This window comes from Nitrosarchaeum sp. AC2, from assembly GCF_013407385.1.
Classification (GTDB): domain Archaea; phylum Thermoproteota; class Nitrososphaeria; order Nitrososphaerales; family Nitrosopumilaceae; genus Nitrosarchaeum; species Nitrosarchaeum koreense.
Window position 1 is genome coordinate 1 of the sequence record NZ_CP030847.1, and the last position, 56,768, is coordinate 56,768.

The 56,768-nt window shown below is 30.7% G+C and carries 66 protein-coding genes and 4 pseudogenes (1 of these 70 running past the window's edge); 36 read left to right on the forward strand and 34 right to left on the reverse strand.

The genetic code is table 11. The features are described 5' to 3' along the window. Window positions 1-145: 145 nt before the first annotated feature. Window positions 146-1,348 (forward strand): Cdc6/Cdc18 family protein, encoded by a 1,203-nt coding sequence (locus tag DSQ20_RS00005; RefSeq protein ID WP_179365557.1) that lies wholly within the window; start codon window positions 146-148, stop codon window positions 1,346-1,348. On the opposite strand, the gene DSQ20_RS00010 is transcribed toward DSQ20_RS00005, so the two are convergent. Continuing rightward, the gene (locus DSQ20_RS00010) at window positions 1,325-2,773 is read right to left on the reverse strand and encodes a DNA-directed DNA polymerase II small subunit (RefSeq protein WP_179365558.1); all 1,449 of its coding nucleotides are present in this window, start codon (window positions 2,771-2,773) and stop codon (window positions 1,325-1,327) included. The genes DSQ20_RS00005 and DSQ20_RS00010 overlap by 24 nt on opposite strands. Window positions 2,774-2,887: 114 nt before the next feature. Between DSQ20_RS00010 and DSQ20_RS00015 the strand changes: the two genes are divergently transcribed. After that, a complete protein-coding gene (locus DSQ20_RS00015; RefSeq protein WP_179366272.1) occupies window positions 2,888-3,388 on the forward strand; it encodes a stage II sporulation protein M in 501 nt (166 codons plus the stop codon). A gap of 83 nt (window positions 3,389-3,471) precedes the next feature. Further along, window positions 3,472-4,398 carry a hypothetical protein gene (locus DSQ20_RS00020; protein ID WP_179365559.1) on the forward strand — a complete coding sequence of 309 codons (927 nt, stop codon included), beginning with the start codon at window positions 3,472-3,474 and terminating at the stop codon, window positions 4,396-4,398. A 4-nt stretch (window positions 4,399-4,402) separates the two neighbouring features. Here the strand turns inward: DSQ20_RS00020 and cbiE are convergent, their stop codons facing one another. Both cbiE and DSQ20_RS00030 read right to left on the reverse strand, forming a co-directional pair. Further along, window positions 4,403-5,119 carry a precorrin-6y C5,15-methyltransferase (decarboxylating) subunit CbiE gene (gene cbiE, locus DSQ20_RS00025; protein ID WP_179365560.1) on the reverse strand — a complete coding sequence of 239 codons (717 nt, stop codon included), beginning with the start codon at window positions 5,117-5,119 and terminating at the stop codon, window positions 4,403-4,405. A gap of 1 nt (window position 5,120) precedes the next feature. Beyond that, entirely contained in the window at window positions 5,121-5,612 is a 492-nt protein-coding gene (locus DSQ20_RS00030; RefSeq protein WP_007551690.1) for a hypothetical protein, read from the reverse strand. Between the two features lie 73 nt (window positions 5,613-5,685). Here DSQ20_RS00030 and DSQ20_RS00035 point away from each other — a divergent pair, with 73 nt between their 5' ends. After that, window positions 5,686-7,215 (forward strand): peptidylprolyl isomerase, encoded by a 1,530-nt coding sequence (locus tag DSQ20_RS00035; protein ID WP_179365561.1) that lies wholly within the window; start codon window positions 5,686-5,688, stop codon window positions 7,213-7,215. 262 nt (window positions 7,216-7,477) lie between these two features. Continuing rightward, window positions 7,478-8,224, forward strand: a pseudogene (locus DSQ20_RS10450) (DUF4344 domain-containing metallopeptidase). Window positions 8,225-8,361: 137 nt separating this feature from the next. Here DSQ20_RS10450 and DSQ20_RS10970 read toward each other — a convergent pair. Then, window positions 8,362-9,718 (reverse strand): annotated as a pseudogene (locus DSQ20_RS10970) (NAD(P)/FAD-dependent oxidoreductase). Window positions 9,719-9,794: 76 nt separating this feature from the next. Next, window positions 9,795-10,448 carry an ACT domain-containing protein gene (locus DSQ20_RS00055; RefSeq protein ID WP_007551693.1) on the reverse strand — a complete coding sequence of 218 codons (654 nt, stop codon included), beginning with the start codon at window positions 10,446-10,448 and terminating at the stop codon, window positions 9,795-9,797. Between the two features lie 120 nt (window positions 10,449-10,568). Here DSQ20_RS00055 and hsp20 point away from each other — a divergent pair, with 120 nt between their 5' ends. From hsp20 to DSQ20_RS00070, 3 genes are read left to right on the forward strand one after another with little or no spacing between them, the layout of a single operon-like run. Beyond that, the gene (gene hsp20, locus DSQ20_RS00060; protein WP_179365563.1) at window positions 10,569-11,066 is read left to right on the forward strand and encodes an archaeal heat shock protein Hsp20; all 498 of its coding nucleotides are present in this window, start codon (window positions 10,569-10,571) and stop codon (window positions 11,064-11,066) included. Window positions 11,067-11,091: 25 nt separating this feature from the next. Beyond that, window positions 11,092-13,236 carry a CDC48 family AAA ATPase gene (locus DSQ20_RS00065; protein WP_179365564.1) on the forward strand — a complete coding sequence of 715 codons (2,145 nt, stop codon included), beginning with the start codon at window positions 11,092-11,094 and terminating at the stop codon, window positions 13,234-13,236. Window positions 13,237-13,266: 30 nt separating this feature from the next. Continuing rightward, window positions 13,267-13,485 (forward strand): hypothetical protein, encoded by a 219-nt coding sequence (locus tag DSQ20_RS00070; protein WP_048110178.1) that lies wholly within the window; start codon window positions 13,267-13,269, stop codon window positions 13,483-13,485. 27 nt (window positions 13,486-13,512) lie between these two features. Here the strand turns inward: DSQ20_RS00070 and DSQ20_RS00075 are convergent, their stop codons facing one another. Continuing rightward, window positions 13,513-14,433, reverse strand: a complete 921-nt coding sequence (locus DSQ20_RS00075; RefSeq protein WP_179365565.1) for a transcription initiation factor IIB family protein — start codon at window positions 14,431-14,433, stop codon at window positions 13,513-13,515. A gap of 174 nt (window positions 14,434-14,607) precedes the next feature. Then, a complete protein-coding gene (locus DSQ20_RS00080) occupies window positions 14,608-14,802 on the reverse strand; it encodes a DUF1059 domain-containing protein (protein WP_048110180.1) in 195 nt (64 codons plus the stop codon). A gap of 131 nt (window positions 14,803-14,933) precedes the next feature. Here DSQ20_RS00080 and DSQ20_RS00085 point away from each other — a divergent pair, with 131 nt between their 5' ends. Next, the gene (locus DSQ20_RS00085; RefSeq protein ID WP_179365566.1) at window positions 14,934-15,314 is read left to right on the forward strand and encodes a CrcB family protein; all 381 of its coding nucleotides are present in this window, start codon (window positions 14,934-14,936) and stop codon (window positions 15,312-15,314) included. Here the strand turns inward: DSQ20_RS00085 and DSQ20_RS00090 are convergent, their stop codons facing one another. Then, window positions 15,315-15,776 carry a CBS domain-containing protein gene (locus DSQ20_RS00090; protein WP_048110587.1) on the reverse strand — a complete coding sequence of 154 codons (462 nt, stop codon included), beginning with the start codon at window positions 15,774-15,776 and terminating at the stop codon, window positions 15,315-15,317. Between the two features lie 114 nt (window positions 15,777-15,890). Between DSQ20_RS00090 and DSQ20_RS00095 the strand changes: the two genes are divergently transcribed. From DSQ20_RS00095 to DSQ20_RS00105, 3 genes are all read left to right on the forward strand, one after another. Further along, window positions 15,891-16,313 carry a universal stress protein gene (locus DSQ20_RS00095; RefSeq protein ID WP_179365567.1) on the forward strand — a complete coding sequence of 141 codons (423 nt, stop codon included), beginning with the start codon at window positions 15,891-15,893 and terminating at the stop codon, window positions 16,311-16,313. A 71-nt stretch (window positions 16,314-16,384) separates the two neighbouring features. After that, complete coding sequence (locus DSQ20_RS00100; RefSeq protein WP_048110591.1) at window positions 16,385-16,828, forward strand: cyclic nucleotide-binding/CBS domain-containing protein; 444 nt, start codon at window positions 16,385-16,387, stop codon at window positions 16,826-16,828. Window positions 16,829-16,836: 8 nt separating this feature from the next. Continuing rightward, window positions 16,837-17,067 (forward strand): hypothetical protein, encoded by a 231-nt coding sequence (locus DSQ20_RS00105; RefSeq protein WP_179365568.1) that lies wholly within the window; start codon window positions 16,837-16,839, stop codon window positions 17,065-17,067. 2 nt (window positions 17,068-17,069) lie between these two features. Here DSQ20_RS00105 and DSQ20_RS00110 read toward each other — a convergent pair whose 3' ends face one another. From DSQ20_RS00110 to DSQ20_RS00120, 3 genes are all read right to left on the reverse strand, one after another. After that, window positions 17,070-17,525 (reverse strand): universal stress protein, encoded by a 456-nt coding sequence (locus tag DSQ20_RS00110; RefSeq protein ID WP_255458268.1) that lies wholly within the window; start codon window positions 17,523-17,525, stop codon window positions 17,070-17,072. 20 nt (window positions 17,526-17,545) lie between these two features. Beyond that, window positions 17,546-17,968: a universal stress protein gene (locus DSQ20_RS00115; protein WP_179365570.1), complete on the reverse strand. Its 423-nt coding sequence runs from the start codon at window positions 17,966-17,968 to the stop codon at window positions 17,546-17,548. A 64-nt stretch (window positions 17,969-18,032) separates the two neighbouring features. Beyond that, a complete protein-coding gene (locus tag DSQ20_RS00120) occupies window positions 18,033-18,890 on the reverse strand; it encodes a CBS domain-containing protein (RefSeq protein WP_179365571.1) in 858 nt (285 codons plus the stop codon). Between the two features lie 122 nt (window positions 18,891-19,012). Between DSQ20_RS00120 and DSQ20_RS00125 the strand changes: the two genes are divergently transcribed. Then, window positions 19,013-20,179 carry a CBS domain-containing protein gene (locus DSQ20_RS00125; RefSeq protein WP_179365572.1) on the forward strand — a complete coding sequence of 389 codons (1,167 nt, stop codon included), beginning with the start codon at window positions 19,013-19,015 and terminating at the stop codon, window positions 20,177-20,179. Window positions 20,180-20,263: 84 nt separating this feature from the next. Here the strand turns inward: DSQ20_RS00125 and DSQ20_RS00130 are convergent, their stop codons facing one another. Then, complete coding sequence (locus DSQ20_RS00130) at window positions 20,264-20,536, reverse strand: hypothetical protein (protein WP_048110593.1); 273 nt, start codon at window positions 20,534-20,536, stop codon at window positions 20,264-20,266. Window positions 20,537-20,737: 201 nt separating this feature from the next. On the opposite strand from DSQ20_RS00130, the gene DSQ20_RS00135 reads away from it, so the two are divergent. Next, on the forward strand, window positions 20,738-21,316 hold the full coding sequence (locus DSQ20_RS00135) for a P-II family nitrogen regulator (RefSeq protein ID WP_179365573.1): 579 nt from the start codon (window positions 20,738-20,740) through the stop codon (window positions 21,314-21,316). On the opposite strand, the gene DSQ20_RS00140 is transcribed toward DSQ20_RS00135, so the two are convergent. Then, window positions 21,317-21,646 (reverse strand): P-II family nitrogen regulator, encoded by a 330-nt coding sequence (locus tag DSQ20_RS00140; RefSeq protein WP_007551714.1) that lies wholly within the window; start codon window positions 21,644-21,646, stop codon window positions 21,317-21,319. A 117-nt stretch (window positions 21,647-21,763) separates the two neighbouring features. Here DSQ20_RS00140 and DSQ20_RS00145 point away from each other — a divergent pair, with 117 nt between their 5' ends. The 3 genes from DSQ20_RS00145 (at window position 21,764) to DSQ20_RS00155 (ending at window position 24,206) form a co-directional block, all read left to right on the forward strand. Then, complete coding sequence (locus DSQ20_RS00145; protein ID WP_179365574.1) at window positions 21,764-23,086, forward strand: ammonium transporter; 1,323 nt, start codon at window positions 21,764-21,766, stop codon at window positions 23,084-23,086. 43 nt (window positions 23,087-23,129) lie between these two features. Then, entirely contained in the window at window positions 23,130-23,717 is a 588-nt protein-coding gene (locus tag DSQ20_RS00150) for a hypothetical protein (protein WP_179365575.1), read from the forward strand. 192 nt (window positions 23,718-23,909) lie between these two features. Continuing rightward, a complete protein-coding gene (locus tag DSQ20_RS00155) occupies window positions 23,910-24,206 on the forward strand; it encodes a hypothetical protein (protein ID WP_179365576.1) in 297 nt (98 codons plus the stop codon). A gap of 2 nt (window positions 24,207-24,208) precedes the next feature. On the opposite strand, the gene DSQ20_RS00160 is transcribed toward DSQ20_RS00155, so the two are convergent. Next, window positions 24,209-25,159: a hypothetical protein gene (locus DSQ20_RS00160; protein WP_179365577.1), complete on the reverse strand. Its 951-nt coding sequence runs from the start codon at window positions 25,157-25,159 to the stop codon at window positions 24,209-24,211. A gap of 163 nt (window positions 25,160-25,322) precedes the next feature. Here DSQ20_RS00160 and cysC point away from each other — a divergent pair, with 163 nt between their 5' ends. Continuing rightward, complete coding sequence (gene cysC / locus DSQ20_RS00165; protein WP_007551719.1) at window positions 25,323-25,838, forward strand: adenylyl-sulfate kinase; 516 nt, start codon at window positions 25,323-25,325, stop codon at window positions 25,836-25,838. Here the strand turns inward: cysC and DSQ20_RS00170 are convergent. The 5 genes and pseudogenes from DSQ20_RS00170 to DSQ20_RS00190 form a co-directional block, all read right to left on the reverse strand. Beyond that, window positions 25,830-26,645 (reverse strand): 3'(2'),5'-bisphosphate nucleotidase CysQ, encoded by an 816-nt coding sequence (locus tag DSQ20_RS00170; protein ID WP_179365578.1) that lies wholly within the window; start codon window positions 26,643-26,645, stop codon window positions 25,830-25,832. The genes cysC and DSQ20_RS00170 overlap by 9 nt on opposite strands. Window positions 26,646-26,655: 10 nt before the next feature. Next, window positions 26,656-26,862: a hypothetical protein gene (locus tag DSQ20_RS00175; protein ID WP_179365579.1), complete on the reverse strand. Its 207-nt coding sequence runs from the start codon at window positions 26,860-26,862 to the stop codon at window positions 26,656-26,658. Window positions 26,863-26,904: 42 nt separating this feature from the next. Continuing rightward, window positions 26,905-27,572: pseudogene (locus DSQ20_RS00180) on the reverse strand (SDR family NAD(P)-dependent oxidoreductase). 475 nt (window positions 27,573-28,047) lie between these two features. Beyond that, on the reverse strand, window positions 28,048-28,476 hold the full coding sequence (locus DSQ20_RS00185; protein ID WP_007551725.1) for a hypothetical protein: 429 nt from the start codon (window positions 28,474-28,476) through the stop codon (window positions 28,048-28,050). 35 nt (window positions 28,477-28,511) lie between these two features. Continuing rightward, on the reverse strand, window positions 28,512-29,423 hold the full coding sequence (locus DSQ20_RS00190) for a transcription initiation factor IIB family protein (RefSeq protein ID WP_179365580.1): 912 nt from the start codon (window positions 29,421-29,423) through the stop codon (window positions 28,512-28,514). Window positions 29,424-29,732: 309 nt separating this feature from the next. Here DSQ20_RS00190 and DSQ20_RS00195 point away from each other — a divergent pair, with 309 nt between their 5' ends. Beyond that, complete coding sequence (locus tag DSQ20_RS00195; RefSeq protein WP_179365581.1) at window positions 29,733-30,371, forward strand: Snf7 family protein; 639 nt, start codon at window positions 29,733-29,735, stop codon at window positions 30,369-30,371. Here DSQ20_RS00195 and DSQ20_RS00200 read toward each other — a convergent pair. Continuing rightward, window positions 30,368-30,841, reverse strand: coding sequence for a transcriptional regulator (locus tag DSQ20_RS00200; protein ID WP_179366274.1), 474 nt, complete (start codon window positions 30,839-30,841; stop codon window positions 30,368-30,370). The two genes, DSQ20_RS00195 and DSQ20_RS00200, sit on opposite strands and share 4 nt — an antisense overlap. 688 nt (window positions 30,842-31,529) lie before the next feature. On the opposite strand from DSQ20_RS00200, the gene DSQ20_RS00205 reads away from it, so the two are divergent. The 7 genes from DSQ20_RS00205 (at window position 31,530) to DSQ20_RS00235 (ending at window position 35,757) form a co-directional block, all read left to right on the forward strand. Beyond that, window positions 31,530-31,817, forward strand: a complete 288-nt coding sequence (locus DSQ20_RS00205) for a winged helix-turn-helix domain-containing protein (protein WP_179365582.1) — start codon at window positions 31,530-31,532, stop codon at window positions 31,815-31,817. A gap of 2 nt (window positions 31,818-31,819) precedes the next feature. Further along, window positions 31,820-32,848: a MarR family transcriptional regulator gene (locus DSQ20_RS00210; protein ID WP_179365583.1), complete on the forward strand. Its 1,029-nt coding sequence runs from the start codon at window positions 31,820-31,822 to the stop codon at window positions 32,846-32,848. Continuing rightward, window positions 32,845-33,843, forward strand: a complete 999-nt coding sequence (locus tag DSQ20_RS00215) for a hypothetical protein (protein WP_179365584.1) — start codon at window positions 32,845-32,847, stop codon at window positions 33,841-33,843. The genes DSQ20_RS00210 and DSQ20_RS00215 overlap by 4 nt, the downstream gene beginning before the upstream one ends. A gap of 47 nt (window positions 33,844-33,890) precedes the next feature. Then, a complete protein-coding gene (locus DSQ20_RS00220; protein WP_179365585.1) occupies window positions 33,891-34,085 on the forward strand; it encodes a hypothetical protein in 195 nt (64 codons plus the stop codon). 44 nt (window positions 34,086-34,129) lie between these two features. Continuing rightward, entirely contained in the window at window positions 34,130-34,843 is a 714-nt protein-coding gene (locus DSQ20_RS00225) for a 7-carboxy-7-deazaguanine synthase QueE (protein WP_179365586.1), read from the forward strand. Window positions 34,844-34,907: 64 nt separating this feature from the next. Then, window positions 34,908-35,465 carry a GTP cyclohydrolase I FolE gene (gene folE / locus DSQ20_RS00230; RefSeq protein ID WP_007551736.1) on the forward strand — a complete coding sequence of 186 codons (558 nt, stop codon included), beginning with the start codon at window positions 34,908-34,910 and terminating at the stop codon, window positions 35,463-35,465. 40 nt (window positions 35,466-35,505) lie between these two features. Next, window positions 35,506-35,757: a hypothetical protein gene (locus DSQ20_RS00235; protein ID WP_179365587.1), complete on the forward strand. Its 252-nt coding sequence runs from the start codon at window positions 35,506-35,508 to the stop codon at window positions 35,755-35,757. 1 nt (window position 35,758) lies between these two features. Here the strand turns inward: DSQ20_RS00235 and DSQ20_RS00240 are convergent, their stop codons facing one another. From DSQ20_RS00240 to DSQ20_RS00250, 3 genes are all read right to left on the reverse strand, one after another. Next, complete coding sequence (locus tag DSQ20_RS00240) at window positions 35,759-36,433, reverse strand: 7-cyano-7-deazaguanine synthase (protein WP_179365588.1); 675 nt, start codon at window positions 36,431-36,433, stop codon at window positions 35,759-35,761. An 11-nt stretch (window positions 36,434-36,444) separates the two neighbouring features. After that, on the reverse strand, window positions 36,445-37,152 hold the full coding sequence (locus DSQ20_RS00245; RefSeq protein WP_370464204.1) for a homoserine kinase: 708 nt from the start codon (window positions 37,150-37,152) through the stop codon (window positions 36,445-36,447). Between the two features lie 214 nt (window positions 37,153-37,366). Next, window positions 37,367-38,125: an ATP/GTP-binding protein gene (locus DSQ20_RS00250; RefSeq protein WP_179366275.1), complete on the reverse strand. Its 759-nt coding sequence runs from the start codon at window positions 38,123-38,125 to the stop codon at window positions 37,367-37,369. Between the two features lie 139 nt (window positions 38,126-38,264). On the opposite strand from DSQ20_RS00250, the gene DSQ20_RS00255 reads away from it, so the two are divergent. From DSQ20_RS00255 to DSQ20_RS00265, 3 genes are all read left to right on the forward strand, one after another. Beyond that, entirely contained in the window at window positions 38,265-38,408 is a 144-nt protein-coding gene (locus DSQ20_RS00255) for a hypothetical protein (RefSeq protein ID WP_179365589.1), read from the forward strand. A 112-nt stretch (window positions 38,409-38,520) separates the two neighbouring features. Then, window positions 38,521-39,534: a lysylphosphatidylglycerol synthase transmembrane domain-containing protein gene (locus tag DSQ20_RS00260; RefSeq protein ID WP_179365590.1), complete on the forward strand. Its 1,014-nt coding sequence runs from the start codon at window positions 38,521-38,523 to the stop codon at window positions 39,532-39,534. Between the two features lie 37 nt (window positions 39,535-39,571). Beyond that, window positions 39,572-40,405: an SDR family oxidoreductase gene (locus tag DSQ20_RS00265; protein ID WP_179365591.1), complete on the forward strand. Its 834-nt coding sequence runs from the start codon at window positions 39,572-39,574 to the stop codon at window positions 40,403-40,405. On the opposite strand, the gene DSQ20_RS00270 is transcribed toward DSQ20_RS00265, so the two are convergent. The 4 genes and pseudogenes from DSQ20_RS00270 to DSQ20_RS00285 all read right to left on the reverse strand — a co-directional run bounded on the left by DSQ20_RS00270 (window position 40,371) and on the right by DSQ20_RS00285 (window position 43,678). Beyond that, window positions 40,371-40,814: a hypothetical protein gene (locus DSQ20_RS00270; RefSeq protein WP_179365592.1), complete on the reverse strand. Its 444-nt coding sequence runs from the start codon at window positions 40,812-40,814 to the stop codon at window positions 40,371-40,373. The genes DSQ20_RS00265 and DSQ20_RS00270 overlap by 35 nt on opposite strands. A gap of 12 nt (window positions 40,815-40,826) precedes the next feature. Continuing rightward, complete coding sequence (locus DSQ20_RS00275) at window positions 40,827-41,135, reverse strand: hypothetical protein (protein WP_007551746.1); 309 nt, start codon at window positions 41,133-41,135, stop codon at window positions 40,827-40,829. A gap of 155 nt (window positions 41,136-41,290) precedes the next feature. Then, entirely contained in the window at window positions 41,291-42,526 is a 1,236-nt protein-coding gene (locus tag DSQ20_RS00280) for a glycosyltransferase (RefSeq protein ID WP_179365593.1), read from the reverse strand. A 40-nt stretch (window positions 42,527-42,566) separates the two neighbouring features. Further along, a pseudogene (locus DSQ20_RS00285) lies at window positions 42,567-43,678 on the reverse strand (thiamine biosynthesis protein). Window positions 43,679-43,764: 86 nt separating this feature from the next. On the opposite strand from DSQ20_RS00285, the gene DSQ20_RS00290 reads away from it, so the two are divergent. The 4 genes from DSQ20_RS00290 (at window position 43,765) to DSQ20_RS00305 (ending at window position 49,556) form a co-directional block, all read left to right on the forward strand. Beyond that, a complete protein-coding gene (locus DSQ20_RS00290) occupies window positions 43,765-44,481 on the forward strand; it encodes a phosphoadenylyl-sulfate reductase (RefSeq protein ID WP_179365594.1) in 717 nt (238 codons plus the stop codon). Window positions 44,482-44,492: 11 nt separating this feature from the next. Beyond that, window positions 44,493-45,629 carry a sulfate adenylyltransferase gene (gene sat, locus DSQ20_RS00295; protein WP_179365595.1) on the forward strand — a complete coding sequence of 379 codons (1,137 nt, stop codon included), beginning with the start codon at window positions 44,493-44,495 and terminating at the stop codon, window positions 45,627-45,629. A gap of 30 nt (window positions 45,630-45,659) precedes the next feature. Beyond that, on the forward strand, window positions 45,660-46,328 hold the full coding sequence (locus DSQ20_RS00300; RefSeq protein ID WP_179365596.1) for a hypothetical protein: 669 nt from the start codon (window positions 45,660-45,662) through the stop codon (window positions 46,326-46,328). A 126-nt stretch (window positions 46,329-46,454) separates the two neighbouring features. Next, window positions 46,455-49,556 carry an Ig-like domain-containing protein gene (locus DSQ20_RS00305; RefSeq protein WP_179365597.1) on the forward strand — a complete coding sequence of 1,034 codons (3,102 nt, stop codon included), beginning with the start codon at window positions 46,455-46,457 and terminating at the stop codon, window positions 49,554-49,556. Between the two features lie 107 nt (window positions 49,557-49,663). Here the strand turns inward: DSQ20_RS00305 and DSQ20_RS00310 are convergent, their stop codons facing one another. Continuing rightward, a complete protein-coding gene (locus tag DSQ20_RS00310) occupies window positions 49,664-50,053 on the reverse strand; it encodes an aconitase X swivel domain-containing protein (RefSeq protein ID WP_179365598.1) in 390 nt (129 codons plus the stop codon). Continuing rightward, complete coding sequence (locus DSQ20_RS00315; RefSeq protein WP_179365599.1) at window positions 50,050-51,204, reverse strand: aconitase X catalytic domain-containing protein; 1,155 nt, start codon at window positions 51,202-51,204, stop codon at window positions 50,050-50,052. The genes DSQ20_RS00310 and DSQ20_RS00315 overlap by 4 nt, the downstream gene beginning before the upstream one ends. Before the next feature lie 48 nt (window positions 51,205-51,252). Between DSQ20_RS00315 and nth the strand changes: the two genes are divergently transcribed. After that, window positions 51,253-51,906: an endonuclease III gene (nth, locus tag DSQ20_RS00320; RefSeq protein WP_218841294.1), complete on the forward strand. Its 654-nt coding sequence runs from the start codon at window positions 51,253-51,255 to the stop codon at window positions 51,904-51,906. Window positions 51,907-51,943: 37 nt separating this feature from the next. Here nth and DSQ20_RS00325 read toward each other — a convergent pair whose 3' ends face one another. Then, entirely contained in the window at window positions 51,944-52,642 is a 699-nt protein-coding gene (locus tag DSQ20_RS00325; protein ID WP_179365601.1) for a hypothetical protein, read from the reverse strand. 75 nt (window positions 52,643-52,717) lie between these two features. Further along, on the reverse strand, window positions 52,718-52,915 hold the full coding sequence (locus DSQ20_RS00330; protein WP_179365602.1) for a hypothetical protein: 198 nt from the start codon (window positions 52,913-52,915) through the stop codon (window positions 52,718-52,720). A gap of 123 nt (window positions 52,916-53,038) precedes the next feature. Here DSQ20_RS00330 and DSQ20_RS00335 point away from each other — a divergent pair, with 123 nt between their 5' ends. Continuing rightward, a complete protein-coding gene (locus tag DSQ20_RS00335; RefSeq protein ID WP_179365603.1) occupies window positions 53,039-53,788 on the forward strand; it encodes a hypothetical protein in 750 nt (249 codons plus the stop codon). A gap of 83 nt (window positions 53,789-53,871) precedes the next feature. On the opposite strand, the gene DSQ20_RS00340 is transcribed toward DSQ20_RS00335, so the two are convergent. Then, window positions 53,872-54,519: a Snf7 family protein gene (locus tag DSQ20_RS00340; protein ID WP_048110206.1), complete on the reverse strand. Its 648-nt coding sequence runs from the start codon at window positions 54,517-54,519 to the stop codon at window positions 53,872-53,874. A 104-nt stretch (window positions 54,520-54,623) separates the two neighbouring features. On the opposite strand from DSQ20_RS00340, the gene DSQ20_RS00345 reads away from it, so the two are divergent. Next, window positions 54,624-55,385, forward strand: coding sequence for a glutamate racemase (locus tag DSQ20_RS00345; protein ID WP_179365604.1), 762 nt, complete (start codon window positions 54,624-54,626; stop codon window positions 55,383-55,385). On the opposite strand, the gene cobM is transcribed toward DSQ20_RS00345, so the two are convergent. Together cobM and cobI are read right to left on the reverse strand one after the other, a co-directional pair. Beyond that, window positions 55,378-56,142 (reverse strand): precorrin-4 C(11)-methyltransferase, encoded by a 765-nt coding sequence (gene cobM, locus DSQ20_RS00350; RefSeq protein ID WP_179365605.1) that lies wholly within the window; start codon window positions 56,140-56,142, stop codon window positions 55,378-55,380. The genes DSQ20_RS00345 and cobM overlap by 8 nt on opposite strands. Further along, on the reverse strand, window positions 56,135-56,768 hold the 3' portion of the coding sequence (cobI, locus tag DSQ20_RS00355) for a precorrin-2 C(20)-methyltransferase (protein WP_007551764.1). The gene runs 89 nt beyond the window's last position; the window shows 634 of its 723 coding nt (coding positions 90-723); the start codon falls outside the window, past its right edge — the gene reads right to left on this strand; its stop codon occupies window positions 56,135-56,137. Before cobI ends, cobM begins: the two co-directional genes overlap by 8 nt.

Sequence of the window (56,768 nt, forward strand, 5' to 3'; positions counted from 1 at the left end):
TTTTCTTTAATTTTTTTTATTGAAAATCTAAAAACTAACTAAAAATAATTAATTACAAACTAAATTAGAATAACTATTCCTATCTTTACTCTCTAATACTAGATATCATTATGTTACTAAAGAGTAGAAACATAGGTGTGTGAGTATGTCCGATCCAATTGATAGATTACTTGATGCAGCTGAATCTGGAAAATCAATTATAAAAAATAGAGATATTCTTCATTTTACATATATCCCAAATACAATTCAACATAGAAATTCTGAACAAGAACAAGTTACTCAATCACTACTACCAATTCTTAAACATTCAAGACCATCTAATCTATTAGTTTATGGTAAACCAGGTACTGGAAAGACACTTGTAGTTAAAAAAGTATTAAATAAAATTCAGGAGAGAGTAGAAAAATCAAAATTTCCAATAAAACTCATCTATGCTAACTCTAAAGAAGAAACCACACTTTATGGTTTGTTAGTAAGTTTCGGAAGGCAGTTAGGCATGAGTGATAAAGAACTACCTGGAACTGGCCTAGCAATTAGTGAAGTTTTCAAAAGAATTCTAAATAATATTGATGAATCTAAAATAAATGCTATTTTTGTTATAGATGAAATTGACTATCTAGCCCAACTTGTCTCAAAAACAGGCAAAGATATCTTATATCAACTTACTAGAGCAAACGAACGTCTAAAACAAGGCTCTTTAACTTTGGTAGGAATTTCAAATGACCTTACATTTAAGGAAAAACTTGATCCTAGAGTAATTAGCAGTTTAGGTGAAGAAGAGGTAGTTTTTACAAACTACAATGTAGAACAAATTAAAAAAATATTAGAAGAACGTATTGATGAGGCGTTTATCCCTAATTCAGTAGAAGATCCAGCACTAAATCTTTGTGCAGCCTTGGCAGGTGGTGAACATGGAGATGCTAGAAGGGCAATTGATCTTATTCGTGTTGCAGGTGAAATCGCTGAAAGGCAACAATCAGAAAAAGTTTCCCAAGATCATGTTAGAGAGGCATCACTAAAAATTGAAGAAAATAAAGAGGAAACATCTCTAAAATCATACCCCCTCCATGAAAAACTTGTAATCCTGGCAATTATGAAGGCCGGAGGTTCATCAACTGGCGAGATTTATTCATCTTACAAAGGACTTTGTAAGATAGTAGGAAGAGACGAACTAACACAAAGGCGAATTACTCAAATGCTTAGTGAAATTGAATTATCTGGAATTATCTCAGGCAGACTAATTCATCAAGGAATACATGGAAGAACAAAAAAATACAAACTTACAATCTCGTCGGAAATGATTAAAAAAACCTTCAAAGACGATTTAACTTTGCAAGATATTGTTTAGAATATTTGAATTATAATTTTCATGATAGACTTTGAAAGTCTTCAAATTTACCATAAGTGCAATTCCTGGATTTGGGGTCATTCCAACACTTGCTTGAAATGGTGTTTGTTTTTGCCAAGAACCAGAATTTAATAAAAGAATTCCTTTGTACATATCTAATTCGGCTCTATGCACATGTCCTACATGGAAAATATCTGGAATATCGTCAATTACCATCAAGTCTTCCATTTCTGGAGCTATTGGGGTTTGACTACCATAAATTGGACTTAGATGTCTTGCTCTTAGAAGATGCTTCATTACTTTAGTAGGTTTGTCATAACTTAGACCAGGCGTAGTTTTTACAATATCATCTATACTTTGACCATGAAACATCATCACCTTTACTCCATTTAGAGAAACTACAGCAGGATTTCCAACCATGAAGACATTCTCTCTTTCCCATAATCCTGAATTGTATTTTTTAGGAATTGCTGGTTGTGGTAATGCCCTACGACCAGGATCATGATTTCCTGGCATAATGAATATTTTGATATAACTAGGAATTTTACTTATGAGTTCTTCAACTTTTTTTAACTGCTCTTCAATAGTCTGACAAACCAATTCTTTATCTTGATTTGGATAAATCCCAACACCATCTACTAAATCTCCACCAATTAACACAAAACGAATTTTTCTTGCTACTGAATCTGGACTGGATAACCAAGATACAAACTCTGTAAATTCTTCTTCCATGAAGTACTTACTACCAATATGTAGATCTGAAAGAAAAACAGCATATGTTTCAGTTTCAGATCTGTTTGAGGTTTGATCAGGAACATCAGGCGAAATCAAATCTTTTATGATAAAACCAGCATTTTTACCAAAACCTATTCGAGCCATGATAAATTGGTCATTAAGTAATGAGCCTGCTGTTTTTTGTAATTCATTATCAAAAACTATTCCCTCAAACAAGCCTGAAGGATCTTCTAAAACCAATTTTGTTATGTTTCTCTCTATACTTCTACTAGTGACAAGACCGCAAACATACATATCATCATCAGTTTTTGCAGTCTTTACTGAAGCAATTGATTTTAACATCCTTGATTCAGGCCTATCTGAGATTATTCGTTTTAACTTGTTAAAACGGCTAGAAAACAACGCATTATACCCTTTTACTCCCTCTCCGGTAGTAATTCTTAATGTTGGATCAAAGAGTATCTTATGATCATTTTGTAAAGTTTGATCGTCTTTAATTCCTAAATAAACTTCTAAATCATCTTGATTAATCTGATACGATTTTTGTTTTGTTTTTTCACGAACAATCTCTTTAATTATTTTCTCTAATTTTTTTACATCTACATTTTCAAGAAACTTAAATGCATTTGGATGAATTTGAAACCCTTTATTCAAAGCATAATTCAAAGCAACTGATAGCTCTTTTTTCAATATCAAAGAATGTTTTCTGGTTTAATTAAATCTGCGCCCATACCTAACCCTCAAATATCGTTTACAATAAAAAATTATATGTCTAAGATTAGAATAATCACATTTTTCATATTTATGGGATTATTTACAATTGCATATCAAATCGGTTCAATGTCTACAGTTAGTGAAGAAGAAGCTACTACGTTTATGACTGAATTTGAAAAATTAGTTAAAGATATCGATGCAATGGGGATCTTCCTTCATAACTCTACAATTTCATTACCAATGTTTATTCCTGGGTTTGGAGTAGTATGGGGATTATTTTCAGCTTGGTCAACTGGATTTGCTTTTTCAGCAATAGTTTCAATCTCTCCAGAATTAGCAAAAGTCCCACCACTGGCAATTCTCTTTTTATCCCCATTTGGCATAATGGAACTTACTGCCTATTCTTTAGCTACCTCTAGAAGTTTCATATTGATTAAAGAAGTATATAGAAAATCTAACCTAATTCCATTTCTAAAACCAACTATAATAGAAATAGGAATAGTGATAGGACTTCTATTAGCAGGTGGATATTTGGAGTATTATATGATTAAATTAGTTCAAGATGAATCCATCACGCTTCCTGGATTTTAATTTGAAAAAACCCATTGATTTATCTAATCAGCTTAAAATAATTTAGTAGCAAATTATAAACCAAATTAGAAGAGAAATATAGTATGAATACTACTATTCTTGGATTTTTAGTGTTATTGGTTTTTTCTGGATTTACTTTTAGTGATTCATTTGCAATTTCACCAAACAGTGCTTTTACTTTGGAAGGATCAGGATACGCTGTAACAGAAAATACGATTAAAACTTCTGAAATTGATTTAGCAATTTCAACCCAAAAACAAACTGGAAGTAGTATTGCATCGTCAGTTGAAGATGGATTCATTACTTTAGATGATGAAGATTTTCTAATTACTGAATTAAAAGCAACAATGCTACGTGAAGGTAAATACATTAGAATTAACGGAGTTATTGATAGTGATATTGGTAATCAAGCATCGATTAGTTTTTTTGGAAAATTAATTGAAGAAAGTAAAAATGCTTCAATCTATGGTTTTACTGGAAGAATAACAATTAATGATGATAATTATAAAATAATCTATACGGCAAAACTATCAGAACTCACAAAAATTAAACCTGCAACAGATCCTAAAACAACAGAATCGAAAATAGATAAACAAATTACAATTCATATAACTAAAGGTTCATCGACTCAAGGTATAGGTACATACATTGATCTTGCAGGAACTAAACAACAAGCATCACAAACTCAAAGCTCAATTGATTCATTAAGATTAAGATATTTTTCTCAAGATAGAATTTCAGTTGAACCAGGAACAACAATTACTATTGTAAATGACGATATAGTATCACATAGTATTCTAAGTGGAACAAAAAATAGTGATCGTTATGTTCAATTTACTGCTGACAACAGAATTTCAACAGGTGAAATATTACCAGGTGAATCAACTAACATTACACTAGATAAAGCTGGATTTTATAGATTATATGATCCAAAATATCAATGGATGGAACTTAATGCATATGTATTTCCAACCATAGAAGGTAATGTTGTTCTTGGGCAAGGAAAATAATAAATTAATTTTTCCATTGCCATTTGTAATTCATATAGGAATCCAAAACAAATTGATTGAAAACCATTACAGATAAATCTGAAAATTCTTTTCCTTCTAAATCCTTTACAGTTCCAACAAAACTAGTCTCATTTTCAGTAGTAAGCGCTTCAAAAACATGAACTTTCATATTTTCTGTATCAAACCCGTTATTTTTTAGATATTTTGCAATCTCTGATGGCATAAAGTGTTTGTCGGGTTGTTTAGGCCATGGTCTAGGAACTAAAACTACATTATATCCATCAATTAATGCTTTTTGCAATTCAAGTTTCTTTTCTTCAATTGAAGTTGTTACATGCATTGTAATTACTTTGGATTTATCTAATGGGACTTTAGCTTTTGATGCTGCAACCTGAATTGAACTAATACCCGGAATAATTTCTACATCACCAAAAATCTCAATTAGTCTATCTACAACCTCAGACTCTGAAAAATTAACATCACCTGTAAATGGAATAACTAACGAACGATTATCTAGCACTGAATAAATTTTTTGATATGATTCTTCTTGATTGTTCATAGTGATTTCATAAATCTCTTTACCAACAATCAAATCTTCAATTGTTTTTAATGTGTATTTGTATCCAATAACTATGTCACAATTCTGTATGATTTCTTTTACAACTTCCGTAACATATTTTGGCGAGCCTGGACCTACACCTACAGCATAAATTTTTCCCAATTTACTTTGTAAATTTCTGCCTGTCTTTAATATATTGCACAAAAGGTTCCCAATCTACTTTCATGTACTTTGTAGGCTCTTTAACTGGATATTTTACCCAATCCTGTGCAATTGAATATTGATATTTTTGCTGTTTTCCATCTTTTTTATATTCTAAAAGTAAGATACTTCCCCACTCCTTTTCTTCATGTGAGATATTCAAAATATCATCAAAAGACATTTGAATATTTTTTTTATTTTTTATGTCTTCCATTAAATTACTTTCATTATATCCATCATGACGAATCATTGTATTTTTCGATTTTAAAAAACTAATTACTTGTCTTTGTCTAATTGCTTGCCACCATCTCATCTTAGCCTCTGTTTTGTGAACAAACATCAGATGTTTATCAGTTAATACTAACATTCCTTCTTTTCCACCAATCGAAAAGAAATTCTTTGACTCTCTCCATACCGAAACTAAATGTGCTTGAATCTTTTCATCTGATTGCAATATGCTTAATTTATTAGACTTTGTTAAAAACTAATACAATTAGCTTTTATGTAAGATATTTTGAAATGGCTTGTTGAAAAAAATTCTTATTATAATTTCATTATCATTACTTTTAATTAATTTAGGAAATCAATCATTTGCACAATCAGATGATAAATTAGTAATTTTGCATACTAACCTTGGTAATATTGTAATCGAATTATTCCCAAACGATGCTCCTAATCACGTTCAGAATTTTATTAAATTAGCAGAAGATGGATTTTATGATGGTACTATTTTTCACAGAATAATTCCAGGATTTATGATTCAGGGTGGTGATCCAAACACAAAAGGTGGAGATCAAAATACTTGGGGAACTGGAGGACCAGGTTATTCTGTAAATGCTGAATTTAATACAATCAAACACAACCGTGGAATTGTTTCTATGGCTCGTTCCATTCACGTAGATAGCGCTGGTTCACAATTTTTCATAGTTCTTAGCGATAAACCTAATCAACCTAACATTGAAGATTGGAATAATCTGGATGAATTGTATACAGTTTTTGGAAGAATTGTTACTCAAGAAAGTTTTGACACAATTGATAAAATTGCATCTGTTGAAACAAAAACTAAAGATATTCCAGTTGATATTGAGCAAGTAAAAATCACAAAAGTAGAGATTGTTGATCGTTCAAAAGTATTAAATTTACTTGAACTTAATGATCCTGAAAGAATAATTCACATAATTGAAACTCCAGATTATATCGATTATGAAAATAAAAAACTTGGTGTTGCTTTTTCTATTCCTATAAGTTGGTTTGTTCAAGATCAACAAAATCCAAATGAACCTTTACTTACAATAACAGGTCAAAAACTTGGATTAATTCCACCTATCATAAATATTATTATGGAAGAAAAAGGACAAAAGTCTTTTGAACAAAAAATTAATGAGTATGATAATTTTTTACAAGACGGTGTTAATTCCAATCAAATTGAAATCTTATCAAAAGAAATGATAGATTTTAATGGTCTACAAGCTTATGCTGTAGATAGACTTCAAGATATACGTACACAAAATCTAATTTTTACAGGAGAAATTAAACAAATAATTTTTCCAACCGATGAAAAATATATTACATTGACTTATTACAATGACCAGAAATATTTCAATCAACAATATCACATATTTGAAAAATTTTCAAATACATTCAAAATAATTTCTGAACAAGCTAACATTACTTCTCAAAATGAAAAAGAAGGTGGTGCATGTCTAATTGCTACTGCAGCATATGGCTCAGAATTAGCTCCTCAAATTCAACAACTAAGAGAAATAAGAGATAATACTATTCTTCCAACTCAATCTGGAACTACATTTATGATTGGATTTAACCAATTTTACTATTCTTTCAGTCCTATTGTAGCAGACTGGGAAAGAGAATCTCCCGTATTCAAAGAGATAGTTAAATTGATTATTACTCCAATGTTATCAACTCTTTCAATTATGACATTAGCTGATTCTGAAGCTGAAGTTCTGGGACTGGGAATATCGGTCATCGCATTAAATTTTGGAATGTACTTTGTAGCTCCAATTATTATAATTCATAAAATTAGAAAGAAATTTTAATTTCATAAATCCTTAAGAATTTGCACACTTTACAGCATCTATGAAAACTCAATTCACAGTTGTTATTATTTTGATTTTTACAATTGGAATAATTCTAGGATTTTTTGTCAATGTATCTGCAGAAGAATCATTTATCCCATCTTGGATAAAAAACACTGCCAAGTTTTGGGCAAATGATCAAGTAACTGATACTGAATTTATCAATGCCTTACAATTTATGATCCAAAATAATATCATTCAAGTGTATTCTCCAAATAAAACAATGGAGGATAATGGTGATTTTTACGTCACATATTATTCTAATCCTAATTCCATTTATGATTATTCTGCAAGAGAATTTATAATAAATTCTCAATACTTTGAAGTAAATGTAGACTATCTAAACGAAATTTTTGTTTTACCTCAAGATATTGAAATTCAATTAATGGAATGTGGTGAAGCAAATGCATTTTATGATTGGGAGTCAAAAAAGATCATAATCTGCTACGAATTTGTAGATTCTATTTATGCTGATTTTTTACAATATTATGAAATTGAGATGAAAGATGGTAATATAACAGAGTCAGATATTTCTACCATGACTATTAATGTAATCGATTTTTTCTTTTATCATGAACTTGGTCATGCTTTGATTGACATGTATGGTTTACCTATTACAGGTCTTGAGGAAAATGCTGCAGATCAATTTGCTACTATATTCATGCTACTCAGTGAGGACATAGATGAGTATGAAGGAATGATTGGTCATGATATTTTGTACAATGTTGGTACTTGGTTTCTAATTCAAACTGAACTATACGAATAATCCTATTATTGGGATGTTCATAATTTAGATATTCAAAGATTTTACAATATTTCTTGTTATGCGTATGGTCAAAATCCAGAATATAATCAAGATTTGATTACAGATGGATGGTTGCCTGTAGAGAGATCTGAAAATTGTCCTTATGAATACTCATTAATGGAAAACAGCTGGAATACTATACTTTCAAGATATTACAAAAACTAAGAAAAATTAGATTTTAACATATATTCCATTATCCTTAAATTCATATTTGATTTGGAAACTATCTCCATTACCAATTTGATAGATCAGTTAGATGATCTAATCAATATATTCATCTATTAGAGATGAACAGTCTCTTTTTACCAAACATCATCTACTTCATCAAGAACCTTGTATTCTTTTTCTGTTTCACGTTTCAAAAGTTTTAGTCTTGAAATATCTCTATCATAAAACAAGTCTATTATCCAATCTAAAAAAATTCTGACTTTTTTATCAGGTGATGGAATTTTTGATAGATAGACATTTCTCCAAATAAGCCAAGCTAAAAATCCCGAAATATTCATGCCTAGAAATGTTGCAATTCCAGTTCTTTTTCCAATTATTGCCATTTGTCCCTTTGAATGATAAACAAATTTTTCCTTCTCTGAATTTTTAATTAAGGCATTTAGATTATGTGCAGCAATCTTAGCTTGTGCTTCGGCAATTTGTGCAGTAGGAGCAAATGGTCTATTTGTTTGTGGATCCATAAATAATGCACAATCTCCAATTGCAAAAACTCCTGGAAATTCTGGAACTTCAAGAAAATCATTTACAATAATTTTTCCCTTATCTGTTTTGAACATTGATCTTTTTATTGTATTTACAGGTGTTACACCTGCAGTCCAAATCAATGTTTTAGTTCTAATTCCATTAATCTTTGATTCGTCTACTGAGTCTTTTGGGTTTTCATCTAATGATTTTACAGAGACCTCAGTTCCATCAAAACTTGTTACTGCCATACGAAGTTTAATCTCAATTCCTCTTTGAATCATTTTTTCTTTTGCAAAATCTGCTAATTTTTCATTAAAGCCGGGAAGAATCATTGGAAGAGCTTCTAAAACTATAACACGAATATCGTCTTTGTGAATTGTAGGGTAATGTTTTCGTGCATCTAATAATAAATCTAATAATTCTCCAGCAGTTTCAATTCCAGCAAATCCTCCCCCACAATTACAAATGTTAAAAGACTATCACGAAGAATAGTATCAGTTTCATTATCAGCTTGTTCAAGCATATCTACGACTCTGTTTCTTAAAACAACTGCATCATTGAGTGTCTTCATTGTATAGGCATTTTTTTCAACATCTGCCATTCCAAAAAAATTGGTTTCACTACCTAATGCAACTACTAGATAATCATAATAAATTGAAACACCACGTTTTTCACCCGTGCCCCACAATGTTACCAGTTTTCCAAATGGATCTACATTTTTATTCTACCTTCATAAAATTTAGTCTTTTTACAAATTGCTCTGATAGGCATTACGATATGTCTTGTTTCAATAATGCCTGATGCTACCTGAGGCAACATTGGAGTAAATAATAAGAAATTATCCTCACTCACCATTACTAATTCAACTTCGGAATTATTTTTAAAAAATGACTCTAACTGTCTAGCACACTCTACTCCAGCAAATCCCCCTCCTAAAATTACTACTTTCTTCTTATTTTTAGCCAATTACCCTATACCAGAAAATTACTGAATATATCCTATGAGATCAAATATTCTGGTAATTTATTACTATTTTTTGAATTTATGAAATTTTGACTATGTCTGAGTGAAGTATTTCATATGCCCTTGAGGCATCTTTTTCATTTAGAATTATAATTATACTCTCTTGACTGAAAAATGCATTTACAAGTTCTATTCCATTATCATGTAAGATCTCTGCAACATAAGATACCACATCTGATTGATTTTGATTACTTGGAATTGAAATTCTAATCTTTGCAAGACCGGTACTAAACATACTTTCATTATTTGGTACGTTTTCAAAAATTTGCCTTATACTTTCTATATCCTCTGTAAGGAATCTAAATGAATCAGACATCCTAAAAAATTCATAATTATTAGTAATTTTTGAGAATTTATCTAAAATTGACATTGTATCCATTTCGGCAAAATCTTTCATAGAAAATTTGATATCCATGATTCCATCTGTTAACGAAAGCCTTGCATTCTTCAAAACACTCTCATCCCTGATATTCTCTTTAATTTCAAACGAATCTGCATATCGTTTTATAGCAACTACAATAGTATTGAGATTTACAGTACTGCCCAAAATTCTTTCAATCTCGGGTTGAATCTTCACAGCTAATGCTGTATAATTAATCAAATCCATTTTCATGCAATCATAAATTGAACGATTTCTAGTAATAATCTCCCTAACTAATTCAGGTATAGACATACTTGAATTTCTCATCAGGCATAATTATACTATGTCAGATATAATAATATTATGTAATATATTACAAAATAATACATAATATTTATATAATGTAATGTATATTACATACAGTAGATAAATATGACAATGTTTGATGATGAATTTGATAGAATCTTCAAGAGAATGTCAGGCTCATTTTTTGATATAGATGACATATTTGAAGAATTCAAGAAAAGTGATTCCAATACTGGCCCAATTTATTATGGTTATACAATGACCGTTGGTCCTAATGGAAAACCGGTTCTAAAAGAATATGGAAACGTAAAACCAGGATTACTTCCTACATCTGATAATAGAGAACCAATTGTAGATGTAATTGTCGATGAAAAAGAAAAACAAGTGAAACTTGTAGCAGAAATGCCGGGAGTTGAAAAGACAGATGTTAAAATTTTGGTCCAAGACAAATTAGTAGATATTTCTGCAGAACATGGTGAAAAGAAATACCATACAAAAGTTCCAATCAACCATAAAGTTGATGAAAACTCTGCCAAAGCTTCATACAAAAATGGAATTCTTGAACTTGTCTTCAAATTGATTGAAGATACAAAACCAAAAGGCAAAAAAGTGGAGGTTGAATAAACCTCCCTAAATTTTGGAGAAAAATATGGATGAAATTATTTTAAAAATTGTTGAAATTCCACAACAACATATTGGTAGAGGAAGAGCTATAGTTGATCCTAAAATTATTGAAGAAACTAAATGGAAACCAGGACAAATCTTAGAATTAACATATAATAAAAAAACACATGTAAAACTTTGGCCTGGTTCAACTGAAGAATATGGTACTAGTGTTATCAAAATTGATGGAATGACTAGACAAAATATTGGAGCTGGAATTGGTGATAAAATTTCTATAAAATCAGTAGAAGCTGCAGACGCAGAACAAATTACTTTATCTCCAACTGAAAAATTAGCTATTGATGAAGAACAATTACATGATGTTATGATTACAAATTTTCAAAATCATGTATTTACAGTTCATGATTCAATTCAACTTCCAACTCAAATGGGAGGAAAAATTCAATTTATTATAACTAGTACAAAACCATCAAAACCAGTAATTGTAACAGAAAGTACAATATTCAAACTCGGTTCTATGACAAAAGCAGTTGACACTAATGTACCAAGAATAACTTATGATGAATTAGGTGGTTTAAAAAACGAAGTTAGAAAAATTCGTGAAATGGTAGAACTGCCAATGAGGCATCCTGAATTATTTGAAAAAATAGGCGTAGAAGCACCAAAAGGTGTATTGCTATACGGTCCACCTGGAACAGGAAAGACTTTACTTGCAAAAGCCGTAGCTGGAGAAACAAACGCTCATTTCATTTCACTTAGTGGTCCAGAGATTATGGGAAAATATTATGGAGAAAGTGAAGAAAAAATTAGAGAAATTTTCTCACAGGCTGAGGAAAATGCACCTAGTATAATCTTCATAGATGAGATTGATTCTATTGCTCCAAAAAGAGATGAAGTGTCTGGTGAAGTAGAGAAAAGAATAGTTTCACAACTATTGACATTAATGGATGGAATGAAATCTAGAGGAAAAGTAGTAGTTATTGCAGCTACTAACAGACCAGATTCTATAGATCCAGCACTTAGAAGGCCAGGCAGATTTGATAGAGAGATAGAAATTGGAATTCCAGATACTGAAGGTAGGTTTGACATTCTTTCAATTCATACACGTGGAATGCCAATTGATGAAAAAGTAGATCTTAAACAAATTTCAAAAATTACACATGGATTTGTAGGAGCTGATTTAGAAGTATTATCCAAAGAAGCTGCAATGAGATCTCTTCGAAGAATTCTTCCTGATATTGATCTTGATGAAGAAAAAATTTCATCTGAAATTCTTCAAAAAATAAAAATCACAAGCGAAGATTTCAGAGATGCATTAAAAGAAGTTAGGCCAAGTGCACTTAGAGAAGTACAAGTCCAAATTCCAGATGTTAGTTGGGATGATGTTGGTGGTTTAGATAAACTAAAAGAAGAACTTTTAGAGGCAGTTGAATGGCCTATGAAATACAAAGAAGCGTTTGATTATGTTAATGTAGAAAGTCCAAAGGGAATTCTACTTCATGGTCCACCTGGAACAGGAAAGACTTTGATTGCAAAAGCACTTGCTAAAATGACTGAATCAAACTTTATCAGCATTAAAGGTCCTGAACTCCTTTCAAAATGGGTTGGCGAATCTGAAAAAGGAGTTAGAGAAATTTTCAGGAAAGCACGACAAGCAGCGCCATGTATTATCTTCTTAGATGAAGTTGATGCACTTGTACCACGAAGAGGAAGTGGAGATTCGAGCTCACATGTTACAGAAAATGTAGTCTCACAAATTTTAACTGAAATTGATGGACTTGAAGAATTACACAATGTATTGATCATTGGTGCAACAAACCGATTAGATATAATAGACGAAGCATTACTAAGGCCTGGAAGATTTGATAGAATCATAGAAGTTCCAACCCCTGACTCAAAAGGAAGACAACATATCTTTGAGATTCACACCAAAAAGAAACCCCTCGCTAGTGATGTAAGTATTGCAAAACTAGTGGAATTAACAGATGGTTTTAGTGGTGCAGAAATTGCAGCTGTAGCAAATAGAGCAGCAATTACTGCTTTAAAGAGATATGTGAATGGAAAATCAAAGAATGTAAAAGAAATCAAGATATCACAAGAAGATCTACTCGATTCAATCAATAAGGTAAAGCCTGGAAGAGATGTTCCTATTTCACAATCCATAAAATAGTCTAAATACTAAGGGAGATCATACAAATCAATGAAGCTATATCTTGACTTTAATCCATGCCAAGAATGTAATACAATGATGGCTGAATTAAGTAGTCCTGAAATGCTATTTGCGGATGCAAAGAAAAGAGCTGACGAGTCTGCAAAATTTTTACGACACCTCACGTATAATCATAATGAGGTCGTACAAGCAGTTATGGAAGATCTACCTAAACAAAAAAGAGATCAAGAGTTTGATTTCTTTAAATAAATAAATTTTTTAATTAATAGTCTATTTTTATTCCATTATTTTTAATGTTTTTTTAATTAAGACAACTCTATTTCTTATGGTAACATCACTTACTCCAGATGCCTCTGCAAATTTCTTCTGACTAATTTTCTCATTATTAATTATACATGAAATATACAGAGAAGCGGCTGCTTGTGCTACAGGATGTTTACCTGCAGTAATTTCTTTTATTTCACAACGTTTTAAGATATCAAACGCATCCCGTTTTGTTTTTTCTTTCAAATTCATATTATTTGAAATTTTAGAAATAAACGATGATGTATCATATTGATTTAGATTTAATCCTAGTTTTTTGATAATCGTTCTCAAATCTCTTGATAAGATTCTTCTCTCTGTATTTCCAGCAATTGCAATATCATCTAATGTTCTAGGAATGTTATTTTCTCTACATGCTGCATACAAAGACGCAGAAACTAATGAAGCCATAGTTCTACCCCTAGTTAGTTTGGCATTTGAAATTTTTCTATAAATATAAGCTGCATTTTCAACTACACTATCTGGTATTCCTAATTTTGTCTTCATTCCATTTAATATAGTAAAAGCTTTGCTTAGTGAGACAGTTGATCTAGATTTGCTTCTTTGATCCCATGTACGAAGTCTCTTAAAGTCATATTTTGTTTTATTTGATAAGGTATTACCTGAAGAGTCTTTGTTTGCTCCAATTACACTTGATAATCCTCTGTCATACATAGTTAATGATGTTGCAGGACCAGTTCTTGATAATTTTAAAAAATCTTCTTGGCCATACCCGTTTCCTTCATTTGAAGTATCAGATATGTTTTGCACTAGAACAATACCGCATCCCCCACAAAACATTTCACCTCTTTCTGAATCAGTAATTATGGGATAGGTTTTGCAAGTGTCTAGTTTACACTTGACATCATAATTATTTGAATAATCTTCTAACACTGTTATGTATAATAGGCATTCATAAAATAAAAATAAATTGAAACAGGTAATTTTAATACAAAAAGACAATTTTAACTTCAAAAAATTCCTCTAATTTTGTTTAGAATAAATTCTATTTGCTATAGAAAATACTTTTTAATAAATGTTAAAAATAAATTTTTTAAAAATTAGAGACTATTCTTTTCGTATAGATTCTAAAGAGTGACCACGATTAACAATCATTTGAGTTATTGCTTCAGTAGTATACTCGATACCATGTTCCTCTTCAAAATGTTGTCGTAGTTTTTCAAGGAGTGTGATGTTTTTCTCTCCATCCAAAACGAATTCACACTCAAATCCATAATCTTGACATCTTAGTTTCAGCGTCATTCATTGTGCAAAAATTATCAAAGCTATAAAAATCCTCAGTTTAGCATTCAGAATAACAAATTACTGTCTTAATTGGATGAAAAATCAACTTTCACACTAATTATATCTAATAATCTAAAAATTAGAGGTACATGAAAGGTTTAGAATTTGTATTTTTAGCAGTCGGATCCGTGCTTGGAGCTTTTCTAAGATATAAAATAACAGAATCACCACTGCTGTTTAATACATTACCTCTTAATGTTTTGATTGTTAATATTATTGGAGCATTTGTCTTAGGCATGTTTATCGTTATATCAGAACAGTGGAATCTTGATGGGAGATATTCACTCCTAGCTGCAGTAGGTTTCTGTGGTTCACTTACTACAATGTCATCTTTTGCGTTAGATTCTAGTAATCTGTTTGATAATCATCATTATGGTACTTTAGCTATTAATCTTGTTGCAAATGTTGGTTTATCTATTGGTGCATTAGTTGGTGGAAGATCATTAATGTCTATTATAGTAAATGGTTAATCAATTGTATGGGCTATATTGTTTGTAAACTTTGATCACTGATTCATGATACATTTTTCTAATATCTTCATCTGTTGATATTGCAAGACGATTTACTAGATCTGTAGCAGTGATAATTCCTATAACTTTATCATCTTCTATAATTGGTAGTTTACGAATACCTCTAGTATACATTAGATCAGCTACCATCCACACTGATTCATCAGGACCTATTGCAATTAGAGGAGTTGACATAATCTGTTTTACTGGAGTTGTAATTTGATAAGCATGAGCTACAATCTTTACTGCAAAATCTCTATCTGTAATTATTCCTACAGGTGTATTATTTTCCATAACTATGATAGCTCCCACTTTCACATCTTCCATTAATTTTGCTGCTTCGTTTACAGTAATTGTAGAATCTACTGCAATCACCGATTTTGTCATAATGTCTCTAACCGTAATTTTATCTGCATCAGTCATTTTCAAATTATTATTGAATTTTCTGTATATAGTGGCTATGTACAATTTCATAGTTGAAAATCAAACTCGATAATGTTGTGATACTCTTAATTTCAGTTCTTTTATAAGTTAATTATGAAAGATATTAAAAAAATACTTGTTCCTATTGATGGTTCTAAAAATTCTATGAGGGGATTGGATGAGGCAATTTATCTTGCAAGACAATGTCATGCAACAATTACAGGATTGTATGTAATTCCAATAGCAAAACCCTTAACAGATTCACAAATTTCTTACCTGGAAAAATATTTACTAAATAACGCTTCAAAATTTATGTCAAAAGCGAAAATACGTTGTGGACAAAATGGCATTCTTTTTGATGATGATATTGCTTATGGTGACGAAGGGCCAAAAATCATAAACTACGCAGAGAACAAAGCATATGATATTATTGTTATCGGATCTAGAGGAATGAGTTCTATTAAAGAGGCTTTTTTAGGAAGTACATCCAATTATGTTTTACACAAATCAAAAATTCCAGTGTTAATTGTAAAATAATCAATTATTCAGTTACTTTCTTGCATGAAAATAAGGATCTTATTTATAAAAAGAAAATCATAGAAAATAACATGGCACATACATTTGTAAAAGATGTAATGATTAATGATTTAGCCACACTAGACGTGTCTACTTCAATTAAAGATGCTGCAAAATTAATGGATGAAAAGAACATTGGTTGCATAATTGTAACTAAAAATCAGTTACCTGTAGGAATTTTAACCGAAAGAGATTTCGTTAAACGCATAACTGCTAAAGAAAAACCACTATCTACAGTATTAGAAGAAGTAATGTCTTCACCGTTGATTGAAATAGACTCAAATGAAACAGTATGGGAAGCTGCCCAAATTATGAAAATAAATAATATTCACAAATTACCTGTCAAAAAAGATAACCACATTATTGGAATTGTTACAACTACAGATTTAGTAAAAATTTGTAGTGTTGGTTCTGATTCAGAAATGAGGAGAATATGTGATCAAATTATTACTAGAATGGAAAAAGAGAATTTTTGAGTTTAAACATGGTTTTTTCATATCATGTCATTAAATTTGAATCAATTTCGTTTTTACAAGGTACAAATTGGTCTCAATCAGTAGGAGATAAAGGAGTTTTATACAAATCACTTAAAGATCCTTATTCTAAATTGATAATTGAAACATCGGACAATTCAGAAAAATTATTTCATATTCCTAAAGATAGAACAGTAATTGTTGTAAACAAAGTTGTTCATTTTCTGGGAGAATTAGTCTAAAATTATCTAACTAATAATACTGGGCATTTAGCTAGTTCTGAAACTTTTCTACTAGTACTTCCTAATGTTTTTAATTTACCAATTCCATGTAAACCATGACTACCAATTACTATTAATGAAATATTCTTTCTTTTTGCAAATTTCAAAATTTCATTTGTGACATTACCACGTGTAATATGATATGATGCAGAAATCCCTTTCTCATCGCATCTTTTAATTGCTATTTTTAGCATTTTTTCTGAATCTGCCATAACCGACTCTGTCCATTTTTTTATAGCCTCTTTTTCAGATTTTAGTTTAGTTAATCCTAACATTCCAGGTGGTGAAATATAATCTAGATAAATGACAGAAAATAGAAAAATCTCTGAATCAAGATTATGTGCAAGCTCTATAGCTCTAGTTAATGCTTTTATTGAATATTTAGAACCATCATATGGAACAAGGATTTTGGTTAGCATTTTTGAAAACATTATGATCACTACTTTATGACTAATACCGGGATTTTTGATTTGTGTACCACAGCATTTGCAACACTACCTAAGAAAATTTCTTTTAATCCACTTTGACCTCTAGATCCGATAACAATAATATCAAATCCTTTTGCCATTTCATTAATTTCTATACTTGGACTTCCAAAAATTATTTTAGATTTAAACACAATTCCTTTTTGTGCACATCTAGTCTTTGAAGATTCCATGAATTTTTTTGCTGATTTTGTAAGGTGCATCTGATATGGCATTATCGCATCACCAAAATTTCTTGGATATATTGGAATTACATACAATCCTGTAATTGTTGCATGACATTGTCTTGCAAGATAAATTGCCTCATCCAATCCCCTCATAGAATTTTTAGAACCATCAATAGGAACAAGTATTTTTTTAATATTTTTTCTAATCATTTACTTTTAACCTATATTTTTATGATTTAACACCAAATCAAGATTATCAATCATAATAATCAAACTAGGCTTGTGCAATAGCACTTACAATATCTGCTTTCGTGATAATTCCTACTAATTTTGATTTTTTTACAACTGGTAACCCACTAATTCCATTTCTAATCATTAGTAATACAGCTACTCCAACATCCTCACCAGCTTCAATTGTAATTGGATTTGACGACATTATATCAACAGCTTTGAAATGAAGAAGATGATTCATTTGATTTACTTGAAACTCATTAGGACTATTCATTTTATAATTTTCAACTTCTTTTGGATCAGCTGATTGAGATAACCAATATGGTAATTTTGCTGGAACAAAATCTCTGTATGTGATAATTCCAACAGGAATTCTATTTCGTTGAATAACAATTCTTGAAATTCTATTATGAATTAACAGACTTTCTACATACAATAATGAATCTCCAGGCATAGCAGTGATTACATTTCTAGTCATGATCCTTGAAACTTTTAGAGGCGAAATTGCATGTGTCAAAAAAATAGATGCAAGATCAGTTTTTGTAATTAAACCCTCTAGAATACCATTACTACCTAATACAATTATAGATCCTATTCGATTTTTTTTCATTAATTTAGCGCAATCATAAATCGAATCTGTTTTCTTTACTGTAATTAATTTTTTAGACATAAAACCAGAGACTTTGACAGATTTAATTGGTTTGTCACCAAGAGCATAGATAGTTTTTGCAATATCTTTTTCTGTAATTATTCCGATAGGGCATTTTTTTGAATCTATTACCACAAGTCGTTTTAAGTTATGTCTAAGTAAAATTTCTCTTGCATCTAATATACTTGCATTTGGACTAATTGTAATGGTTCTTTTAATTATTTTATTTAGATCTGTATTTTTTAGTCTCATAATTTTGTATTAATATTATTAGTTAAATACACCAACTAAAAAATCATTTATGAATATCAACTATGAAAATATAACAATACCTTTAATTTACTATTAAATTATTTTTACATAAGATTAACAAAATGATTAGTGATACAATTCATGAACATATGAAAAACATTCAATTGATTAAAGTGAAATCCCTGATTTCAAAAGCAACAACTATAGACCCTACTGATACCATTTCAAGTGTAATTAATAAAATTACCAAGAATAATTGCTATGATGTTTTTTATCTTAAAGACAAAAATGTATTTTCTACAAATATTAGATCTCTTCTAAACGCTAAAAATATTAATAAAATGAAAATTGAATCATTTCTTTATCCTATACCTCACGTTACACAAAATGAATCTGTCCAGAAAGTAGCAAACATTATGGCACATTATAGAATAAGAGAAGTACCTGTAGTAGATAAAAACCAAATAATCGGTGTTGTGACATCTAAACAAATTATTACATTACTATCATCAAACGATAATAAATGGATTAAAGCTAACTTGATTTATACTAAAAATCCAATAACAATCTCTTCTAGTGAATCTATTAGCAATGCAAGACGATTGATGACTAATAAAAGAATAGATCATTTACCAGTTTTGAATCAGGGAAAGATTAAACAAGTTCTTACATCATACCATATACTTCAATCAATTATTCCATCAGAAAAACAAGGACGAAAATCGATGATTCCAAAAACTTTTCATGCATTAGAATCTAATATTGGTAATTTAGGAAGTACTAGAATCCCACAATGTTCTGCTAACGATGATTTAAATAAAATTATCAATTTAATGCTAAAAACAGATACTACATGCTGTCTAGTTAATCTCTGGGATACTCTTCAAGGTATTATCACTTATAGAGACATACTTGTTTTACTAGCATCTAAACTTGAAACTCAAATTCCGTTATACATTGTTGGCATGCCTGATGATCAAGAAAATATAGAATTAATTAATTCAAAATTTGCAAAAATTCTAAAAAGATTACAAAACGTATATTCTGAAATACATGAAGCTAGAGTTTCAATAAAACAACAAAGAACTGGAAATAAAAAAGAAGGAAAATTTGAAGTAACGGTTATGATTATAATTTCACATCATACCCCACTAATCTTCAGTTCGATTGGGTTTGATTTAAGTGAGGTTTTAGAAGATTTGAGCCAAAAATTATTACGAACATTATCTAAACGAGCAAAAAATAGATCTAAAGATAGTATTCGAAAAATTGGATTACCTATATTCTAAGTATAGGATATTTCTTAATTACTCTCTTAAATTTTAGATAATTACATAATTTTTTATCTTTACTAAATTAAGATTCTAAAATAATTATTTGAAGAATTTATCTATTTGTTCCCTATACTTGAAAGTTAATCTTCCAAAATCTGCAAAATCTTCTGCTGATGGGTACTTCATCCTCATTGCATATTGATTTACAAAAACAGATAATGCACTACCTATAATTAGATTGTAAACACCATCTGCCAAATTTTGTGAATATGGAAATGCTATTTTAATAAAAGGAAGATAAGTTTCAGTCTGAGATATCATTAATTTGACATTTTTTTCTACATATTCTTGAACATCTTCTGGAATTGCCATACTGTTTACTTGTAGTGATTTCTTATAATGTTTTATTAATTCAATCTGTAAATTAAGCCCTTTTTCTATTCCAATAAACAAATTTTATTCAAATTATTCAATTATTCTTGATATTTTTTAGTCACTCCATAGATAATAATTTTGAAAATCATGAATAATAATTAAATAGATACATAAATAACCTATTTTCAAATTTTTTTTATGAAAAAAATTGAAGCGATAATCAAGCGTTCAACATATCCTGTAATTATTAGTGAACTAAGCAGTATGGGATATTCAATTATTGATAAACGAAATTTAGAAGATAACAAAATTTTTGATAAACAATCAGGTGCAAAAGCTGGTTCAACTAATGTTAAAGCAATTCCACTTTCCAAAATAGAATTGGTTGTTTTAGAAAAAGATGCAAGACAAGTTATTAATTTAATTTCTAAGAAATCTGGTTTTTCTGAAAATCAAGGAGGAAAAATCTTCATTTCAGAAATGGAAGAAGTTGTAGATATGAATACACTTAGTGCACAACATGATCTTGAATCTGATAAAGTCTTTTTCTCTTCCAAACCAAAAACTAAGCGAAGCAGACTAGTTCCACTTCATAAGTTTACATTAATAAAACTTGAAAAAATATATGAAGATAATAAAGAAAAATTACAGTCAGATTATAGAATTAAATCATTTAGTAGTTTTGTTAATTATTGTATTATGGGATATCTTCCAACTATTGAAAAACAACTAAAACACTCTACAATTGTTTATGAAAATAATTTTCATGATTTTTAGTTAAATTGTTTCTTCTCCTTCCTTTCCCGTTCCAATATCTATAGCACGTAATATTGGTGAAACAAAGATCTTTCCAACACTTCCTTTTGTTTTAATAATATTGATAACTTCCTCTTCCTTACTTTCTGGAATAATTACCACTATGACATATTTTTCACTGAATTGAGGTTGAAATATGGCACTTCCTTTAGATGCATGAATTTCTGCTGGTGGATTTTTTCCTCTTCCTCTGACTTTACCTACCGTCAAACCACCAATCTCAATTTTTCTTAAAGCCTCACTTATCGCCATTACGTCATTATTTCCTAACAGTGCTTCGATTCTTAGCATTTGATATTTCTAAAAGGTTTTTCACAAATAATAGTTTCAGATTTTGATAATCAAGTGATAATCAAATGGTTAGCTATTTTCGTTATTATTATTTAGTTTTAGAACTTGAAAACTAGCATGCCAATAGATACAGGTGATACCGCATGGATGCTTGTAGCTGGAAGTTTAGTTCTTTTAATGATACCTGCACTTGGACTTTTTGAATCAGGATTATTGAGAAAGAAAAATGCCGTATCTGTTTTTATGCAAATCTTTTTTGGATTAGCTTTACTTAGTGTAATGTGGTTTGTTTTTGGATTTAGTTTATCATTTGGCCCTGATGAATCAGGTGGATTTATTGGAAATATGGATTGGGTGTTTCTAAAAGGAGTTCCATGGGATGAAGCGCTTGATTATGCACCAACTATTCCAGGTGTATTGTTTGTAAAATTCCAATTGATGTTTGCTGCAATTACACCATTGCTTCTGACTGGTACTATTGCAGAAAGAATGAAATTTAGTTCATTTATCATATTCATAGCTTCTTGGTCTATTCTAATCTACTATCCACTTGTTCATTGGGTATGGGGAGGTGGTTGGTTAGCAGAACTTGGTGTTGTTGATTTTGCAGGTGGAATAGTTATTCATACAAGTGTTGGAATGGGTGCACTAGCTGCAGCTATAGTACTTGGTCGTAGAAGATTTTTTGGTCCTGCAATTGAAATTCCTCACAGTATCCCTTTGGCAGTAGTAGGTTCATCACTACTTTGGTTAGGTTGGTTTGGATTCAATGCAGGTAGTGCATTAGCTTCTGGTTCTCTAGCAGGTAACACAGTTATTGTAACTCACATGGCATCTTCAGTATCTGCACTCATTTGGGTTGGATTATCATGGATGAGAACAGGTAAACCTTCTGTAGTTGCAGCAGTTAATGGTGCCATTGCAGGTCTTGCAGGAATTACACCAGCATCAGGATTTGTTAGCGTAGAACATTCTTTCGTTATTGGTATTGCAATTGGTATAGCATCCTATTCTGGAATTATAATCTTCAAAGAAAAACTAAAGATAGATGATGCACTAGATGTTAGTTCAGTTCACGGTGTTGCAGGAATTATTGGTTCTCTTTCAATTGGACTCTTTGCTAGTAAATTAGTTAATCCAGCTGGACCAAATGGATTACTATTTGGCAATCCTGATCAATTAGGAATTCAAGCAATAGGAGTTGGTGTAGCAGCAGTTCTTGGTTTTTGTGGAACATGGATAATTATGAAAATTTTAGATTTCTTAATTGGAGTTAGAGTATCGCCAGAAGTTGAAGATGCGGGATTAGATATTAGTGAACATGCAGAACGAGCATATGCTGATGAGGAAGAATTCAAGTTAGATATGGATACATATGTAGATGATTTAGAAGACAAAAAAGAATTTTTCTTTAATAAAAAAAATCTAAATAATTTATAAAATTTTCGACACATCTTATATACTCACAATTGTTAAATTCGTTGTGAAATCTACTCCATCAAAAAACAAATCTGACAATCAAAAAAAAGAAAAAACACGCAGTATTACTTATCGACTACCGTCAAAAATTGTTGAAGAATTAGAAACAGTAGCAACAAATAACAAAATTTCACAAAATGTTTTGGTAAAACAAATTCTTGAAAAATATGTAAACTGGGATCGATTTGGTGATAAAATTGGAATGATTCCAATTCCAAGAGGAATCTTGGATTCATTAGGTGCTGAAATGAATGGAGATGATATTAATGAAATCATTAAATCAGTTTTACCAATTATCAAAGATACAGTTCTTTTTATGAAAGGAAAATATGATTTGAAACGTTGTATTGAAACATTAGAAGATTATATGCGTGCATCAGGAATGAAATCAGATCATCGAATTGAAGGAGATTTACATCATTTTATTATTCAACATGAATTAGGAATGAATTGGTCATTTTTTACAGAACAATTACTAAAAGAAATTTTTAATCAGTTTATGCCAAACAAAAATATTAAATTTCAAACTACAAAAAACACAGTAATTGCAACAATATCACTTGGTTCAGATTTTAATGAACACGATTATTGATTTTCGTTTATACGATAAAAATACATTTTACGTAATTTTTTAAATTCTAACATGATTTTCAAATTTAGAAAAGTAATAATTTTTGTATTTTTTACACAATAATTATAATTCATATTTTCAATCGATCTTTAAAAAAACATTAATTCTACATACTCCAAATTGATTTTATGGTGTTAACTGGAGTTTTTACTTTTGACTGATTTAAATTTGAAAGTATTTGGAAAAATTACTACAAAAGAAATCATAGGAGCCTTTCCTCCTGCTATTGATACAAAAAAATTATTAGAAAATGAATATCAAAACTTGATTAATCAACTTGAATTTAAAACTAAAAATGATTTAAAAAAATTATTAGAACAACAGCAAAGCGCAAATAAACAAATCAATAGTAGACCTGGCGCTATGGCCTTGGCACACGATAAAATTCGATTATTTATAGAATATAATCAAAAATATATGCAAATCATTACTGAAAAATTATACTCTTAATTCTATTCTTTTCTCTTTTTCAATCTTTTTTTTGTAGATTTTTGACTTTTTCGAATTAATAATGAAATAATTGCTCCGGCTGGAATTCCAATTATTGTTCCAATGCTTACATATGGAGCTATAAAGAAATCTCCAATCCATATTCCACCATCTGTTGTTAACTCCATAAATGTTCTAGGACGTAATATGACAGAAATAGCCTGAGATTCTATTTTTTCTTCTCCTACATCATCAGTATATCTGACTATGATGTTAAATGGCATTTTGTATTCTGTATTTACTTCTTCAATTGGAGAAATAATTCTTGAATTAATAATTATTGGAGAATTTTTTTGTATATTTGAAAATGAATGTAATGTTTCTCCTCTAAATTGAATATCTCTTGGAGGAATTATCTCAACATTGACATTTGAAATTTCTATATCTTTAGAAATTATTTCGACAATAAATGGAAATTCAGCATTTGTAAAAATTGCATCTGGTGTAATTGTATGAATTATTACACTTGGTTCATTCTTCACAACTATTGGTATTGCAATATCATAGACACTTGGTTCTTGTGGTTCTTTGTTATTACTTACTAAAACCTGCGAATATTTTACGTTAAGAAAATGTATTCCTGGATTAACATCTGATGAAATCTTAAAATCTATACTTCCTCCAAATGAACTACCTTGAGATAATTTCTTTATTGTTATATTATTATCTAAAATTGGAATCATTGAATTATCTTGACTAGTAAAGATAAATGAAATATCTTGTTTGTCTTCCCAACCATTATTTTTTATTAATACTGAAATCGATGCTATTCTTCCAACTATTGCTTCATCTGGATGTGTTATTTGAATATCCATACTTCCTTCCATACTCTGATTTATGGTCTCTCCGTATGCACTTGATACTAAAACAAAAAATCCTAAAAGAAGCAGAGGCATAACCTTGATGAATTTCATGATTTTTACCTGAAATTATTATTGTAACATCACTATTCTATGTTATTATAGGCTTTGACAAAAATACAAAAAGTTTGCAAATACGTATGAAACTAAGCATCTTGAATAATACAATTAATTTCTAACGTAAACTCTTTAAGACCTATTTGAGAAAATTCTAATTATGAAGCCTTTTGTATTATGGATGACTGGTTTACCATGTTCTGGAAAGACTACAATTGTAAAAGAACTCCAAAAAGACATCCCAAATCTAGCTATGCTTGATGGAGATGAACTAAGAGAGTGGTTTTCACCTAAAGATTTTTCCAAGGCAGGAAGAGATGAGCACAACAAAAAAGTTGCACATTTAGCAAAATTGTTGTTAAAACATGGGGTTCCATCTGCGGTCTCTTTGGTTTCTCCATACAAAGAAAATAGAGATAATGCACGAGAGATCATTAATTCAGGTGATCAATTTGCTGAATGTTACGTTAAATGTTCACTTGAAAAATGTGAACAAAGAGATGTCAAAGGAATGTATGCCAAAGCAAGAAAAGGAGAGATTAAAGGATTTACAGGAATTGATGATCCATATGATGCTCCACAAAATCCGGACTTGCTAATAGATACAGAACATGAACAATTGACAGATAGTACTAACAAAATAAAGGATTTTCTTAAAAAAAGAAATCTAATTTAGCTTTTTAAATTCTTTAACTATTTGATCGTGAATTATTCCATTAGTTACTAAAATTCCATTTTTATGATTTACAATTTTGTTATTGTATGTAATGTCATTCCCAGACATGTCAGTCATTTTTCCACCTGCTTCAGAAATTAAACAATAAGATGCAGCTGAATCCCATTCTTTCATTTTATCTGTTGTAGTTATGTATGCTTCAGCTTCTCCAGAACTAATCTTTCCTACTTTTAATGAGCTTCCAATACTGGTGAAGTTTTTAATTCCTAATTTTTTGATAAACATTTTTTCTTTTTCTGAAAGATGATGTCTTGAACCAACTGCCTTGCATTTTGAAAGTTCTGATATTTTTGTAACTGATATTTCCTTCCATTTGCCTTCTGAAAATTTAAAAGCACCACATCCTTTTTGTGCTGCAAAAATTGTTTTTTCTGTTGGCCATCCTATAACACCAATAATTGGTTTTTTATTTTTAATTAATGCAATCATGACTGTAAATTCTCCAGTTTTATCTATGAAATCAGAAGTACCATCAAGCGGATCAACTATCCAAATAATTTCTTCTGATAATCGTTTATGATCATCTTTATCTTCTTCTGATAAAATTTTATGATTAGTTTTTGATAAAATAGTCTTAATGATCTCATTACTTTTTAAATCGGCTTCAGTAATCGGCGAGTCATCACTTTTTGTGAAGGTTTCATAATTTCTTTTGTATATCTCTAAAATTGTATTTCCAGCCTCATATGCAGCTTCGATAGCTACATCTAATTCTGGCATTTTATCTAAAATTGGAATGTTTTTCAATGGAAATTACCTAGGTTGTTAATTCCGGTTTTAATGTCCAAACAACTCCTAGGACAATAAATGGAATAGACATTATTCCGATAATTCCAAGTATGATGTTAAATTGAGATTCTGATACTTGTGGATTGTTTACAATCCAAGGTAATGGGAGTGTAATTACTACCCAAATTATTCCTAATAAAATAATTAATTTTGCTTTTTTCTTTCTATCCGTCATCATTTTCATTACTCATTAAACAGTATTAAAGCCATGTGAATTTTATTTAATTGATTCTCCCCCATCAACTGCAAGAATTGCACCTGTAGTCCATGCAGCATCATCAGATGCAAAATATAAAATTGCTTTAGCTACTTCTTCTGGCTTACCTATTCTACCTATCGGGTGCTCGTTATCCATAAACTCTCTATCTTTTTGAGTTTTTAAAAATGGTTTTGTCATATCAGTATCTACAACACCGGGACAAATACAATTAACTCGAATTTTGTCTTTTGCATACTCTAACGCCCAACATTTTGTAAGAATAATTATTCCAGCTTTTGATGCAGAATATGCATCAGCATTAAATCCTTGATAGGCTTTTAATCCTGCATCAGATGAAATATTAATTATTGATCCTGCTGTTTTTCGTAGATAAGGTATAGCTTCTTTTGTGAATCTAAACTGTCCTGTGAGATTCACATCTAATACTTCATTCCACTCTGATTCATTAATTTCATGCAACTGTTTTATTTTTGGGAATATTCCTGCATTATTTATCAAAATATCTAACTTGCCAAATTTTTAATCGTTTGCTCTACAACTTTTTTGACATCATTTTCATTTCTAATATCTGCTGCTATTCCTATTGTATTTGTAAGTTGACTAGTAGCTTTTTCTAATCGTTTTGAATCCTTTGCTGTTATCACTACTTTTGCACCATTTTCCACAAAATTTTTGCAGTAGCAAAACCAATACCTCTACTTCCGCCAGTAACAATAGCAACTTTTCCAGATAATTTCAATATTTTATTCAATAAATTTCATAATTTATAGCAGTATAAACTTTGAAAAAATTTTTTATAAATTTTAAAATTTGTTAATTATTAATCATACCAAATTTTATTTCAAGAATTAATTTGTCTTGTATTTTTTAAAATCTGAATGTTAAAATTATTTTTTATATCTGAATTTCTAAAAAATCATTCTTATATAGATAAAAATCTTATAAAGTCTATAAATTATTATAATTTTTTGTGTTAAATCTTAAATAGTTAAAGTAACTATAAGAATTAATGCCGAAGGATATAATTCCTATCGACTAAAATTGCGTTGCCCCGCAGAACAGAAAAGGCATTCAGGCGTTTTAACGACCTGTCCACGAGAGGAAATCTCTCAGAGTTCTGCAGTAAAGGGGTAAACGCCTTTAATTTTCAATAATATAGACTGATACCGAACCTAATTCATTCCCATTTGGATTAATTTCAATTTGTATTTTTTGAGACGAAGAAATTGTAATTTCTTTTTGGCCATCATAATCCCATGTATAATATTCAGATATTCCTGTTTGATGTAAAGTTCCATTTAACTTGAAATTTTCCGAAAAGTCATAATTTTCTCCTTTTAATAAAATATTTAGAGATTGAGGACTATCACCATTTGGAATAAATTTTAAAACATAATTTCCTTCATTTATTGTAAATGTATTAGAATAAATTCCATTTTTGTATAAACTAGGATCCGCTAAAGTTACATGAAAAACTGTATTATTACTAATCTTATCAGAGGAATTAAAAGATAATCCTATAACAATTATGATAAAAATTATTGGAATTATAATTAATATTTTATTCATTTAATTTCAATAATCAAATCCATTATAAAAATAAATTATAACTCCAACGCTTCTTTCAAACCTTTATATCTATTTCTGATTGTTACCTCTGTTACACCTGCAGAAACTGCAATATCTTTTTGAGTTTTATTTTCACCATTTATGACACAGGACAAATACAATGCAGCAGCAGCTAATCCCATTGGATCTTTTCCTGCAGAAAGTTCAATTTTTGCAGCTTGATCTAAAATTTCAACTGCTTTTCTTTTTGTTTTTTCAGACAAACCTGCAATGCTAGATATTCTTGATACACATTTAACAGGATTTACAACTGGCATTTTCAAATCTAATTCTCTTAGTAATAATCTGTAACATCTTGCAATATCTTTTCTTTTGATATTAATTCCGTTTGAAACATCAGTTAGTGTTCTAGGAGTTTCCGTGTTTCTACATGCTGCATAAAGAGATGCTGCTATTAGACCTGGAATTGAACGTCCTCTAACTAGACCTTTGTCTAGAGCTTTTCTGTAAATATATGCAGTTTTTTCAATAACAGCATCAGATAATGCAAGTTTTGTTTTTAATCTATCTAATTCGCTAAATGCTTGTCTGAAATTTCTATCAGCTGGCTCATGAACCTGACTTCTATTATCCCATGTCCTAAGTCTTTCAATAGTGCTCTTCATAGAAGCAGAAAGCGGTTTTCCTGTAGCATCTTTATTTAAAGGATTAATGATTGTTGCAAGACCCATATCATGCATAGCCAAAGAAGTAGGTGTACCTGTTCTGGTTCTGTTATCTCCTTCATCTTTGGAAAAAGCTCTCCATTCAGGTCCTTCTTGCTCAATTCTATCTGTAGCAACAAAGCCACATTTTGAGCAAAACATTTCACCTGTATTAGAATCTGTTAAAAAAACTCCCTTGTTACAACGTTGACATCTGACTCCAGAACCAACACTTTTAGTCATAAATTCAGAAATTCATCTTCATTCTATGCTTAAAAAGATTTGAAACTTGGGTATTTTTTGTTAATTTAGCCGAAAAAAAATATTTAAATACAATTTTTTATCCACACAAGCATATAATGGTAAAATGTCCTCTATGCGGAGAATCGCTAAACAGCAATTCTGTGATTCAAAATCACATACAAAAAATTCATCCACAAAGAGTATCTGTCCTAAATCTTTAGGTATAGCATACTCTTGTTAGTTATATTTTATTTACTGTTAAGCAATATTTACACCTGAAATTAAGTACAAACTATATGATCGAAACTATTGTCAAACTTACAAAATAAATGGAATAGGCAACAAAAACCTGGAATTACAGATAAAATTAGTGATGCCATTAATCCTAAAGGAGCTTTAAAACCAAAAATTCAAAACGGAATTAAAAAATTACAAGCACAAATTGCCAAACTTGATTCAATGCTTGTCAAATTAAATGAAAGAGATAGTAAACTTTTCAAAAGAATTGTTGAAGCAACTCAATCACATGATGTGAATACTAGTAGAGTTTTATCAAAAGAATTAGTTGAGGTAAGAAAAACTACAAAAATTCTAAGCAATGCCAGAATAGCATTAGAACAAATCGAATTAAGATTAACAACTTATCATGATCTTGGTGATACAGTAGTTACTATCATGCCTACAATAGGTTTGATGAAAAATCTAAAATCTTCTCTTGTAAAATTCATGCCAAGCGCAGATAAAGAAATCACCCAGATGGCTCAAATGTTAGGTGGATTTATGACAGATAGTTTTTCAAGTGATGCTACATTTGGAATGGATGAAACAACTAATTCTGAATCTGAAAAAATTCTACAAGAAGCTGCAGCAGTAGCTGAAAGTTCTGTTGGAACTAGATTGCCTTCAACACCTACAAATACTATGGCTTCAAAAAGTAATTTCTATTAACTTTCTATAGATTCTCTGGATTCTTTAATTTTCTTAACTCTACTACCTTCATTATCGATTATCCTGTCAATTCCTGCCAATCTATCTCTTAGATTATTGATAATTGAGCCTACTTCATCTGCTTCGTTTTCAACTTGCTGTCTTTTATGAGCTAATTCTTTAATTCCTTTATTTTCCTCTTCAATGTATTGACTTACTTTCTGTAGTTTTTCCTTCAAATTTTTAATATCAACTGATTCTTCTTCAATATCTTTCTCTAAAACAGTTCGTTTATCTTTCAAATTTTTAATCATTAGACCTACATAATCAATAGCTTCTTCCAATTTGACACGCTTATCCATTAGTTCTACAATACCGATCTCTCCTACTGTTTCATTAGATGAACTTTCATTAGATTTCATACTTGCATGTTCTACAATTCTCTCTTCAGTAGCTTCCCCACCCTCATCTTTTTTGAATTTATCAAACATTTTACCATCTATTTTCAAAATGGGAATAAAAAGTTACTATGAATCTCAAAGCTGACCTAGTGACTGATTTTTTGTTCATTTAAAAAATTATACCGATTCTCTTAAAATCAAATTTCTGTATTTTCCTTATGTAATTTTTTAATAGAATAAGATACATGGTTTGAGAACTATGATACAAAGATCCGTAATTATTCGATAAATCGTATTATCTAAATATATCAAAGAAATGTAGCTATTGTTTTATTGGGTTTAATCTAATCCTATAGATAATTTTTAGCATGTTTTTATTTAAAACGAGATTAACCAATACTCTATCTTTCATTTTTTAATCACAGATGTGATTTTTAATGATAGTTTATCTCAAAAAAGTCAATAATTCTTATTTTTATGATTAATCTGGGCCAAAAACATGTTTCAATGCTGTTCTTTATATATTAAAATTAGCCAAAAATCACCAAAAATCCTTAAAATAATTGAAAACTTTGGTAAAAAAAATTTTTAAAAAAAATTCCAGAAAAAATTCTTTTTACATTAAATTATTAGGCATGAGAAAAATTGAAATTTTTTCTGATTTCAGTGATTTTGCCAGAAAATACTCATTTTATGGGATGAATTACCTGTTCCGCTTTGTGTTCCGCTTCAAAGTTTCAAAATGTTCCTCATTAACCAAGTAATTCTATACTAATCCATGTCAAAACAACAATACAGGTCCGAAATGGGCATAATGGGTGATATCCTTGACGTTACTGCCGATGGTGGTCGTTCTGGAGTCATTGTATCTGCAATATCTCGCAAAGCCAACCTATCTCACTACGCAGTACTAGACAAATGTGAGAAACTGGTAGAAGCAGGCTTAGTCGAGTCAGTCAAAAACGACAGGAATAGAGTCTTCCTAATTACCGAAAAGGGACTTCAATTCTTCCAGGAATTCAAGAGATTCCAGGGACTTGTCGAAAGTATGAATTTGAGGTACTAGCCATGAACCCAGAATTGGAGCTGACTCCCATAGAAGAGTCTATTCGAGAAGATGGAATGCTTTTTGTAAGGACTGATAGTATCTTCGAAACAATGGTTAAGATGCCTTTGATAATTGCTGGCTTAATTATTGCTATAATCGTGATGCCTATTCAGACCTCATTCAGCTCTACTCGAACTCTTGAACTTATCATTTATTCAGACGGTTCTACACATGTATCAAGACAAATTGACGTAGATCCATTAGAGCCTGACTTTGAGCTTGATCTGTTTGGTAAGTCAATAGATAATTTTGTTGCGATTGGTGATACTGGATTTTTGCTATCTGAAGAAATAATCGAAAATAAAGCAATCATAGACAAATTTGGATCTGCAAGTATAACAATTGATTATGACGTTCATGATTTAATTTCCAAAGAGGGTCGAGTTTGGACATTCTCATTTAATTCTCCATCTGATTACACTTTACTAATGCCAAAAAATTCCGTTATAGTTGGAATGAGTGGTTTACCAACCAATATGGAAATAGTAGATGACCAACCAAAACTTGAACTTTCTGCAGGATTGTCAGAAATAAACTATATCTTTTCATCCATAAATCCTACTCCCAATCCAACAATTCCAAATGAATCATCATTTAGTTATTCTACCGTTGCAATTATTGCTGGTCCAATCATGGCAGCAATTATTGGCACTATAATTATACTAAAAAGAAAACAATCAAAATCTTCTACATTCATAACACAATCAGAATCTATTCCTGAAAAACAAACTGAAACTACATCAGTTGATACTGAAACTATATTCAATTTTAGACCTGAAATGCGAGAAGATGATAAAGAAATTATAAAATTTATTTCTGATAATGGAGGCCAAGCATTGGAAAGTGAATTAAGAAAGAAATTTCTTCAACCAAGAACTACTATGTGGAGAGCTGTAAAAAGATTAGAGCGACTAGGTGTAATTGAAATTGATAAAAAAGATCTACAAAATTTAGTAAAACTGAAAAAAGATCTGGAGGAAGAAAAATGAACAAAATAACCTCATTTGCATTATTGATTTTAGTATCTAGTTTAGTTTTAGGTGGTATAACCCATACTGCTCAAGCAGAAACTGATCCATCAATTCTACTAAAAATTGCAAAGCAAGCACAAAGACAACTTGAAAATCAAATGAATAAAGACGTATCAGATAAAACAAAACAACTTTTCAAAGAAGGCACACAAGAAATTAGGAATTTAGAAGAATCTATTAAAAACAATGATGTAGATTCAGCCAAAACTCAATTTCTTTCTGTAATGAGAATTTTCAAAGAAATCTCTCAACAACTATCAAACGTTAAATCTACACAACCCGAAATGGTTGCTCTTAAAGCTCCAACTAAAGATCCTTCAATTGATCTTAAAAGAATGCAAGATTATGCTAATAATCTCAAGATAATTGCTAAAAAGTATAGTACATCAATTGACTTTTCTGAATTAGACAATCTATTTGTCTCTGCAAGAAAACAAATTTCTGATAAACAATTTGATGATGCAATAGAAACAATTGGTAAAATTAAACAAATTACTGTAGATTTGAATAATAAAATCCGTGAATATGCTTCCCAACAAGAGCAATCACGTGCAAAAGCATATGCCCAAACATATCTAGAACAACTTGACAGATTGATTGAAAATGCCAAGAGTCAAGGATTATCTGAAAATATCATCGAAAAACTTGAAACTGCTAAAGAAAATCTTTCATCAACAACCGATCCACAAGAAATAATCAAACAAATAAGAGAAATTATATCAATTAAAGAACAATTTGAATTAACAAAAAATGATCGATTAGAATCTCGAGTCATGCAAATTGAAAAAACACTACTTAATCTATCTAACTCCGATAAAATAAGTAAATCTAAAATTGATGAAGCAAAAAAAACAATTCAAATAATTAAACGTAATTTAGCTACAGGTGAATTTGAAAAAGCAAATGAATTACTTCGTTCATTAGCAGCTTTATTGAATATGACTCAAAATTAATCATTCTTATCATAAACTTCATATACATTTTGCAAACAGAAATTATAATGGCTTCTAAAACAATTACTATTGGAGTAGGGATTCCAATGATCATAGTAGGAGCTTTGATGGCATGGTTATGGGCTCCGTTTCAAAATGGCATGCAAAACACAGTAGAATTTGTAGGAAGTCTGATAGGAATTTTAGGTGTAGTTTTCTTTATTTCTGGTTTATTTTATACAAAAGAACCTGTAATGCACTAATCAAAACTCATTGAATAAATAATGAAAAAATACACCATTATTACTTGAAAGTTAGATTATTTGAAATATTTACGTCAGTTGAAGGAGAAGGAATTCTTTATGGTACAAAAACACTTTTTGTTAGATTAGCTGGTTGTCCATTTACTTGTTTTTATTGTGATACAAAAGAATCTCTTCCACTAGATTCAGGTAATGAATATTCAATTGAGGAAGCATGCAAATTAATTGATTCTAATCTTAAAAATCAAACATATAAAGTGAATTTTACAGGAGGTGATCCATTAATTCAGCATAGTGCAGTAGCTGAGCTTGCAAAATATATTCAAACTAAAAAAATTCCGACATATCTAGAATCATCATGCTTTGATTCTGATAGATTTAATCATGTATTACCATTTTTTGACATTATTAAAATAGAATTTAAAACAATGGATTCAGATTTTGTAGATTCTAAACACTATGAAAGATTAATTGAAAATGCAATGAAATGTCTTAAATCATCAGTAGCATCTAAAAAAACTACATATATCAAAATAGTTGTAAGCTCTAAAACCAAATTAGAAGATTTTAAAGATTTAGTTAATAAAATATTTCAAAACATTTCAAAACATGATGTTGATGGATTTATCATACAACCTACATATGGTATTGCAGAGCCTTCTTTAGAATTATTGCTAAATTTGTATGATATAGTTTATCCATATTATATTGATGTGAAAGTTGTACCACAACTTCACAAATTTATTGGAGCACCATAATCATAGCACCTGCCTAAAAACTAGATTAGGTTCAAATACTAGAAAAAATTATTCAAAATATCAAATGGATAAAGAACGTGTAAAAAAACTTGTTCGGGAATTAATTATTGAAATTGGAGAGGATCCTACTCGTGAAGGTCTTAAAGATACTCCAGAAAGAATTGCAAATATGTATGAAGAAATTTTTGATGGATATGAATCTGATTCTGAATTATCAGTACAATTCTCTGAAGATTCTGATGTAGTCGTTGCACGTAATATTCAGTTTTATTCAATGTGTGAGCACCATATGTTACCATTTTTTGGAAAAATTCACATAGCATATTCTCCCAACGGTAGAGTCTTTGGAATTTCAAAACTGGTACGTTTAGTTGAAAAATACTCAAAAAGATTACAAATTCAAGAACGATTAACCAAGAATATAGCTGATGAGCTATTTGCTCAAGGTGTAAAAGGAGTAGTAGTTTTAGCTGATGCAGAGCACTTTTGTATGAAAATGCGTGGTGTTAGAAACGATGCAACTCTCACATCATCAGCATATAGAGGAATTTATGAAAATAAAGAAGAAAAAGAGAGTATTATGGCTATGATTAGACGACGTACTCCTGAGACATCTCTGTAGATTCTGAAAAATTAAATAATCAATCTTTTAGATAAAACTCATGGGAGCACATCCTAATGTTCACGTTCCAAAAGAATCATGGCCTAATTGGACGTGGTATGCAATTGAGTTTGGAATTGTAATTGCAATTTCAATGTTAGTTTCAAGAGAAATTACCAATTCTATAGAAGGATTAACTCCAGAAATCCAAAATTATGTATTTATGGGAATTGTTGGTGGAATATTCTTTATTTGGTATCTAATTATTAGAAACTTTGTCTTCAAAAAGAAAATTCTCGATAACAAATACTAGACTATTTTAGATATTTTGTTTTATCTATAATTCCTGCTTTTTGAAATGCTATTTTTCTATTATTACAAGATTCACAAATACCACAGTGATTATTTTTACTAGAATAACAACTCCATGTTTTAAAGATTGAATCTCCCAAAGTTTTCATACCATTTTGTATTAAATCACTTTTTGAAAGACCTTCTTTGTATGGTGACCATATTTTGATACTTTTTCGTAGTCCCAAGTTTATTCCATCAATCTCTCCTTGATTAAATGCAGACTCTAATTTTTTGGCAAATATTGGTCTGCAATCAGGATAATGATTATCACCAATATGTGCACCGTATGCCACAAATGATGCATTTAGAGTAAATGCCCATGCAGAAGCTATTGAGAGAAAGACTGCATTTCTAATTGGAACAACAATAGAATAATCAAACTTACTTGGAATTTTCCTTTTCGAACTAGTTAAAACATTAGAATCTCCATACAATTCTTTCATAAATCCAATGTCGATAATTTTATGTTGTTTTAATCCAAATTTTTTAGCAAAAGTCTTTGCAGCATTAATCTCTCTATTAGCTTTTTGACCATATGAAAATGTAATTCCATAAAGTTCATACTTTGATTTTAGATAACTGGCAACGCAAACTGAATCTATTCCACCACTAAATACAATAACAGCTTTTTTCATAATTTTCCAGATTATTTTTTTATTACTATTGCACCCTTACTTGGTTTACAAATTACAGTTTGACATTTTGTATTTGCAGATGCAAATCCTTTTGACATAGCTAGAGCAATTTTTTTTAAATCGGCATTACTTTTTGAAAATGCAATCACTGAAGGGCCTGCTCCACTTATTGTTACGCCAAGTGCTCCTGCTTTTAGTGCATTTTCTTTTACCTTGATAAATCCTGGGATCATGTGTTGTCTTGCAGGCTCTACAATTACATCTTTAATGGATTTACCTATCAGATCAGTATCTTTTCTCATAAATCCTGCAACAATTGCTGCAGCATTTGACAAATTTGCAATACTGTCACCTAATCTAACTTTCTTAGGTATTACACCTCGTGATACTTTTGTTTTCTTTTTTGGAACTTCTAGTGTTGGAACTGCAATACACATTCTTAGATTCATTGGAGGTTCAATCTTGATTACATTTAGAGGATTTGTCCTGACTATTACAAATCCTCCCAATACTGATGCTGCAACATTATCATAATGAACAGAACCTGCACTAGCTTTTTCTCCAAACCCCGCAAATTCTACAAGTGCATTATCATCTAATTTTAATTCAAACATTTGATTAAATGCAATTACTGCTGCTGCTGCTGAAGCCGCGCTACTTCCCATCCCAAATCCAGCTGGTACTCCTTTTTTGATTTTAATTTCTACACCGTCTTTAATTTTAAATTTTTTAACATATTTTTAATTACTAACCCTGCAGTATTGTTGTCCGGATTTGTTGGAATGTTGTCTTTAGTAACTATGGTAACACCGCTATTTTTTTTTGTTAATGTGATTTCGTCAAAAAAGCATCAACAGCTAATCCAAATACATCAAAACCTGGTCCTAAATTTGCTGTAGACGATGGTGCTCTTACAGTTACCGTTGACGCCAACTAATCTTCTACCTCTTCGCCCAAGTTAAGAATTCTGCTTAATGCTCCCTCTAGATTTACCAATCCCTCTCCAGTGACATTAGAAAAAGGAATTAATCCTTGGGCAAATCCCCCTAGATTTAGACCTCTAAGAATATTTGTAGTTAAACTATATGTCTCTCCATCTGCCTCTTTAGCAATAGCATTTTCTAATAATTTCAGATTACCTGACCATTCAAGAATATCTTTTAGTTTAGAGCCTATTAGATCTGTTTTTGTAATGATGTTAATTGTTGGCAAGTTTAATCGTAATCTTATTGATGTTGCAAGAAGTGCAATTGATACAAAGTTTACTGGAGTGGTAATTAGTGCACCATCAAAAAGAAATATGTTCATTTTTTCTTCAGACAAAATATTTTCCGTAACAAAGCGACCACTGGAACGGTATGCAAACAACTCAATTTGACCTGGAGTATCTACAATTAGATAGTCTGGATTTACTTTGCCTATCTGTTCTTGAATCTCATCAATCTTAGATGCAATCAGATCGTTTGCCATGACTACCGCACCATTTGGACCTAGATCATATTGTTGCATTATGTCTATAATGTCAACATAATCTCTAACATCAATATCACATGTATAAGGTAAATCTCTAACACCGGGATCCAAATTCAATACAGCTGCAAATGTGCCATTTTTTGTGTAATACTCATATAGTTTAGATGTTAAAAGAGATTTTCCAGCTCCTGCTGTTCCTGTTACAAAAATTGTTTTCAATCCTGTCTGAATTTTCTCTCTTGGCTTATATTTCAAACTAGTTACTTTTCATAAAACCTCTTCAAAACATGCCATTATGGTAATCAATAATCAAAAAAAATTCCGCTTGATCTATAACATGTAATGATACATGAAATTTATGACTCATACATCTATTGAAGAAAAAGAGAAATATCTAAAAGAACTAGTTATCAAATTATTAGAAGAAAAAAACTTTTCAGATTATGACGTTTTAGATTCATTATTTGCTGAAGTCAAGCAAGAAATTCAAAAAACACGCTAATAATACCTGTTACTTTCTTGTAGTTTTTCAAAATTTGTGCCTAGATACAGGCATTAAATATTTGATTTCTATTTACTCAACTTTCATATTTGAATCCTTAAAAAAATTATCAATGAATTGGAGAATTATTGCTATTCCGGCAACTCTTATTCCTATTTTCGTTATAGCAATTCAATTTGATATAAAATTTGAAGATGTATTGGCAATTGGAGTTATTCCATTCGTACTTGCTGTAATTGCTATGATGATAAAACTCGGTCTTCAAGGAATAAAATTTGCATATATTTCGCACAAATATCTGGGAAAATTTGATTCTTTTTGGAAGTTATGTGGTGTTAGAATAGGAAGTGAATTTATCAAATTCACTACTCCAATGTTTGTGGGTGCAGAATTTGTTGTAATTTATTATTTGCATAAAAAAGGAGTTGCACCATCAAAATCAACTTGGATTGCGATAATGGATATAGTTACTGAAGTTTTTGCAGGTGGCCTGTTATCCATTATGGCAGGTATTATCGCATTGATGCATGGAGCATATGTTATAGGCGCTCTGATTTTGGGAATTAGTATCACTATAACTTCATTATGGATGGTTTTATTCTTTTTATCATCGAGAAGAACTTTCCAAGTGCCAAAAATTCTTGTTAGTTTAACAAAGCGATTTGGTAAAGAAAAAGGAGCAAAATACATTGACCAGACAAATTCATGGATGGAAGAAGTTTGTACAATGAGTAGAAAAAATCTTAGAACAACAGAATCAAAAAAAGTTTTTACAATATCTTTCCTATTCTCACTTGCATCTTGGTCATTTTATGGAATATCTTTTATGATAATTGCAATGGGAACAGGATACATTGTTGGTATTTTTGATTCAATCATGGCTGTAATGGGTGCAAATGCAATTGCTAACTTGCCAATAACAGTAGGTGGTTCTGGATTAGCAGAGTTTGGAATTATTGCATATCTCAATAATTTGGATCCATTTAATCTTGTAATTCCTGAAGGAACAGTTGCATGGGATGCAGTAATTGGCTGGAGAATTGCTACATATTATGTCCCTATTGCAATAACTTGGTTACTGTTGGTGAAATTAGCCTTGAGTAAAATTCCAAAGACAGAAAAATAATAGAAAGCACTTTATCTTTTAATGAATTTTTTGATTTATGGATTTCAAAGGTAAAGTTGTACTAATTACTGGTGCATCATCTGGAATAGGTAAGAAAACTGCTATTCAATTTGCTAAAAAAGGTTCTAATGTAATTTTGATTGCAAGAAGAAAACAAAAATTAGAAGAAATAGCAAATGATTTAAAAAAATTTAATGTATCCACACTTGTTTGTGAATGTGATGTATCAGATAAATCACAAGTAGAAAAAACTGCAAAACTTGTTTTAGAAAAATATGAGTCTATTGATATTTTAATAAATAATGCTGGTTTTGCAATTTATGGTTCTGTTTTTGATTTAACAACTGAAGAAATTGAATCTCAAATGGCAACAAATTACTTTGGTATGATTTACTTTATCAAAAACTTTCTTCCGTCAATGCTCAAAAAAAAATCTGGGCATATTGTTAATGTAGCTTCTGTTGCAGCAAGTTTTGGTTTACCAGGAATTGCATCTTACTGTGCATCAAAGTTTGCTATGTTAGGTTTTTCAGAAGGTTTGAAACATGAATTGAAAGGAACCGGTGTTGGAATAACTGTTGTAAGTCCAATCATGGTTAGAACTAACTTTTTTGATCATCCATCTTTTCAACATATGCCAAAATATTCTCCGACATCTCTTAGCGATAAAACAGTTGCAAAAGCAATCTTAAGAGCTTCAAATTCACCACGACTAGAAATTATTGTTCCTTCAGTAGTTCGCGGTGCTGTTTGGATGAAAAATACATTTCCCTATTTCATAAATCCGATTTTAGGCATGGCTTTTAAAAAACAATTAGACGTTAAAAAAACTAGTTTTATTCTTCTAAATCTTCATCTGAAGATTCACTAGAGCCTACATCAAGTAATTCCATTGACTTTAAATCAAATTGATAAATGGCATTCATATCAATCTCTTTTTCCTTTTGAAGAAATTCAGATACTTTTTTACTTAATGGTGCTTTATGTTGATCAAAAATAAATTCATAAACTACTCCTTTTTCTAAATCTGATGTCTTAATTTTTTTTGGTAAATCAAGTGTCACAATATGTCTTCCATCTTCAACTGGATCATATAATTGAGCATCGATTTTATTGTCAGCATCATAAATTTCTAGAATATATCCAGCTCTTTTTAGTTCTTCAGGTTTCTCAAACTTTGCATTTTGAATTTCATCTGTAACCCAATCTGGAATGTCATCTTTTTTCGATGTTTTCTTTTCTTTTTTCGATGATTTTTCTTCGTCAGTCTTTTTAACCATAGAACAACAACTCTAGATCAATTCTTTATCTTTCTTACTTTTCTGCCACCATTCAAGATAGTCATCCTGTTTATCTTCACGTGTCTTTTCTTTCTGATTTAACCTGTATTTTATATCAGAAACTTGTTCTCGTGTAGCATATAATCCACATCTCTTACAAATGAAATGTTTTGTAGCCGAGTCCAATTTCATAGGAATCTCTACTTCATCAAATAACTTGAATAAATCATCTCTACCCCTATTTTCTTCTGCAGTTTCAGCTTCATACTTTGCTTGAATTTTCTTTCTTTCTCTTGCAGTACATTCTGGACAGTTAGGCACTAATGTTTTGGCTTAATTTTTTCCATAAAAGCGTTCCCACGTTATTATCTGATCGACTTAAAATCTGACACGCGGATTTTATCGTCATCCCTTGCGGTCAGTTCGCCCATCGAACATCCCGCGTGCCAGATATCAAACAAACCCAAAATAAAGTATTATTTCTTTTCTTCTAGAATTTCAGCCGTTATTTTTGCTGTATTTTCAGCACCATTAGGAACGAAGTTTTTGGAAAAATCAACTAAATTTTCTTCAAATTTATTATAATTATTTTTAATTTTTGAAATAGCCTCGATTACTTGCTTTGTTCTAACTGCTAATACCCCTAATTTTTTATCATCTGCCCATTTGATGTTGTTTGTATGCTCATCATAAACAGGAATACCGATAATCGGTTTTGCCTTTCCTCCAAGAATTTCACCCATTACAGTATGAGAACCGTTTACAACAGCATATTTAGTTAAATTCAAAACCGTTTCTTTTTGTTGCTCGGTTAGAAAACCTATGTCTATTTGAATCCAATCAATTTTTTTATCCAAAGCATCAGATACTGTATATTTTTTTCCATCCTTACCTAAAACATAATCAATATTTGGATCACTTCTTGCATGAGAGATTATCCTTTTCTCATTTTTCATTTCATTTTGATTAAATATCTGTTCATACCTTTTACCCGTACCATCATTAGTTGATTTATTTCCTGTTCGCATCCAATACCCAAATTCTGAATTTTCTATCAATTTCTCAAGATCAGATGTTATTCCTTTCTCGATATTTTTACCATTTGTGAAATGACCTACATATGATACCTTATCTTTAATTTCTTTTGTAAAATTTAGATTATATTCACACAAGGTATATGGAGGTGGGGAATCCGCAACAATAATTTTGGAAGCTTTACCAATTTGTTTTGAAATATAATTTACTGCTGGATAAAAATAAGATCTTGATTTATACAATTTTGGTCTAAATTGATTTGTAATAAATAAACTTGGAACATTACGATTTTTTGCAATAATGTTTGAACCCATATCTCCATCATTAATTACAAGATCAAATTTTTCTTTATCATACAATTTTCTTTCCTGTATCAAATAACTTGTAACTTGTTTTACAAGTGGCGGATTTTTTGAAACAGGTAGTAAAAAATTTAGCATTGATAATAAAATACTTGGTCCTAGCTTTCCGTCAATTGGAGTTGGCATCAAAATCTTATGAATTTGATCTTTTTGATTTGGGAATTTTTCTAATAACTTTTGGTAAACATGATCTTTACTTGAAAAATGAACTACAAACTTCTCTTTGATATAATCTCCTAACACTTCATTTAGCCTCATCATTCGAGAATAATGTCCACTTCCCCAAGGATAGATAAATTGACCTATTTTTAGCACAAAAATTAATCCTCAAATGCTGTTTAAATTCCCAGTGATTTTATTCTAATGAGTCAAGTATATCATGTACATTATTTGGTCCAATCTTGACTGTAACACTTTTCTTTGTTTTTATGGCAAAATCTACATCTTTGCTTGAAAACTTGGGTATTTCATCAGAATTAATCATAAATAATTTTTCCAATTTTGGAATTTGTTTTTCTAATCCAATCTCCTTGGCTTCTTCAAAAAGTTTTGAATCAACTCCACTTAATGGAATTATTGGAATCATATCATTTTGAAACACACGTTTCATTGAATAATCAATAAATTTTGTAGAAAAAATTAGTGGAGACAATGCAAGAGATACGTGATTTAGTTTATTTGATTTTCCTTCACGAAGCATAATTTCCAAAATTGAATTAACAAAGATAAGATAATTTTTAATTCCAACCTGGTTTATCTTTAAATGAAAGAATTCTAACTGAATTTCTTGTTTTACAAGTCTTGGAATTATTTGATTGATTATTTTAACTAAATTCATCAATTCTGATTTTTGTCTGTAGCAGATAATTATTTTTGAATCGTATCCTTGTTTTATTGTTTCAAAACAAGAAATTGCAGAAATTTCATCATATACGCAACATATGGTATTTTTATTATTTGATGGTATACCTCCCTGCCCATTATCTGAAAAAATACAGACATATGCATAATTTTTTGTTAGATATGTGTAAAGTAATTTATCAAAATTTTCATCCGTTCCAGGACGAGCGCCCATGTTTGATTTTTTTCTATAATGCTTGACGTTGCTGCAATTTCAATATCTTTTGGAAAAAATCCCTTTGTTGTTCCTTCAACTCTGACAAGAAATTTTTCACCTTTTAAGAGTAAATTTCCACCTACTGTAGTAATTTCTGAGACTATATTTTGAAAATTATTTTTTATCTGTCTTGCAATTGCTATTTTTTGAATACCGAAAAGTAAGTTGATAGCTGATGATGCAAATACAGGATCATTTGCATCTACTAAAATAATATCTCCATCACGTTTTACTGATTTAAATTCCTGATTTTGAATTTTTAGAATTTTTTTAATATTTGCAATTAACTGTGGAATTTTATTTTTTGAAAATACCGATGGAAAAACTACTACATAAGAAACATCTTCCATATTTTCATTTTAGTTATGTACCTGTTTATAATTTAGGATAAGATATCTGGGTAATCAATATAAAACAAAACAATTCATGTGTATTTGTGAAAAAATTTACTCAAGAACAAGTAGATGAACTCAACTCTAAAATAAAAACAACAGAAGAAGCACTTCGATGGGTTTCTGATAACTTACATCCACGAGTTGCTAAAGCATCTAGTTTTGGAGCTGAAGATGCGGTAATTATGGATATCATGCACAAGATTAATCCAAAATTTAGATTCTTTACGTTAGATACTGGGAGATTACCTCAAGAAACCTATGATATTATGGATATTGTTAGAAAAAAATACAACATTACAATTGAAGTTTTGTTTCCTGATACTAAAGAAGTTGAAGACATGGTTAAAGAAAAAGGGATAAATCTTTTCTATGATAGTGTGGAAAATAGGAAATTATGTTGTGAAATCCGTAAAGTACATCCAATTAACAGAATACTCTCTACATTAGATGGTTGGATTACTGGATTAAGACGTGATCAAACTGAAGTAAGAAAAGATGTCAATATTTTTCAAATTGATCATGGGCATGGTGGAATATTAAAAATTAATCCAATTATAGACTGGACTTGGGAACAAATTCAAGATTATATTAAAAAAAATAACTTACCATACAATAAACTTCTTGACAAAGGATACCCAAGTATTGGATGTGAGCCATGTACCAGAGCAATCAAACCTGGAGAAGACTTGAGAGCAGGGCGTTGGTGGTGGGAACAAGGCCAGCACAAAGAGTGTGGCCTTCATATAGACCATAATTAGGCAATTTAGTAATGTCTGATTCAATTAAACCACATGGCGGAAAATTAGTAAATAGAATTACCAAGTCTGATCCATCTGGATTATACTCTGTACAAATTTCTGAAGATCTTGCAAATGATGTTGAAAACATTGCAGATGGAATTTTTAGCCCTTTAGAGGGATTTTTAGAGAAAAAAGATTTTGAACATGTAATATCAAAAGGTAGACTTGCAAACGGTTTGGCTTGGACAATTCCAATAGTTTTAGATGTTGATGAATCAACGGCTGCAAAAATGAAGAAGGCTGGTAAAGTTTTACTACAAAACCATCAAGGATTAGGAATTGCAATTTTACATGTTAAAGATACTTTTACTTTTGATAAAGAAAAAACTGCAAAGGGAGTATATGGAACAACTGACTCTTCTCATCCAGGTGTTGCAAAGACAATGTCTATGCAAGACTATCTAGTTGGTGGAAAAATAGATTACATTGCAAGACCTGAAGAAACAGAAATCAGAAAATATCGATTAACTCCTCTTCAAACTAGAGAAGCATTTGCAAAAGCAGGATGGAGGACAATTGTGGCTTTTCAAACCAGAAATCCACCACACGTAGCTCATGAGATGCTTCAAAAAACATCAATTACAACAAGAGATGGTGTATTTGTAAATCCCGTAATTGGCAAAAAAAAGTCTGGCGACTTTGTAGATGAAGTGATTGTAAAATGCTATGAGGCAATGATTACACACTATTACCCAGAAAACAGATGCAAACTTGGAACACTACACACTGAAATGAAGTATGCTGGACCAAAAGAAGCAATACACCATGCCATTATGAGACAAAACTATGGATGCACACACATCATAATTGGCAGAGATCATGCAGGAGTAGGAACATTTTATGATCCATTTGCAGCCCAAAAAATCTTTGAAGATTATCCTGAATTAGAAATAACTCCAGTGTTTTTCCCAGCGTTTTTCTATTGCAGAAAATGTTTGACATACACAAATCCAAAGGCTTGTCCACATGGTGATGATGCAAAAGAGCAAATCAGTGGAACTAAACTGCGACAAATGATTGATGAAGGAAAATCTCCATCTGAGTTTATCTTAAGACCCGAAGTCTCAAAGGTAATTCTAGATTATCCACATCCATTTGTTGATTAGGTATTTATTCACTAAAACTAGATTTAGCTTGTGAAGTATCTTTTTGTACTAATTTTATTTTCTGGATTAATCATAACGCCAGTTTTTGCCCAAGACTCAAAGAATCCATCATTAATTATAGATACAATTGAAATTCCATCATACGAATTCAATAAAATTCTTAGAGATGCAGATATTATTCAAATGGAAGAGACACATGGAGTAAGCTGGCAAGTTACAATTGACAACAATCTTTTGTATGCAAATCCAAATGGAAATGCAGTTTTGAGAATTTATGATAAAGATAATCCTGAAAAATTAGTTGAAATAGGAATGGGTGCAAAACCTAATGAAAAATTTTGGATTGCAGTAAATACTCCTAAAGAGGGATATGTTGTTGTGCATAGTGACTTGGAGAGGGGATGGTCTTCATCATCAAAATCAATAGTATCATACACAGAAAGAGCGGGATTAACAGTTAACAACGGTGCAAGAATAGTTGTATCTAATCTTGATATTGGAGTTTTTAAAATCGGTTCATATTCTGTTTATGGAATGGAAAGTTCTACAGATCCACCGGCAATAAATTCTGGAAGTATGATTCTTGAATTCATATCAGGTGATCCTGCAAAAAACCCGATTGCATTTTTTCCATTTTACATAGCTGCAGCTGTTGGCATTCTAGTTGGAGCTCTCTATCTAACAAAGAAGCGATCTTGAAATTGATAAAAATCACTTTAATTTATGACTAAAGTGTCGTTATATTTTCTGACATACAAAATTTTCCATTTTCCAATAATGGGAAATTCATGTTAGGGTTATATGTAAAAAATTCATAATTTGTTTGTGATTAATAGAAATATTGGATTTATTTTAACTACACTTTTGCTTGTTAGTTCTATGTTTTTCCCTTCTCTTCAAAATGTATATGCCGATGATACAATTACAATTTCTACAGATACTGTTTATGCTACTAATCAAGTTTTAACTGACACTAAAATAATTATTCAAAATAATGCAAAACTGGAAATTGCATTTGGAACTACAATTACATTGCAAAGATCTAGTATAGAGATTAAATCTGGTAGTGAACTCATAATTGATGGAACACTTTTGTTTACTACACCATTTCATAGTAAACAATATTTGTTAAATACTGGCACACTAAATTTACGATGCGGACTTTATCCGGCTCCCACAAGTGCATTTAGTTATACAAATTTTGGAATAGGAACTGTGACAGATTCAGCATGTCCGGGTAATATAGATAAAATAATTATTGATGGTAATGATGTTAGCATACAAATTGGAGAAAATGCAACAATACCTGTTGGTAGAGATGCAATTATCCTACATACACTTTATGTAGCTGGATTAATTGATAATTTTGGTTCCGTCTCAAATCAAGGATTAGTAACTTTGGATAATGGTAAAGTTGTAAATTCTGGAACATGGACTAATGTATGCGATAATTTTGATTCTAGAGGTATTAAAACATTAAATGGCGGAATTTTTCAAGGAAATCCAGCAAAAAAAACTACTTGTGCATTACCAATAGCTTTACCAGATAATTATTCTGTAGATGAAGATGGAATTCTTATAGTCTCTACACTAAATGGAGTCCTAAAAAATGATAGTGATGCAGATAGTCCAACTCTTTTAGTTACCTTGGATACTATTTTACCAAAATTTGGTATTGTTAATCTTAATTCAGATGGAAGTTTTGAATATGTTCCCCAAACTGACTTTTTTGGAACTGATAAATTTTCATATAAAGTAGATGATGGAACTGATGGATTTGCTACAGCACTTGTTACAATTAATGTAATTCCTTCAAATGATTCACCAGTTGCAAATAATGATAGCATAACTGTAAATGAAGATTCATTGGCAACAAACATCAAAACTATCGTATTAAGTAATGATACAGATCCTGATGGTGATGTTTTAACAATAACTAGTGCAGGACTAACAACAATTCCTAAGGGACTTGTATCTGTTATAAATGGTCAATTAACTTATAACCCAAATTCACAATTTGAGTACCTTAAAGCAGGACAAACAGGTACTGATTCATTTGAGTATACTGTTTCAGATGGGCAATTGACTTCGACTGCTATAGTTACAGTGACAATAACTGGTCAAAATGATAAACCTGTAGCTTTACCAGATAATTATTCACTTAATCAAAATAGTGTGTTATCTATTAGTGCTCCTGGATTGTTAGCTAACGATAGTGATATTGATGGCAATACTCTCACTGCACTTTTTTATCTCCCACCGCAATCAGGATCTGTTGTAATTAATTCCGATGGTAGTTTTACTTATACTCCAAACATTGGTTTCTTTGGAACAGACACCATGTCGTATATTGTTTCTGATGGTATAATTAATCAATATGGAATAGGTGTTGTTACTTTTACAGTTATAGACGTAATTCCTCCTATCATTACAGTAATTCCAATATCTGCTAACATTGAACTTGGTTCATCTCCACCTAGTCTCTTAAGCGGTGTAACCACAAACGATGGATCACCTATAACTGTCACTGGTTCTGTAGATGTTAACACAATAGGCGATTATGTAATCTATTATGATTCAACTGATATCAATGGTAATGCTGCAATTCAACAAAGTAGAACATATCATGTTGTAGATACTGTTGCACCTAACGTGCCAGTAATTACATCTCCTGATGACGGTACATCCACATCTGATCCATCCCAAACAATTACAGGCACTTCTGAACCAAACTCTACAATTGAAGTGTTTGTTAATGGTGCATCAACAGGTACAACAATAGCTAATTCTGCTGGAAACTGGTCTACCCAAGTATCGTTGTCTGAAGGAACAAACATAGTTACTGCAACTGCATTTGACGGTTTTAACACATCGTCACCAAGTGAGCCAATTCATATCATACTTGACACTGTTGCACCTAACGTGCCAGTAATTATATCTCCTGATGACGGTACATCCACATCTGATCCATCCCAAACAATTACAGGCACTTCTGAACCAAACTCTACAATTGAAGTGTTTGTTAATGGTGCATCAACAGGTACAACAATAGCTAATTCTGCTGGAAACTGGTCTAATACAGTTCAATTATTTGGAGGCATCAATGTAATTACTGCAACTGCGTCTGATGGACTTAACACATCACCACCAAGTGAGCCAATTCATATTACTCTAACAGTTGTAAACTCACTTCTTCAACAAAAACTAGCATTAATTGAACAATTAGAAAATTTGATTAATTCAGCTCAAGATGATAAAACCAAAAAAGAACTTAAAAAAGCAATTAAGGAACTTAGAAAAGGAGCTGATTCAAAACTTTATTCTCAAGATGGAAACAGCTTTTTAGATAAAAAGAGTGCAATAAAGGCTCTCAAATATGACAAACAAGGAATTAAACATCTAGTAAATATTTACCATAAAGGACACGAATCTAATTCATTCAAATCTGAATTAGCAGAAATCACTATTGAACTACTAAGAATTGACAAACAGCTAATCATAAACACTTACATTGGTACTCATAACTTACGTGAAGGAACTCTAGAAAACTTCATAAGTTCATTACGATATGTTGATGCCGAAACTAATTCTGAATTTGATAATGATCTTTCAGAATATGATGACAATATGATTGAAAACTTTGGTCAATCATGGAATAAAATAATACATGATAAAGACGCCAAAAAATTAGTTAAAGAAAAAATGTCATGGAAAGAATTTGTTGATCAATTAAAATCTGAAGGAAAATGGGATAAGGCAGAAGAAAAAGCAGAAAAGAAGGCACAAAAGGCAGAAGAAAAAGCAGAAAAGAAGGCACAAAAGGCAGAAGAAAAAGCAGAAAAGAAGGCACAAAAGGCAGAAGAAAAAGCAGAAAAGAAGGCACAAAAGGCAGAAGAAAAAGCAGAAAAGAAGGCAACTAAGAAATAATCCAAACAATCATTGAACAATTAAAAACAGAAAAATCTTATTAATCATCAAAGAAATTTTATTGAAAAATATTCATAAAAATTTACGAATAAAAACATTATTTTTTATTATTGAATAATTGATATTGGATTTTTAGATTCTGTATCTAAAGAAATTCTTTGGCCGTTTTGAAATGATGCAAACTCTTCATCAGAAACTATCACAAGTGGAATATCTGATAATGCACAACCACTTGCAACTGTAAGATCAGCTTTCTGACAAATCATCGCAGAAGGTGCTGTATTATTGGTTTTTATTGAATAGATTGTATATGCACCTACACTACTACCTACTCCTGATGGAAATACTAGAATTGAATTTTTAATAGATTTATTAAATAATTCATGATTTTTATCACTAATAATTCCTGTCTTCTTGTCTACTGTCCCTAAAAAATTAATTGGCATATTTGATTTTAATACGATTCCTTCTACTTTACCTTTAACAAGAATTTTCAATTTGTTTCATCTTCAATTATTTGTGACAGTGATTTTAGATTTACATCTACACCATTTGAATTTTTTAGATAAAATGCTCCCTTGATACTATTTGTAGTTACAGCATCCACATCATTTTTGGTAATAAGTGGAGTTAAACACGTACAACAATCAGAAAGAATTTCACACCCTGCACGCTCTAATTCATTTGTATATCCTATCTTTCTTGCTTGCTCCTTGACAGTTCTTGGACAGAAAATCATGCATCTTTTTGTAAATGATCTACCTTTTAACTTACCAACAAGATCAGATATTTCTTCTAAACCTAATTGAGGACTACCAAGTGTAATCAGATCACCTTTTTCAGCCGTGTTTAACTCGTCATGAATATTTTGCATTTCCTTTTCATCAAAATCAACTTTTTCACAATCAACATCTCCATCTCCAAAAAGAAACTTGGCGCAAGTTCCAGAAGTTCCCATTCCTCCACACATTGCTTTACACTGTCTTTTATCCATCTCTCCAAGACCTGAAATATTTACAGAAGTATCGCCAACCTTTCCAGCAAAAAATCCAAGCATACCATATGTCAACTCGTTTGGATTTTTCACTTTCATTCTTATAGTGATATTAGGAGTATCATCTTTTCGTAATGAAGAGTATGGGCTTTTTCCTGTAATTGCACTTGCAAGTGCACTAAATGCACTTTCTTTGTTTGTCTTAAGATTGTCATACGAGTTTGCATGAATTGCAGCATTACTTTCTGCAAATGCAACTTGAGTTCCTTCTTTTGGAATATCAAAAATCTCATAAGGAATACATGAAAAGGAAGGAGTAACACCCATTGTTTCATAAGAATTTTTAATTGATAATTGTTTTGAAATGAAATTTTTATCTAAATTATAATTTTCAACATTGTCAATATCAAATCCCATAGGATTCAGAGTTGTTTTTACTTTAACTCTGGCATTCTTACTTATACTTGAGAGAAATTCCTCACCTGCATCTCCAATCGTATTGTAGTTGACTCCTGATAGATGTGCCCACTCTATTGGTACTAGTTTTTCTGCATCAACTGCTTCACCTGTAGCTACTAAAATTCTATATGCCATTTGCATAATTTCACCTTGTTCACCTTTTAGAGCAGATTCTTCCTCTCGAGTTAATTCCACACGACATATTGATTATTACAGATATAATACTTGTACGTAGAATATTGTATGAACATGAAAAAAATTATTCATGGAATGATGTCTACTATGAATTCTGTAAAACCGCCAAGAATGACTGCTTTGCGAGAATTACATGAGGCCGAAACAGGAAATTTTAGTATTTTAATTGGAACAATATTGTCTGCACGAACAAAGGATGAAACTACCACTAAAGCAGTAAAGATGTTATTTTCAAAATACAAAACTCCAAAGGAGCTAGCTAATGCCAAAGTAAAAGATATTGAAAAAATAATCAGATCCATCGGATTTTATCATGTAAAATCCAAAAGAATCATCGAAGTCTCAAAAATTATAGATTCAAAGTATAATGGAATAGTTCCTGATAGCCTTGATGAATTAATCCAACTTCCTGGAGTAGGAAGAAAAACAGCAAACTGTGTATTAGTATATGCATTTGATAAGCCTGCAATTCCTGTTGATATTCATGTACATAGAATATCTAATAGATTGGGGTTAGTAAATACACAATCTCCTGAAGAAACAGAACTAGAATTAATGAAAAAAATTCCAAAAAAATACTGGATTAAAATTAATGACACTTTTGTAATGTATGGACAAAATATCTGCAAACCTATTAATCCAATGTGTAATGTTTGTAAAATTAAAAAAAATTGCAAATATTATACAGAGAATAATATTTAAAAATAAAAGAAAAAGATTGGGTTTTAAAAATTCAATCTTATCCTACAGTGATTGTCCATTTTACAGACAAGCTATCACCACTTGATACAGTAATTCCTGTATCAGAGTTTAGATCTTGTACTGAAAACATGCTAGCTGTTCCTAGTGATGTACATTGTCCATTTCCATCTTTTGATGCATTATCTCCGTTAAAGATACCAGATTGCATAATTGCACCTGTTGCATTACCAGCACCAAAATTAAATGGTGCACTAGTTGTGTCCAAGACTACAATTGTTCCTGTTCCACCAGTTGCTGGTGTAAAACTAGGTACTACTTGTTTTCTTGCCATTTCACCACTGACTCCAGATGATGCACAAGCTCCACCTGAAGTTGTTTCAAGTGCAGATAATGTATTAACTGGTGTTAATGCTGTAGTATGGTTTCCAATAGCAATGAACTGAAATTCATTATTTCCTGCTGCACATACAGCACTTGTAGAGTTTTCAAATACATGACGAGCAACACAGTCTTTACCTCCAATCACTACGATATTATCGCCTTGAAGATACTGTTTGATTGCACCTGATTCATCTAGTACTTTGTACTCAACATGACCTAACATGTCAAATCCTGCTTGTGTTTGTGGAGCAGCCGAAACCATCATTGAGGTTGCAGATACGCCACTTAGACTAATTGTTCCCAGGCCTATTCCGAATATGCCTGCAAACAACACGATCGTTTTTAATCTATTCATTAAGATACCATGTGTTTAACTATATTATTAGTTGCTTGGCAAAAAATGCTTACCAGATGATCCAATTTGGTATATTTACGGTGTTTTGAGACCAATAGATTCCGATAACTCTATTGTGATATTTTTGCCAGTTTGAGGCACTTCAATAGGCTCTGTTTCTTTATCCGTTTCTGGTATTTGCCCATTACTGTTTGTTGATGATAATGATACTGTGATCCCAATACCGATTATGACAATTCCAACAATAATTCCAATGATGACAGATTTATTCACAAAAACATTATTTCACACATGTCTATAAACATGCCTAAAAATATAGCTTGATTTTTTATATTTCTTCATAATTAACTCAGCAATGAAGTTTAACAAATTTTTTTATTTTTGATTATATCATTGATGGTTTTACCAATTCTTCAAATCTATGCATCTACTGATTCCATACTGATCACATATTCTTCAAGCATACAAAATGTAGTCTTTGATGGTAAATGGACAAACCAAATAGAGTGGAAGGCATCAAGTGATAACATGTTTTCATATGATAACAATGAAACAGTAATACATTTACGAACCGCTCATCATGAAAATTTCATCTATGTATTTGTTGATCCAATCACTGATCATACCTTAGATTATAAAATGGATAAATCTATAATTTGTTTTGATGGAAAAAATAATAAAAATCTGATTCCAGATAAAGATGATTATTGTTTTTCAATTCTACTTGGAGAAAGACAAGGAACAATTCAACAAGGTTTTGATAATTCAAAATATCAATTTACAAATAATTCAGAATTTATTGCAATCAGCTCTGTTTCAGACGAGAATGATCGATATACAAAGATTTTACATCCAAGCTATGAATTTAAAATTCCAATTGAATTACTAAATCGTTCTGATAACTATGGATTCTATCTTTCAGTTTATGATGCAAGTTTAGATAAATATTATTCATGGCCTAAAAATTCTACACAACAAAATTCATCAGACATTCCACCTCCATCACAATGGGGTGATATTATCTCCCCTGACAAATCGCTTCCAGAATTAAATCTACCAATTCTGATATTTACTGTATCGATTTTTACAATTATTCTAATACAATTAAAAATCAAGACTAGAATTTTTGGTTCGTTCAAATTCTGACATATTCAATGTCTACTTATTTTTTAAATAATTAATTATTTGATTAAAATAAAATAAAAAGTGACAATCGTCTTTCCAAACTTCTAATATGTAGAAGTTGAAGATTGAGACGATAGTCCAGTTGAAGTTGGTACAGATGGGAATTTGTCTCCAATCTGTTGCTCTGCTACTGCAGATGCTTCTTGAAGGATTCTTTCGGTTTCCTCACTTGAAGCGCCAGTCTCCATGCTAAATGAGTCTCCTGCCAAGGAGTCCATCATTAGACCATTGAGTGTCTGTGTCATGGAATTCAATTCTGAGTCTGCTTCAGGCATGAATCTTCCTAGTGATGACTTCAATCCCTTCATTGTAGACATCGCTGGGCCGATTGCTACCATAGCATCGCCTAGATCATGAATAGTTGTCAGTCTTAATTGGACTTGTTCCAATGACATTCTTGCATTGCCGAGCATCTTTGTAACCTTACGAATTTCAGCTAATTCGTTTGACAAAACTCTGCTTGTACTGGTATCATGTTGTTGCATTGCAGTCACGACTCTTTGGAAGAGTTGCGCGTCTCTTTCACGTAGTTTTCCAAGCATCGAGTCCATTTTTGATATCTGGACTTGTAGTTTGTTTACTGCCGTTTGGATTCGTGGTTTTAATGCACCTTGAGGTTTTATAGTCTCACGGAGTTTATCGGTTACACCTGGTGTCTCTTGTCGAGCCCAAGTTTTATCGAAGTTTGGCATGTCAGGTGATTTAGAAGTTAGCTCTTAATGGACAGAGTAAATTTAGATAAACATTAGAGTAAATTTAGCTAACAAACTAATTCTAGATAGAGATTTAACAAATTATGGTCAGAATTGTGGTTTTTGATTCTGGATTAGGCTCGTTATCAATAATTACTGCAATACAAAAAATCTGTAAATCAGAGATTATCTACTTTGCAGACCAGAAAAATTTTCCTTATGGGAAAAAATCTAAAAAAGAATTAGAATTGATAATTAAAAAAACTTTGAATCTCTTAGAAGAAAAATTTTTCCCAGATCTAATTGTAATGGCATCAAATACACCAAGTTTAATGGTAAAAACTAAAAATAAAAAAATAATTAAAGTATATCCTCCTCTTAGAGAAGCTATGAATCTTTCTAAGACAAAAAATATTGCATTACTTGGAACAAAAACTGTTGTTGCAAGTAAGAGCTTATCAAATTATATAAAAAAATTTAATTTTCCTAAAAACAGTAAAATTTACAAAATAAATTCTTCATTGCTTGTCAATCTTGTAGAATCAAATAGATTTATCACAAATAAATCAATCAGTAGAAAGATTATTAAAAAAATTCTTAATAACGTTTTAAAAAATAAAATTGATGTAGCTACTTTATCAAGTACTCATTTATCTTTTTTAAAACCATTACTGGAGTTAGAATTTCCAGAAGTAAAGTTTGTTGATCCTTCTTATATCGTAGCACATAAAGTACTTGCAAATATTAAAAATAATAATTCCAAGAAAAATACAATTAAGATTTTTACGTCTGGAAATGTAAAACAATTCCAAAATAATTTAATTAAACTTGGGATACGAAATAAAGTTAATTTTTTGTCTACTTGACTTTAGCCTTTCGATATCCATGACTGAATTTCTTATCATATAATTTTGAATATTCATACGTTTTAGGATCAATTACATCACTGATAATTACAATTGCAGTTCTTGTTATTTTTTCATCTCTTACTTTTTTTACAATGTCATTAAGTGTTCCTTTGATAATTTTTTGATCATCCCAACTTGCTCTATAAATTACAGCAACAGGCGTTGATTTTTTATATCCACCTGCAATTGATTCTTTTACAATATTTGAAAGTAAATGAACACTAAGATAAAAAATCAAAGTTGCTTTGTGTTTTGCAAGCTCTGAAATTTTTTCTCGTTTTGGTACTTTTGTTCTAGATTCTGCTCTTGTAACAATAATTGTTTGAGTTACTCCTGGAAGTGTTAATTGCGTTCCAAGTGCAGCAGCTGATGCTAAAAATGCAGTGATGCCTGGAATGACTATTGATTCAATTCCTTTTTGTTCTAAATTATCTATTTGTTCTTTGATTGCTCCATAAATTGATGGATCACCATCATGTAATCTGACAACTAGCTTGTTGTTCTTTGAGTTATTGTAAAGTAGATCAAAAATTTCTTCTCTTACTAACCCAGATGCATCATGTAATTTACCTTTTTTACATAATTTAAGAATTGGAGGAGGAATCAGTGAACCGGAATAAACTACAATGTCTGCTTTTTGAATTAATTTTTTGGCTTTAACAGTTATTAATTCTGGATCTCCTGGACCGCATCCAACAAAATATACCCTAGACACGTTTTACCACCAAAATCGAAAAATATTTTGTAGTTAATGTTCCATCATTAACTTCACCCAATGTTAATTTTCTAATAATTTCGTTTTCTGTTCCTAGATCTTGTCCAATTGCAAAAATAGAATTATCAGGAAAACCAGATTCTTTTAACAAATCAATCACTTTATCAAAATATCTACCGTCTTTTAAAAAAACCATTGTCTCAGAATTTTTTGCAATTTCTTTTACTGTACTTAAATCATAACATGATGGAATTATTGCAACTTTTTCTGAACCCTCTGCAATACTTATCCCAACTTTTGCGGCAAATGTAAACATAGAAACAATTCCCGGAATGACACTGATTTTTATTTCTGGATGATTCTGTTCAATATCTTTATGCATGTAAATCCAAGTGCTGTATAGATATGGATCCCCAATTGTAAGATAAACAACATTTTTTCCTGTTAAAACTTTTTCTGCCATAATCTTTGCATTTTTTTTCCAAGTTGCTTCAAGTACATCTTTATCTTTCGTCATTGGAAAGATCAATTTTACTATCTCTTGGTTTTTTGATTTATCAATTAATGATGATACTATAGATAATGCTATACTTGGTCTATCTTCACCTGAGGCAGGACACATTATA

What these genes read in the sequence shown, in the direction of transcription:
- hsp20 (WP_179365563.1), top strand. Translation starts at nt 10,569, where the DNA reads ATGACAATGTTTGATGATGAATTTGATAGAATCTTCAAGAGAATGTCA.
- DSQ20_RS00345 (WP_179365604.1), top strand. Translation starts at nt 54,624, where the DNA reads ATGGTCAGAATTGTGGTTTTTGATTCTGGATTAGGCTCGTTATCAATA.
- DSQ20_RS00325 (WP_179365601.1), bottom strand. Translation starts at nt 52,642, where the DNA reads ATGAATAGATTAAAAACGATCGTGTTGTTTGCAGGCATATTCGGAATA.
- DSQ20_RS00175 (WP_179365579.1), bottom strand. Translation starts at nt 26,862, where the DNA reads ATGACGGATAGAAAGAAAAAAGCAAAATTAATTATTTTATTAGGAATA.
- DSQ20_RS00190 (WP_179365580.1), bottom strand. Translation starts at nt 29,423, where the DNA reads ATGACTAAAAGTGTTGGTTCTGGAGTCAGATGTCAACGTTGTAACAAG.
- DSQ20_RS00255 (WP_179365589.1), top strand. Translation starts at nt 38,265, where the DNA reads ATGACTCATACATCTATTGAAGAAAAAGAGAAATATCTAAAAGAACTA.
- DSQ20_RS00260 (WP_179365590.1), top strand. Translation starts at nt 38,521, where the DNA reads ATGAATTGGAGAATTATTGCTATTCCGGCAACTCTTATTCCTATTTTC.
- DSQ20_RS00270 (WP_179365592.1), bottom strand. Translation starts at nt 40,814, where the DNA reads ATGGTTAAAAAGACTGACGAAGAAAAATCATCGAAAAAAGAAAAGAAA.
- DSQ20_RS00200 (WP_179366274.1), bottom strand. Translation starts at nt 30,841, where the DNA reads ATGTTTGATAAATTCAAAAAAGATGAGGGTGGGGAAGCTACTGAAGAG.
- DSQ20_RS00070 (WP_048110178.1), top strand. Translation starts at nt 13,267, where the DNA reads ATGAAGCTATATCTTGACTTTAATCCATGCCAAGAATGTAATACAATG.
- DSQ20_RS00065 (WP_179365564.1), top strand. Translation starts at nt 11,092, where the DNA reads ATGGATGAAATTATTTTAAAAATTGTTGAAATTCCACAACAACATATT.
- sat (WP_179365595.1), top strand. Translation starts at nt 44,493, where the DNA reads ATGTCTGATTCAATTAAACCACATGGCGGAAAATTAGTAAATAGAATT.
- folE (WP_007551736.1), top strand. Translation starts at nt 34,908, where the DNA reads ATGGATAAAGAACGTGTAAAAAAACTTGTTCGGGAATTAATTATTGAA.
- DSQ20_RS00130 (WP_048110593.1), bottom strand. Translation starts at nt 20,536, where the DNA reads ATGGCAATTCCAGAAGATGTTCAAGAATATGTAGAAAAAAATGTCAAA.
- DSQ20_RS00105 (WP_179365568.1), top strand. Translation starts at nt 16,837, where the DNA reads ATGGTTTTTTCATATCATGTCATTAAATTTGAATCAATTTCGTTTTTA.
- DSQ20_RS00125 (WP_179365572.1), top strand. Translation starts at nt 19,013, where the DNA reads ATGATTAGTGATACAATTCATGAACATATGAAAAACATTCAATTGATT.
- DSQ20_RS00160 (WP_179365577.1), bottom strand. Translation starts at nt 25,159, where the DNA reads ATGAAATTCATCAAGGTTATGCCTCTGCTTCTTTTAGGATTTTTTGTT.
- DSQ20_RS00140 (WP_007551714.1), bottom strand. Translation starts at nt 21,646, where the DNA reads ATGCTAAGAATCGAAGCACTGTTAGGAAATAATGACGTAATGGCGATA.
- DSQ20_RS00090 (WP_048110587.1), bottom strand. Translation starts at nt 15,776, where the DNA reads ATGACTGATGCAGATAAAATTACGGTTAGAGACATTATGACAAAATCG.
- DSQ20_RS00055 (WP_007551693.1), bottom strand. Translation starts at nt 10,448, where the DNA reads ATGTCTATACCTGAATTAGTTAGGGAGATTATTACTAGAAATCGTTCA.
- DSQ20_RS00135 (WP_179365573.1), top strand. Translation starts at nt 20,738, where the DNA reads ATGAAAAAAATTGAAGCGATAATCAAGCGTTCAACATATCCTGTAATT.
- nth (WP_218841294.1), top strand. Translation starts at nt 51,253, where the DNA reads ATGAACATGAAAAAAATTATTCATGGAATGATGTCTACTATGAATTCT.
- DSQ20_RS00115 (WP_179365570.1), bottom strand. Translation starts at nt 17,968, where the DNA reads ATGATTAGAAAAAATATTAAAAAAATACTTGTTCCTATTGATGGTTCT.
- DSQ20_RS00235 (WP_179365587.1), top strand. Translation starts at nt 35,506, where the DNA reads ATGGGAGCACATCCTAATGTTCACGTTCCAAAAGAATCATGGCCTAAT.
- DSQ20_RS00210 (WP_179365583.1), top strand. Translation starts at nt 31,820, where the DNA reads ATGAACCCAGAATTGGAGCTGACTCCCATAGAAGAGTCTATTCGAGAA.
- DSQ20_RS00120 (WP_179365571.1), bottom strand. Translation starts at nt 18,890, where the DNA reads ATGAGACTAAAAAATACAGATCTAAATAAAATAATTAAAAGAACCATT.
- DSQ20_RS00020 (WP_179365559.1), top strand. Translation starts at nt 3,472, where the DNA reads ATGAATACTACTATTCTTGGATTTTTAGTGTTATTGGTTTTTTCTGGA.
- DSQ20_RS00205 (WP_179365582.1), top strand. Translation starts at nt 31,530, where the DNA reads ATGTCAAAACAACAATACAGGTCCGAAATGGGCATAATGGGTGATATC.
- DSQ20_RS00095 (WP_179365567.1), top strand. Translation starts at nt 15,891, where the DNA reads ATGAAAGATATTAAAAAAATACTTGTTCCTATTGATGGTTCTAAAAAT.
- DSQ20_RS00215 (WP_179365584.1), top strand. Translation starts at nt 32,845, where the DNA reads ATGAACAAAATAACCTCATTTGCATTATTGATTTTAGTATCTAGTTTA.
- DSQ20_RS00340 (WP_048110206.1), bottom strand. Translation starts at nt 54,519, where the DNA reads ATGCCAAACTTCGATAAAACTTGGGCTCGACAAGAGACACCAGGTGTA.
- DSQ20_RS00110 (WP_255458268.1), bottom strand. Translation starts at nt 17,525, where the DNA reads ATGCTAACCAAAATCCTTGTTCCATATGATGGTTCTAAATATTCAATA.
- DSQ20_RS00265 (WP_179365591.1), top strand. Translation starts at nt 39,572, where the DNA reads ATGGATTTCAAAGGTAAAGTTGTACTAATTACTGGTGCATCATCTGGA.
- DSQ20_RS00100 (WP_048110591.1), top strand. Translation starts at nt 16,385, where the DNA reads ATGGCACATACATTTGTAAAAGATGTAATGATTAATGATTTAGCCACA.
- DSQ20_RS00185 (WP_007551725.1), bottom strand. Translation starts at nt 28,476, where the DNA reads ATGAATAAAATATTAATTATAATTCCAATAATTTTTATCATAATTGTT.
- DSQ20_RS00220 (WP_179365585.1), top strand. Translation starts at nt 33,891, where the DNA reads ATGGCTTCTAAAACAATTACTATTGGAGTAGGGATTCCAATGATCATA.
- DSQ20_RS00015 (WP_179366272.1), top strand. Translation starts at nt 2,888, where the DNA reads ATGGGATTATTTACAATTGCATATCAAATCGGTTCAATGTCTACAGTT.
- DSQ20_RS00145 (WP_179365574.1), top strand. Translation starts at nt 21,764, where the DNA reads ATGCCAATAGATACAGGTGATACCGCATGGATGCTTGTAGCTGGAAGT.
- DSQ20_RS00240 (WP_179365588.1), bottom strand. Translation starts at nt 36,433, where the DNA reads ATGAAAAAAGCTGTTATTGTATTTAGTGGTGGAATAGATTCAGTTTGC.
- DSQ20_RS00080 (WP_048110180.1), bottom strand. Translation starts at nt 14,802, where the DNA reads ATGACGCTGAAACTAAGATGTCAAGATTATGGATTTGAGTGTGAATTC.
- DSQ20_RS00005 (WP_179365557.1), top strand. Translation starts at nt 146, where the DNA reads ATGTCCGATCCAATTGATAGATTACTTGATGCAGCTGAATCTGGAAAA.
- cysC (WP_007551719.1), top strand. Translation starts at nt 25,323, where the DNA reads ATGAAGCCTTTTGTATTATGGATGACTGGTTTACCATGTTCTGGAAAG.
- DSQ20_RS00085 (WP_179365566.1), top strand. Translation starts at nt 14,934, where the DNA reads ATGAAAGGTTTAGAATTTGTATTTTTAGCAGTCGGATCCGTGCTTGGA.
- DSQ20_RS00335 (WP_179365603.1), top strand. Translation starts at nt 53,039, where the DNA reads ATGGTTTTACCAATTCTTCAAATCTATGCATCTACTGATTCCATACTG.